This window comes from Geodermatophilus sp. SYSU D00779 (assembly GCF_054050595.1).
Genome location: NZ_JBJGZQ010000017.1, coordinates 1 through 57,671 on the forward strand (window position 1 = coordinate 1; position 57,671 = coordinate 57,671).

51 protein-coding genes and 1 other RNA gene (1 of these 52 running past the window's edge) are annotated in these 57,671 nt (G+C 73.1%); 14 read left to right on the forward strand and 38 right to left on the reverse strand.

Features of this window, described 5'->3' with window-relative positions:
* Positions 1–115: integrase core domain-containing protein (locus ACI79G_RS14750; protein WP_456881978.1), on the forward strand; the 115-nt coding region annotated here is incomplete at its 5' end.
* Between the two features lie 79 nt (positions 116–194).
* Here the strand turns inward: ACI79G_RS14750 and ACI79G_RS14755 are convergent.
* The 10 genes from ACI79G_RS14755 to ACI79G_RS14800 form a co-directional block, all read right to left on the reverse strand.
* On the reverse strand, positions 195–1,178 hold the full coding sequence (locus ACI79G_RS14755) for an NAD-dependent epimerase/dehydratase family protein (protein WP_456881870.1): 984 nt from the start codon (positions 1,176–1,178) through the stop codon (positions 195–197).
* 129 nt (positions 1,179–1,307) lie between these two features.
* Positions 1,308–1,805, reverse strand: a complete 498-nt coding sequence (locus ACI79G_RS14760; RefSeq protein WP_456881871.1) for a DUF5994 family protein — start codon at positions 1,803–1,805, stop codon at positions 1,308–1,310.
* A 196-nt stretch (positions 1,806–2,001) separates the two neighbouring features.
* Positions 2,002–3,237 (reverse strand): aldose epimerase family protein, encoded by a 1,236-nt coding sequence (locus tag ACI79G_RS14765; protein ID WP_456881872.1) that lies wholly within the window; start codon positions 3,235–3,237, stop codon positions 2,002–2,004.
* A gap of 231 nt (positions 3,238–3,468) precedes the next feature.
* On the reverse strand, positions 3,469–5,358 hold the full coding sequence (gene typA / locus ACI79G_RS14770) for a translational GTPase TypA (RefSeq protein ID WP_456881873.1): 1,890 nt from the start codon (positions 5,356–5,358) through the stop codon (positions 3,469–3,471).
* Positions 5,359–5,463: 105 nt separating this feature from the next.
* On the reverse strand, positions 5,464–6,030 hold the full coding sequence (locus tag ACI79G_RS14775) for a hypothetical protein (protein WP_456881874.1): 567 nt from the start codon (positions 6,028–6,030) through the stop codon (positions 5,464–5,466).
* Between the two features lie 50 nt (positions 6,031–6,080).
* Positions 6,081–6,407 carry a hypothetical protein gene (locus tag ACI79G_RS14780; RefSeq protein ID WP_456881875.1) on the reverse strand — a complete coding sequence of 109 codons (327 nt, stop codon included), beginning with the start codon at positions 6,405–6,407 and terminating at the stop codon, positions 6,081–6,083.
* A 35-nt stretch (positions 6,408–6,442) separates the two neighbouring features.
* Positions 6,443–7,633 (reverse strand): FAD-dependent monooxygenase, encoded by a 1,191-nt coding sequence (locus ACI79G_RS14785; protein ID WP_456881876.1) that lies wholly within the window; start codon positions 7,631–7,633, stop codon positions 6,443–6,445.
* 135 nt (positions 7,634–7,768) lie between these two features.
* Positions 7,769–8,530, reverse strand: coding sequence for a DsbA family protein (locus ACI79G_RS14790; RefSeq protein ID WP_456881877.1), 762 nt, complete (start codon positions 8,528–8,530; stop codon positions 7,769–7,771).
* Positions 8,520–9,017 carry a MauE/DoxX family redox-associated membrane protein gene (locus ACI79G_RS14795; protein WP_456881878.1) on the reverse strand — a complete coding sequence of 166 codons (498 nt, stop codon included), beginning with the start codon at positions 9,015–9,017 and terminating at the stop codon, positions 8,520–8,522. The genes ACI79G_RS14790 and ACI79G_RS14795 overlap by 11 nt, the downstream gene beginning before the upstream one ends.
* A gap of 148 nt (positions 9,018–9,165) precedes the next feature.
* The gene (locus ACI79G_RS14800) at positions 9,166–9,723 is read right to left on the reverse strand and encodes a YceI family protein (RefSeq protein ID WP_456881879.1); all 558 of its coding nucleotides are present in this window, start codon (positions 9,721–9,723) and stop codon (positions 9,166–9,168) included.
* Positions 9,724–9,812: 89 nt separating this feature from the next.
* On the opposite strand from ACI79G_RS14800, the gene ACI79G_RS14805 reads away from it, so the two are divergent.
* The gene (locus ACI79G_RS14805; RefSeq protein ID WP_456881880.1) at positions 9,813–10,316 is read left to right on the forward strand and encodes a MarR family winged helix-turn-helix transcriptional regulator; all 504 of its coding nucleotides are present in this window, start codon (positions 9,813–9,815) and stop codon (positions 10,314–10,316) included.
* Between the two features lie 79 nt (positions 10,317–10,395).
* Here ACI79G_RS14805 and ACI79G_RS14810 read toward each other — a convergent pair whose 3' ends face one another.
* From ACI79G_RS14810 to ACI79G_RS14825, 4 genes are all read right to left on the reverse strand, one after another.
* Positions 10,396–11,451: an alcohol dehydrogenase catalytic domain-containing protein gene (locus tag ACI79G_RS14810; RefSeq protein WP_456881881.1), complete on the reverse strand. Its 1,056-nt coding sequence runs from the start codon at positions 11,449–11,451 to the stop codon at positions 10,396–10,398.
* A 157-nt stretch (positions 11,452–11,608) separates the two neighbouring features.
* Positions 11,609–12,499, reverse strand: a complete 891-nt coding sequence (locus ACI79G_RS14815) for an enoyl-CoA hydratase-related protein (protein WP_456881882.1) — start codon at positions 12,497–12,499, stop codon at positions 11,609–11,611.
* Positions 12,496–13,488: an acyl-CoA dehydrogenase family protein gene (locus ACI79G_RS14820; protein ID WP_456881883.1), complete on the reverse strand. Its 993-nt coding sequence runs from the start codon at positions 13,486–13,488 to the stop codon at positions 12,496–12,498. The genes ACI79G_RS14815 and ACI79G_RS14820 overlap by 4 nt, the downstream gene beginning before the upstream one ends.
* Entirely contained in the window at positions 13,485–14,705 is a 1,221-nt protein-coding gene (locus tag ACI79G_RS14825; RefSeq protein ID WP_456881884.1) for an acyl-CoA dehydrogenase family protein, read from the reverse strand. Before ACI79G_RS14825 ends, ACI79G_RS14820 begins: the two co-directional genes overlap by 4 nt.
* A 142-nt stretch (positions 14,706–14,847) precedes the next feature.
* On the opposite strand from ACI79G_RS14825, the gene ACI79G_RS14830 reads away from it, so the two are divergent.
* Positions 14,848–16,419, forward strand: coding sequence for a long-chain-fatty-acid--CoA ligase (locus ACI79G_RS14830; RefSeq protein ID WP_456881885.1), 1,572 nt, complete (start codon positions 14,848–14,850; stop codon positions 16,417–16,419).
* Positions 16,420–16,512: 93 nt separating this feature from the next.
* Here the strand turns inward: ACI79G_RS14830 and ACI79G_RS14835 are convergent, their stop codons facing one another.
* Entirely contained in the window at positions 16,513–17,220 is a 708-nt protein-coding gene (locus ACI79G_RS14835) for a DsbA family oxidoreductase (RefSeq protein WP_456881886.1), read from the reverse strand.
* Positions 17,221–17,328: 108 nt separating this feature from the next.
* Here ACI79G_RS14835 and fxsT point away from each other — a divergent pair, with 108 nt between their 5' ends.
* On the forward strand, positions 17,329–20,031 hold the full coding sequence (gene fxsT / locus ACI79G_RS14840) for an FxSxx-COOH system tetratricopeptide repeat protein (RefSeq protein WP_456881887.1): 2,703 nt from the start codon (positions 17,329–17,331) through the stop codon (positions 20,029–20,031).
* A 27-nt stretch (positions 20,032–20,058) separates the two neighbouring features.
* On the opposite strand, the gene ACI79G_RS14845 is transcribed toward fxsT, so the two are convergent.
* Both ACI79G_RS14845 and ACI79G_RS14850 read right to left on the reverse strand, forming a co-directional pair.
* Positions 20,059–21,180, reverse strand: coding sequence for a glycerophosphodiester phosphodiesterase (locus ACI79G_RS14845; RefSeq protein WP_456881888.1), 1,122 nt, complete (start codon positions 21,178–21,180; stop codon positions 20,059–20,061).
* 114 nt (positions 21,181–21,294) lie between these two features.
* On the reverse strand, positions 21,295–22,146 hold the full coding sequence (locus ACI79G_RS14850) for a patatin-like phospholipase family protein (RefSeq protein WP_456881889.1): 852 nt from the start codon (positions 22,144–22,146) through the stop codon (positions 21,295–21,297).
* A gap of 83 nt (positions 22,147–22,229) precedes the next feature.
* On the opposite strand from ACI79G_RS14850, the gene ACI79G_RS14855 reads away from it, so the two are divergent.
* On the forward strand, positions 22,230–23,972 hold the full coding sequence (locus tag ACI79G_RS14855) for a class I adenylate-forming enzyme family protein (RefSeq protein WP_456881890.1): 1,743 nt from the start codon (positions 22,230–22,232) through the stop codon (positions 23,970–23,972).
* A gap of 89 nt (positions 23,973–24,061) precedes the next feature.
* Positions 24,062–25,114, forward strand: a complete 1,053-nt coding sequence (locus ACI79G_RS14860; RefSeq protein ID WP_456881891.1) for a potassium channel family protein — start codon at positions 24,062–24,064, stop codon at positions 25,112–25,114.
* Positions 25,115–25,411: 297 nt separating this feature from the next.
* Here ACI79G_RS14860 and ACI79G_RS14865 read toward each other — a convergent pair whose 3' ends face one another.
* The 3 genes from ACI79G_RS14865 to ACI79G_RS14875 form a co-directional block, all read right to left on the reverse strand.
* A complete protein-coding gene (locus tag ACI79G_RS14865) occupies positions 25,412–26,947 on the reverse strand; it encodes an adenylate/guanylate cyclase domain-containing protein (protein ID WP_456881892.1) in 1,536 nt (511 codons plus the stop codon).
* 79 nt (positions 26,948–27,026) lie between these two features.
* Positions 27,027–27,191, reverse strand: coding sequence for a hypothetical protein (locus tag ACI79G_RS14870; protein WP_170856897.1), 165 nt, complete (start codon positions 27,189–27,191; stop codon positions 27,027–27,029).
* 131 nt (positions 27,192–27,322) lie between these two features.
* Positions 27,323–28,720, reverse strand: a complete 1,398-nt coding sequence (locus ACI79G_RS14875) for a sugar porter family MFS transporter (protein WP_456881893.1) — start codon at positions 28,718–28,720, stop codon at positions 27,323–27,325.
* Between the two features lie 283 nt (positions 28,721–29,003).
* On the opposite strand from ACI79G_RS14875, the gene ACI79G_RS14880 reads away from it, so the two are divergent.
* Positions 29,004–30,674, forward strand: a complete 1,671-nt coding sequence (locus ACI79G_RS14880; protein ID WP_456881894.1) for a lytic transglycosylase domain-containing protein — start codon at positions 29,004–29,006, stop codon at positions 30,672–30,674.
* Between the two features lie 45 nt (positions 30,675–30,719).
* Here ACI79G_RS14880 and ACI79G_RS14885 read toward each other — a convergent pair whose 3' ends face one another.
* Positions 30,720–32,342 (reverse strand): methyl-accepting chemotaxis protein, encoded by a 1,623-nt coding sequence (locus ACI79G_RS14885; protein WP_456881895.1) that lies wholly within the window; start codon positions 32,340–32,342, stop codon positions 30,720–30,722.
* Between the two features lie 317 nt (positions 32,343–32,659).
* Between ACI79G_RS14885 and ACI79G_RS14890 the strand changes: the two genes are divergently transcribed.
* The gene (locus ACI79G_RS14890; protein ID WP_456881896.1) at positions 32,660–33,235 is read left to right on the forward strand and encodes a dihydrofolate reductase family protein; all 576 of its coding nucleotides are present in this window, start codon (positions 32,660–32,662) and stop codon (positions 33,233–33,235) included.
* 281 nt (positions 33,236–33,516) lie between these two features.
* Here ACI79G_RS14890 and ACI79G_RS14895 read toward each other — a convergent pair whose 3' ends face one another.
* The 5 genes from ACI79G_RS14895 to ACI79G_RS14915 all read right to left on the reverse strand — a co-directional run bounded on the left by ACI79G_RS14895 (position 33,517) and on the right by ACI79G_RS14915 (position 42,233).
* Positions 33,517–35,391 carry a DUF262 domain-containing protein gene (locus ACI79G_RS14895; RefSeq protein WP_456881897.1) on the reverse strand — a complete coding sequence of 625 codons (1,875 nt, stop codon included), beginning with the start codon at positions 35,389–35,391 and terminating at the stop codon, positions 33,517–33,519.
* 111 nt (positions 35,392–35,502) lie between these two features.
* Positions 35,503–36,354 carry a hypothetical protein gene (locus ACI79G_RS14900; protein ID WP_456881898.1) on the reverse strand — a complete coding sequence of 284 codons (852 nt, stop codon included), beginning with the start codon at positions 36,352–36,354 and terminating at the stop codon, positions 35,503–35,505.
* A gap of 23 nt (positions 36,355–36,377) precedes the next feature.
* Positions 36,378–39,485, reverse strand: a complete 3,108-nt coding sequence (locus ACI79G_RS14905) for a type I restriction endonuclease subunit R (RefSeq protein ID WP_456881899.1) — start codon at positions 39,483–39,485, stop codon at positions 36,378–36,380.
* The gene (locus ACI79G_RS14910; protein WP_456881900.1) at positions 39,482–40,594 is read right to left on the reverse strand and encodes a hypothetical protein; all 1,113 of its coding nucleotides are present in this window, start codon (positions 40,592–40,594) and stop codon (positions 39,482–39,484) included. Before ACI79G_RS14910 ends, ACI79G_RS14905 begins: the two co-directional genes overlap by 4 nt.
* A gap of 52 nt (positions 40,595–40,646) precedes the next feature.
* The gene (locus ACI79G_RS14915; RefSeq protein ID WP_456881901.1) at positions 40,647–42,233 is read right to left on the reverse strand and encodes a class I SAM-dependent DNA methyltransferase; all 1,587 of its coding nucleotides are present in this window, start codon (positions 42,231–42,233) and stop codon (positions 40,647–40,649) included.
* A gap of 435 nt (positions 42,234–42,668) precedes the next feature.
* Here ACI79G_RS14915 and ACI79G_RS14920 point away from each other — a divergent pair, with 435 nt between their 5' ends.
* The 5 genes from ACI79G_RS14920 to ACI79G_RS14940 all read left to right on the forward strand — a co-directional run bounded on the left by ACI79G_RS14920 (position 42,669) and on the right by ACI79G_RS14940 (position 47,407).
* The gene (locus tag ACI79G_RS14920; RefSeq protein ID WP_456881902.1) at positions 42,669–43,025 is read left to right on the forward strand and encodes a hypothetical protein; all 357 of its coding nucleotides are present in this window, start codon (positions 42,669–42,671) and stop codon (positions 43,023–43,025) included.
* A gap of 125 nt (positions 43,026–43,150) precedes the next feature.
* Complete coding sequence (locus ACI79G_RS14925) at positions 43,151–43,486, forward strand: hypothetical protein (protein WP_456881903.1); 336 nt, start codon at positions 43,151–43,153, stop codon at positions 43,484–43,486.
* A 156-nt stretch (positions 43,487–43,642) separates the two neighbouring features.
* A complete protein-coding gene (locus ACI79G_RS14930; RefSeq protein WP_456881904.1) occupies positions 43,643–44,437 on the forward strand; it encodes a hypothetical protein in 795 nt (264 codons plus the stop codon).
* 100 nt (positions 44,438–44,537) lie between these two features.
* Entirely contained in the window at positions 44,538–45,566 is a 1,029-nt protein-coding gene (locus ACI79G_RS14935) for a hypothetical protein (RefSeq protein ID WP_456881905.1), read from the forward strand.
* Positions 45,563–47,407 carry a hypothetical protein gene (locus tag ACI79G_RS14940; protein WP_456881906.1) on the forward strand — a complete coding sequence of 615 codons (1,845 nt, stop codon included), beginning with the start codon at positions 45,563–45,565 and terminating at the stop codon, positions 47,405–47,407. Before ACI79G_RS14935 ends, ACI79G_RS14940 begins: the two co-directional genes overlap by 4 nt.
* Before the next feature lie 93 nt (positions 47,408–47,500).
* Here ACI79G_RS14940 and ssrA read toward each other — a convergent pair.
* The 7 genes from ssrA to ACI79G_RS14975 form a co-directional block, all read right to left on the reverse strand.
* Positions 47,501–47,874, reverse strand: a transfer-messenger RNA (tmRNA) gene (gene ssrA, locus ACI79G_RS14945).
* A gap of 140 nt (positions 47,875–48,014) precedes the next feature.
* A complete protein-coding gene (locus ACI79G_RS14950; RefSeq protein WP_456881907.1) occupies positions 48,015–49,154 on the reverse strand; it encodes a magnesium and cobalt transport protein CorA in 1,140 nt (379 codons plus the stop codon).
* A gap of 275 nt (positions 49,155–49,429) precedes the next feature.
* Positions 49,430–51,046: an SLC13 family permease gene (locus ACI79G_RS14955; RefSeq protein WP_456881908.1), complete on the reverse strand. Its 1,617-nt coding sequence runs from the start codon at positions 51,044–51,046 to the stop codon at positions 49,430–49,432.
* Positions 51,047–51,091: 45 nt separating this feature from the next.
* Positions 51,092–51,628 carry a carboxymuconolactone decarboxylase family protein gene (locus tag ACI79G_RS14960; protein WP_456881909.1) on the reverse strand — a complete coding sequence of 179 codons (537 nt, stop codon included), beginning with the start codon at positions 51,626–51,628 and terminating at the stop codon, positions 51,092–51,094.
* Positions 51,625–52,494, reverse strand: a complete 870-nt coding sequence (locus ACI79G_RS14965) for an SCO6745 family protein (protein WP_456881910.1) — start codon at positions 52,492–52,494, stop codon at positions 51,625–51,627. The genes ACI79G_RS14960 and ACI79G_RS14965 overlap by 4 nt, the downstream gene beginning before the upstream one ends.
* 95 nt (positions 52,495–52,589) lie before the next feature.
* Positions 52,590–53,021 (reverse strand): protein-tyrosine phosphatase family protein, encoded by a 432-nt coding sequence (locus tag ACI79G_RS14970; RefSeq protein ID WP_456881911.1) that lies wholly within the window; start codon positions 53,019–53,021, stop codon positions 52,590–52,592.
* Complete coding sequence (locus tag ACI79G_RS14975; protein WP_456881912.1) at positions 53,018–54,001, reverse strand: GNAT family N-acetyltransferase; 984 nt, start codon at positions 53,999–54,001, stop codon at positions 53,018–53,020. The genes ACI79G_RS14970 and ACI79G_RS14975 overlap by 4 nt, the downstream gene beginning before the upstream one ends.
* A 114-nt stretch (positions 54,002–54,115) precedes the next feature.
* Here ACI79G_RS14975 and ACI79G_RS14980 point away from each other — a divergent pair, with 114 nt between their 5' ends.
* Positions 54,116–54,436 (forward strand): GYD domain-containing protein, encoded by a 321-nt coding sequence (locus ACI79G_RS14980; protein WP_456881913.1) that lies wholly within the window; start codon positions 54,116–54,118, stop codon positions 54,434–54,436.
* Between the two features lie 4 nt (positions 54,437–54,440).
* Here ACI79G_RS14980 and ACI79G_RS14985 read toward each other — a convergent pair whose 3' ends face one another.
* The 5 genes from ACI79G_RS14985 to ftsX all read right to left on the reverse strand — a co-directional run.
* Positions 54,441–54,806, reverse strand: coding sequence for a VOC family protein (locus ACI79G_RS14985; RefSeq protein ID WP_456881914.1), 366 nt, complete (start codon positions 54,804–54,806; stop codon positions 54,441–54,443).
* Between the two features lie 56 nt (positions 54,807–54,862).
* Positions 54,863–55,762 carry an amidohydrolase family protein gene (locus ACI79G_RS14990; protein WP_456881915.1) on the reverse strand — a complete coding sequence of 300 codons (900 nt, stop codon included), beginning with the start codon at positions 55,760–55,762 and terminating at the stop codon, positions 54,863–54,865.
* Between the two features lie 22 nt (positions 55,763–55,784).
* Entirely contained in the window at positions 55,785–56,711 is a 927-nt protein-coding gene (locus ACI79G_RS14995; RefSeq protein ID WP_456881916.1) for an NADP-dependent oxidoreductase, read from the reverse strand.
* A 14-nt stretch (positions 56,712–56,725) separates the two neighbouring features.
* Positions 56,726–57,202, reverse strand: a complete 477-nt coding sequence (gene smpB / locus ACI79G_RS15000; RefSeq protein WP_091215566.1) for an SsrA-binding protein SmpB — start codon at positions 57,200–57,202, stop codon at positions 56,726–56,728.
* A 105-nt stretch (positions 57,203–57,307) separates the two neighbouring features.
* Positions 57,308–57,671, reverse strand: the 3' end of a protein-coding gene (gene ftsX / locus ACI79G_RS15005) for a permease-like cell division protein FtsX (protein WP_456881917.1). The gene runs 521 nt beyond the window's last position; only the last 364 of its 885 coding nucleotides appear in the window; the start codon falls outside the window, past its right edge; it ends in the stop codon at positions 57,308–57,310.

Here is a 57,671-nt window from a genome sequence, read left to right on the forward strand (position 1 = left end):
CAGCAACGTCGAGCGCACCGCCGCTCTTGCTCCGTGGATCGAGCACTACAACACTCAGCGCCGCCACAGCGCACTTGGTGGACGCCCGCCGATCAGCCGACTGGCACCAACCTGATGGCCCGGTACAACTAGGAGGTTCCCCTGCAAGGCCGAGGGGCCCCGTCCGGCGACTGCCGGGCGGGGCCCCTCGCCGTTCAGCGTCCCGCCAGGAGCGCGGCCTCGAGGTCGGCGGGCAGCCCGGGACGGGGCAGGCCGTGCGGCGGGGGCGGCAGCTCCTGCACGCCGCGCAGCCAGACCCAGGTGTCGGCGACGGTCTGCCCCAGCGGCCGGCTGGGCAGTCCGAGCTCGCGCGCCCGGGTGGTGTCGACGTCCCAGGCGGTGCGGGCCATCTCGGCCGGCAGCCACAGCGGCAGGTGCAGCCACGGCTCGACACCGGCCGCCAGCAGGTCGGCCTCCGGCACCTGGACCCACTCCGCGTCGCCGCCGGTCGTCTCCCGGCAGAGCTCCAGCAGGCCGCCGAGGGTGGCCATGCCCACGGGCCCGGTCGCGTTCACCGCGCCGGAGACGCCCTGCTCGGCCATCGCCACCAGCCAGCCGGCCAGGTCGCGGACGTCGACGGCGGCGATCGGCTGGTCCCACCCCTCCGCCGGGACGACGACCCGGCCGCCGCGCGCGATCCGCCGCAGCCACCAGCCCAGCCGGTCCACGCGGTCGTCCGGGCCGACGATGAGGCCGGCGCGCGCGGTGAGGAACCGGCCCGGCACCGCGGCACCGATCTCCCGCTCGGCGAAGGCCTTGACCGGTCCGTACTCGTCGTCGTCGGTCTGCCAGGTCGGCTCGCCGTCCTCGGGGCCGATCGGGCCGGGCGGCAGGTTCGCGTAGGCGTTGAGGCTGCTGACGAAGGCGTACCCGCGCACGCTGCCCAGCACGGCCGCGGCGTTGCGGGCGGCCGCCCGGGTCTGGCAGGAGGTGTCGACGACGAGGTCGGGCACCCAGCCGTCGAGCGCGGCCGGCAGCGCGGCGGGGTCGTCGCGGTCGCCGTGCAGCGCGCGGGCGCCGGCAGGCGAGGCGCCGGAGACGCCGCGGGTGAAGGTCGCCACCTCGTGGCCGCGGTCGAGGGCCGCCGCCACCACGTGCCGGCCCAGGAAGTGGGTGCCGCCGAGGACGAGCAGTCGCATGCCCGTCAGCCCACCGGAGCCGCTCCCCGCCGTCCAGCCGGTCCGCCACCAGGGGTGGCGGACGGGAACGGCCACCCCCCAGGGCCCCGCGCCGGGCCTGCGAGGCGTGGGGGGAAGGGTGGTCCTCCGTCACACCGCCCGGGTGTAGGGCAGACCCGGGACCTGCGGCAGCGGGGTCGAGCGGGCGGCGGCCAGCACCATCTGCGGCGAGCGCGGCAGGCCGCGGCGGGTGCACAGCCGCAGCGCCCGGGCCCCGGTGATGACGTCGGTCTCCGGGGGGACGACGAGCAGGTCGGCGCGGCGGGTACCGCCGGCCCAGGTCAGGCAGACCACCCCGGCGTCCATGCTGCGGAAGCCGCCGGTGCGGACCACCCGCCCGCCGACGACGACCTTGCGCGGCGCCGGCGACCAGGCGTCGAGCGGATAGGTGAAGCGCTCGATGCGCAGGCCCCGCTTGTCCAGCGCGGCCACCAGCTCGGGCAGTTCGACCGCGAGGTCGCGGCTGCGCGGGAACCAGGCCCCGTCGAAGGCCTGCTCGCCGGATCCCGCGTCGCTGCGCAGGCTCACCCGGACGTCGATCCCGCCGCGGTGCCCCTCGGCCGCCAGCGTGTGCCGGGTGGTCCCCATCAGCGTCGCCTCCTCGTCGATCCCGGGCCCGCCCACACGGCCCCGAGGAGAACGTAGGCAGCCGAGGCGGCGGGTCCGGGTGAGCGTGTCGTGGGCGGGTCGGCGTCCCCCGGCTCGCCGTCACTTCGGGTCATGGGGCGGTCACGACACCTCTGGGTGGCCATCTCCGCGGGGATGGCCACCCAGGGCCGGAGCTTCAGGAGGTGAGCTCGAAGACCGTCGTGCTGTCGTAGACCTCGCCCGGGCGTAGCACCGTGGAGGGGAACTCCGGCTGGTTCGGGGAGTCCGGGAAGTGCTGGGTCTCCAGCGCCAGCCCGTCGCCCTGCCGGTAGACCCCGCCGCCGGTGCCCACGAGCGTGCCGTCGAGGAAGTTGCCCGAGTAGAACTGGATGCCCGGCTCGGTGGTGGAGATCGTCAGCGTCCGCCCGCTGGCCGGGTCGTGCAGCACGGCGGCCTCCTCGAGCGCGTCCTCGCTGTCCGAGCCCTCGCGCGCACCCTCGTCCTCGCGGTCGAGCACCCAGTTGTGGTCGTAGCCCTGCCCGTAGAGGAGCTGCTGGTCGGCCACGCGGATCCGCGCGCCGATCGGCGTGGGCTCGCGGAAGTCGAACGGCGTGCCCTCGACCGGGGCGATCTCGCCGGTCGGGATGAGCGTCTCGTCGACCGGCGTGAAGCCGCTCGCGTTGAGCTTCAGCTCCTGGTCGTAGACGTCCCCGGAGCCCTCGCCGGCCAGGTTCCAGTAGGTGTGCTGGGTCAGGTTGACGACGGTCGGCGCGTCGGTCGTCGCCTGGTAGTGCACGGTCAGGCGCGACTCGGCGTCCAGGCGGTAGGTGACCGTCGTGGTCAGCGTGCCGGGGAAGCCCTGGTCGCCGTTCTCGCTGACCAGCCGCAGCTGCAGGGCGGCCACGTCGTCGTCGCTGACGTCGGTGGCGGTCCACACGCGCTCGGAGAAGCCCCCGGGGCCGCCGTGCAGCGTGTTCGGGCCGTCGTTCAGCGGCAGCTGGTACGTGGCGCCGTCGAGGGTGAACCGGCCCTCGGCGATGCGGTTGCCGTAGCGGCCGATGAGCGCCCCGAAGTAGGGGTCGCCCTCGGTGTGGTAGCCCTCGAGGTCGGGGTAGCCGAGGACGACGTTCTCGACCTCGCCGTCGGCGTCGGGCACCTCCAGGGTCTGGATGACGCCGCCGAAGGTCAGCACGCGCATCGTCGTGTCGCCGTTGCTGAGGGTCCAGCGCTCGACCGCGGTGCCGTCGGGGGTGGCGCCGAAGGGCTCGACGCTCGTGGTCGGACCGCCGCCACCGCCGTCGTCCCGCCCGTCGTCGTCGGCGGTCGCGCCCGTCGGTGCGGCGAGGCCGCCGGCCAGCAGGCCGGCGCCGAGGACGGCGACCAGCGTGCGGCGCCGCGCGGTGCTGAAGAAGGTGGGGCGCTGTCCGGGCATGGGGACTCCGGTGTCCGTGGCGGTCCACCGGCGTCGTCGCACGGTGGCAGGACCGCTGCCGGACCCGTCCTCGCAGACGGCGTGCGACCGGCTCCCCCGCGGTGCGGCCCCGGAACGCCGCCCGACGCTAGGGAGGCCCCGGAAGGGGTGTCAACGCACCTGCGCGTCCCGCTCCGCAACACGCGAGAGGCCCCGCCCGGACGCGCCGGACGGGGCCTCCCAGGCGGCCGCTCAGGCCTTGGGCTTGCGGTTCTTCGCCTTGCCCCGCTCGTTCTGGTCGAGGATCACCTTGCGCACGCGGATGGTCGCCGGCGTCACCTCGACGCACTCGTCCTCGGCACAGAACTCCAGCGCCTGCTCGAGGTTCAGGATCCGCGGCGGGACCAGCCGCTCGAGCTCCTCCGCGGTCGAGGACCGCATGTTGGTGAGCTTCTTCTCCTTGGTGATGTTGACGTCCATGTCGTCGGGTCGGGAGTTCTCGCCGACGATCATGCCCTCGTACACCTCGGTGCCCGGGGCGACCATCATCGAGCCGCGCTCCTGCAGCGAGAACATCGCGTACGACGTCGCCACGCCCTGCCGGTCGGCGACCAGCGAGCCGGTCGGGCGGGCGCGCATGTCGCCCATCCACGGCTCGTAGCCCTCGAGGTTGTGGTTGAGGACGCCGGTGCCGCGGGTCTCGGTGAGGAACTCGGTGCGGAACCCGATCAGGCCGCGCGAGGGGACGATGTACTCCATCCGCGCCCAGCCGGTGTCGTGGTGGACGAGGTTCTCCATCCGACCGCGCCGGGTGGCCAGCGCCTGGGTCAGGGTGCCGACGTACTCGCCGGGCGTGTCGATGGTGACCCGCTCGACCGGCTCGTGCAGCTTGCCGTCGATCTCCTTGGTGACCACCTGCGGGCGGCCGACGGTCAGCTCGAACTCCTCGCGGCGCAGCTGCTCGACGAGGATGGCCAGCGCCAGCTCGCCGCGGCCCTGCATCTCCCACGTGTCGGGGCGCTCGGTGGGCAGCATCCGCACCGAGACGTTGCCGACCAGCTCCTGGTCGAGGCGGTTCTTGATCAGGCGCGCGGTCAGCTTCTTGCCCGAACGGCCGGAGATCGGCGAGGTGTTGATGCCGATGGTGATCGAGATCGACGGCTCGTCGACGGTCAGCGGGGGCAGCGGGCGCGGGTCGTTGGGGTCGGCGAGGGTGTCGCCGATCATGACGTCCTCGATGCCGGCGATGGCGACGAGGTCGCCGGGGCCGGCGCTCTCGGCCGGGGTCCGGGTCAGGCCCTCGGTGACCAGCAGCTCGGTGATCTTCACCCGCTGGACGGTGCCGTCGGTCTTGCACCAGGCGACCTGCTGGCCGCTCTTCATCGTCCCGGAGTGGATGCGCAGCAGCGCCAGCCGGCCCAGGTAGGGCGAGGCGTCGAGGTTGGTGACCTGGGCGCGCAGCGGCTCCTCGGCGTCGTAGGTGGGCGCCGGGATGGTGTCCAGCAGCGTCTTCACCAGCGGCGCGAGGTCCGGGCTGTCGGGGCTCGTGCCGTCGGCGGGCCGGGTGAGCGAGGCCTGCCCGGTCTTGCCGTTGGAGTAGACGATCGGGAACTCGAGGGCGTCGGTGTCCAGGCCGTTGTCCTCGAGCAGCTCCATGAACAGCTCGTAGGTCTCGTCGACGACCTCGGCGATGCGGGCGTCGGAGCGGTCGGTCTTGTTGACGACGAGGATGACCGGCATCCCCTTGCCGAGCGCCTTGCGCAGCACGAAGCGGGTCTGCGGCAGCGGGCCCTCGGAGGCGTCCACGAGCAGGACGACGCCGTCGACCATCGACAGGCCGCGCTCGACCTCGCCGCCGAAGTCGGCGTGCCCGGGGGTGTCGACGATGTTGACCGTCACCGGGTTGCCGTTCTCGTCGGCCAGCCGGATGGCGGTGTTCTTGGCGAGGATGGTGATGCCGCGCTCACGCTCGAGGTCCATCGAGTCCATGACGCGGTCCTGCGTGGAGTCGTTGTCCGTCCCCTCGCCCTTGGCACGCCCGAGGGCGCCTGCCTGGCGGAGGAGGGCGTCGACCAGGGTCGTCTTGCCGTGGTCGACGTGGGCGATGATCGCCACGTTGCGCAGGTCGTCGCGGGTGGGCATGCGGGAGGGCACCTCGGGGGAGATCAGGGGGTCGGCGCGTCCGTCTCTGCTGCGGAGCGCCCAGACACCAGGGTCAACAGCCGCCGGCCCGGCGACCTTCCCATGCTAGGCGCTCGGGGACCGGTCCCCGACGTGAGCGGACTCACCACCCCCGACCGACCGCCCGGCCAGTTCGGCCAGCAGCCGGTCCGCGGTGTGCAGGCGGCGGTGTTGCTGCAACCCCGCCGACCCGCCGGCCAGCGCCAGGCCGACAGCGAGCAGCCAACCCCATCCGCCCGGCCCGTCCGGGAGCAGCGTCACGACGGCGACCAGCACCGCCAGGAGGGCGGACAGCGCGGGCACGCCCGTCCGGCTGCTGTGCAGTCGGCGTCGCTCCGCGGCCAGCGGCCCCCGCCACTCCGCGTCGGCCGACTCGGGGAGGACGCCGGCCGAGACGGCCCGCGACACAGCGGCCCGCTCCCGGCCGGCCGCCGAGAAGCGGTACTGGACCGCGAGGGCCAGTCCCATCGCGACGGCGAAGAAGACGCCCCGGACGACGGCGCCGAACCAGCTCCAGACCTCGCCGAACAGCAGGACGTCGGACACCTGCATGGCCGGGCCGAAGAGCACACCCCCGAAGACGGCCGGCCACAGGGCCTCCGACAGCCGCCCCCGGTCGGCCCGCGTCGTCACGCCGCCAGCCTGGCCAACGCCGTCCCGCGGCGCCACCCCGTGCGGGCGCGTCAGGCGCGGTCGGCCACCGCGTAGGTGACCCCGGCGGCGACGAGGGTCACCAGGGCCACCGCCAGCCAGGACGCCATCCCGACGCCGAGCGCCAGCACGTGCGCGAGCACGAAGGCGCCGATGTAGAGGGCACCCAGGCCCAGTGCGACCGCCCAGCCGCGGTGCTTGACCCACAGCCAGGCCGCGCCGAGCCCACCGAGGGCGAAGACCGCGCCACCGAGGGCGCGGATCCCGGTGCCCTGCGCGACGCCGAAGCCGGCCGCGAGGCCGACGGCGACCAGGAGGGCGGAGGGGGTGCGGGTGCGGGTCAGGGTCGAGCTCGTCATGCCGTCCAGTCTCCCCGGCCGCACCGAGCACAGGGCTAGGCGGCCGGGCGGACGAGGCCGAACCGTCGGCCGAGCAACGGGCCGACGACCGGCCACGCCGATGCGCGCAGCGACGTGTCCCGCACGGCCATCCGCCACCGCTCCTCGGGCACGAACCAGGACGCGGTTCGGGCCCCCGTGTCGGCGAGGCGAGTCACGAGGGGCCCGAGGCGGTCGTGCGCCCGGTCCAGTGCGGCGGGGACGTCGGCGACGGCGGACACCGTCGCCAGCTCCTCGGCCACCGTCGCACCGCCGGCCAGGGCGAGCGACGCTCCCTGGCCGGCGAGCAGGGACACGCACCAGCAGGCGTCGCCGAGCAGCCCGACGCGGCCGCGGTGCCACACCCGTGCGCGGACCTGCACGGTCCGGTCGGTGTAGCGGTCCACGGCCGACGGGAGGGCCGCCAGCAGCTCGGGGACGAGCCAACCGAGGTCGCCGAAGCGGCGGCGCAGCGTCCCGGGGAGCTCGGCACCGGGCTCGCCCCCGCCGTCGGGTGACCGGTGGACGAAGAACGCGGCGGTGCGCCCCTCGTCCACGGGGTAGACCGCCACCATGCGTCCCGGTGCCGTGAGCGTGATGAAGTCCTCGCGGCGCACTCCCGGCAGGCCGCGGTCCAGGATCCAGGTCCACACGGCGTGGCCGAGGTCGCGGGTGCTCCACTCGTCCGGCTCGAGCAGGTTGTCGCGCACCCGCGAGTGCACCCCGTCGGCCCCCAGGACGACGTCCCACTCCTCCTCGGCCCCGTCGGCATAGCGGACGACGACCGGGTCCCCCACCGCCGCGGAGGGCTGCACGCCGACCACCTTGCGACCGTGGGACGGCTGGACCCCGGCGTCCCGCGCCGCGGCGTACAGCTCGGCCTCCAGGTCGCCGCGCAGGAAGTTGTGGTGCCGCCCACCGAACGCGCGGCGGCGCAGGGCCGGGTAGCCGACGGCGACCCGCGACCGACCGGACCCGTCGACGAACACCAGCCGCTCGATCGGGGCGTGGATGCGCTCCAGCGCGGGTCGCAGCCCCAGCCGCTCGGCCGCGTCGACGCCGGGACCGAAGAAGTCGATCATGTAGCCGCCGCCCCGGGGCCCGGGCGCGGCCTCCACCACGGCCGGGGACCCGCCGAGCTGGCGCAGCCGCAGGGCGGCCGACAGCCCGGCGATGCCGGCTCCGACGACGAGGACCCGCACGGCCACGCTCCCCTCCCGCCGCACGGGACGCCGGACCGGACGCTGCGCCGCACGGTGTGCACTGGCAGACGCCGGAGGCGGCAGCGAGGTTCCCTCGGTGCCCGTCCTCGGCCGCACGCGGCCGGCTCACCCCTCCCGCGCTCACCCCTCCTGCGCTTCGGCCACGGCGGCACGCAGACCCTCAGCACTCCGGTCCTGGAGGGGTGCGCCGTCGACGAGGACCGTCGGTGTCCCGGACACGCCCGCCCGGCTCGCGGCATCGGTGACCTCACGCGTCCAGTCCGCGTAGGCCAGTCCCGTGATCGCCTCCTCGACGTCGGGACCGGTGGCGCCGGCCTCGGCAGCCAGCTCGACGAGCCGCGCGTCGGTCAGCCCGGGGCCGCCCTCGGCCGGTTGCTCGGCGAACAGCGCGTCGTGGAAGTCGAGGAACGCCTCGGTGCCGGCCGCGTCGGCGACCGCGGCCGCGGCGTTGAGCGCGCGGGTGGAGTAGTCGTCGGTGGAAGCGCGGTCGAGGATCGCGACCGGGTGGTAGCGCACCTGCGCGGTCCCGGCGGCGGTGAGCTCGGCGAGGGTGGCACCGGCGGCGGCCTCGAACTGCCGGCAGGCCGGGCAGAGGAAGTCCTCGTAGACGTCCACGGTCACGGGAGCGTCGGCCGGCCCGACGGCGAAGGCGGTCCCGCCGTCCGTGGTGTTGGCCGGCACGGCGGCGTCGGGAGAGGTCGACGTCCGGGCGCTCTGGACGGCGATCACCACGACGACGGCGACCACGACGACGACCGCCGCGACCACCCCGCCCACGACGGCCTGCCGGCGGCGGCGCTCCTGGGCCCGGGCGCGTTCCTCCGCGGCGCGCTTCTCGGCGATGCGACGGCGGGCAGCCTCACGCTTGCTCTCAGGGGACACGTCCGGGCTCCTGGTTCGACGGGTCTGGCGCCTCCTGCCGGCCGCCGAGGGCCAGCCGGGAGCGCGGCCACCTGGCCAGCGCCAGCGCGACCGCGAGGAGCGCGACGTCGCGGACGACCTCCGCCGGGTAGGCGGTCTCCCCCGCGGCCACCTCACCGCCGCCCCCGAAGCAACCGCAGTCGATCTGCAGGCCCCGGGCCCAGGCCGAGCCGACGCCGGCGAGGAACACGACGAGCAGGGCGGCCGCGACGACCGCCGCCGTCCGCACGAAGACGCCGGCGACGAGCGCCAGCCCGACGGCGATCTCGAGGACGGGCAGCCCGAAGGCCACCGGCGCGACCAGCGGCTCGGGCAGCAGGCGGTAGGCGCGCACGGCGCGGACGGCGGCGTCCGGGTCGGGCAGCTTCAGCGCTCCGGCAGCGAGGAACACCCCACCCAGGAGCCAGCGCGCCACCGTGGCCACCCACGGCAGGACGGACCACGCCACCACAGGACAGTCGCCCGGCCCGCCCCGGTGGTACCCGGACACGACGCGGGCGCCGGGCCAACCCCCGGAGCCCTCGTACGGCCGGAGTCGGCCCCTCTGCAGGGCCCCGCCGCGAGCCTGCGCGTGGCGGGGGCAGAAGGGCCCTCCCTCAGGCGGTGCGGAGCACGGCCTCGATCTCGAGCTCGACGGTGATCTTGTCGCCGACGACGACGCCGCCGCCGTCCATCGGCATGTCGATGTCGACGCCGTACTCCTTGCGGGAGATCTCGGTCTTGGCGGAGAAGCCGGCGCGGGTGCCGCCGTAGGCGTCGGGGCCGAAGCCGTTGAGCTCGAGGGCGAGCTCGACGGGCTTGGTGATGCCCTTGATGGTCAGGTCGCCGACGACGGTCCAGTCGGCACCGTCGGTGCGGACCTCGGTCGAGCGGAAGGTCATGTGGGTGTGGTTGCCCACGTCGAAGAAGTCGGCGGAGCGGATGTGCGCGTCGCGCTGCTCCTGCCGGGTGTCGATCGAGTCCATGTCGATCGTGGCGGTCACGGTGGACTGCGCCGGGTCCTCGGCGGTGACGATCTCACCGGCGAACCTGGTGAAGTAGCCGCGGACCTTGCTGACCATCATGTGGCGGACGGAGAAGCCGACCGTCGAGTGGCTGGCGTCGATGTCCCAGGTGCCGACGACGTAGCCGGGGATCTGCGTGGCGGTGGTCATGGGAGCCTCCAAGTGGTTGAGCGTTGGACCATCGTGCCGAGCCGAACTGTAGTTGAAGGCTCATCTATTCCGCCAGTACCCTCGTGGGTATGACCGCCGACGTGTCGCTCGCTCCCCGGGACCCCGGCTCCGACGCCGAGGGGACCCGCTGGCTCGACGCCGAGGAGCAGCAGGCCTGGCGGGCCTGGCTCTACAGCGCCCAGCTGCTGCTCGACCGGCTCGACCGGGAGCTCACCCACGCCACCGGCATCTCGCACGCCTACTACGAGATCCTCGTCGCCCTGTCGGAGACCGAGGGCCGGATGATGCGGATGAGCGAGCTCGCCGACCGGTGCCTGTCCTCGCGCAGCCGGCTCTCGCACGCCGTGTCCCGGCTGGAGGAGCGCGGCTGGGTGCGCCGTCAGGTCTGTCCGGACGACGGCCGCGGTCAGCTCGCCGTCCTCACCGACGACGGGTTCGCCGCGCTCGAGGCAGCCGCCCCGGTGCACGTGGAGAGCGTGCGCACCCACCTGTTCGACCAGCTCTCCCCCGGGCAGGTCGCGGCGATGCGGGACCTCGGCGAGACGCTGCTGCGCCACCTCGGCCCGCGCTGAGCAGTGGCCGGGGAGGACTGACCTCGCCGGCCACCGTCGCTGCAGCCGGGGCCGCGGTGCCCCCGTCGTCGGACCGAGGTCAGCCCACGGCGACGATGACCCGCTGGGGCTCGCCGATCCCCTCGTGCAGCGTCCGCAGCGCCGTGTCCGCCTCGTCCAGCGGGAACCTGTGCGAGATCGAGCCGCTCAGGTCGAGCCGACCGGAGGCGACCAGCGGGAGCACCCGGCGCAGCGTCGCGATGGTGCCGCCGTAGGAGCCCAGGAGCTGCACCTGCTTCCGGACGAAGAGCGTCGGCGGGAGCACCGTGATCGGATCGGCGCCCAGGCCCACGACGACCGCCCGCCCCCCGGTCCGCAGGCACTCGACGGCCTGAGCGATCGTGTCCTGCCGGCCGACGAACTCGGCGGCCACGTCCACACCGAGCCCGGCGGTGGCTTCCCGCACCGCGTCGACCACCGGATCCCGGGATGCGTCGATCGTGACGTCCGCGCCGCTGCGCGCAGCGCGCTCGAGCTGGGACCGGCGGGTGTCGACCGCGATCACCGGGAACGCCCCGGCGAGCCGGGCGATCTGCACGGCGTGCAGGCCCAGGCCCCCGACGCCGATCACCGCGATCGACTCCCCGGGCCTCAACCCGGCCACGTCGGCCAGGGCGTGGAAGGGGGTGATGACCGCGTCGGTGCAGACCGCGGCCAGTTCGGGAGGCACCGGCTCCGGAACGGCGCACAGGTTCCTGGCCGGCACGGTGACGTACTCGGCCAGCCCCCCGTCGGCGTGGATGCCGAGCACCTGGCGGCCGGCGCAGATCTCGCCGTGACCGGCCAGGCAGGCGCTGCAGGTCCCGTCGTAGGTCAGCGGGAACACGCAGACCCGGTCGTCCACGGCCCAGTCGGCGACCTCCGTACCGACCGCGGCCACCGTGCCGGCGATCTCGTGGCCGAGGGTGATCGGGAGGAAGGGTGTCGGGGTGATCCCCTCGACCGCGACGTGGACGTCCGACCCGCACAGCCCGGTGGCCGCGACCCGCACCAGCACCTCGTCCCGGGCCGGGCGCGGCAGCGCGACCTCCCGCACCGCCAGAGGCCTGCCGACGCCCTCGAACCGGGCGGCTCTCATCGTCGCTGCCTGTGTCACGCCGCCTCCTGGTCTCCGAGGCCGAGGACCGTAGCGAGGGAGCCCGACACGTACGCCCCGGCCGGCGCCCCGGACGGCGGCTCCCAGCTGCCGCCAGCGAGTCCCCACGGTGCGTGGCCGGCCACGTCGGGGCAGGAGGCCGCTCCGGGCGTCCCGATCAGGAGGGAGGGGCGACGTCGTCGGGCGGGGCCGGCCAGCGGGGCACGCCGGCCACCGCGTCGTCCCCCAACCGGGCGGGGAACCGCGCCGGCCGCCGCTCGAGGAACGACGCCACGCCCTCGGCGGCGTCCGGACCGGCGCCGAGCTCGACGAGGGCACGGGACTCGGCGCGGTGGGCGTCCCAGGGCGAGGGCGCCCCGAGCATCGACCACAGCAGCTGGCGGGCGGCTCCAACCGCGACCCCCGAGGTGTTGTCGGCGATCTCGCGGGCCAGGCCCAGGGCGGTGGCCAGCAGCTCGTCGTCCGGGACCACCCGGGACACCAGCCGGCCGCGCAGCGCCTCGGCGGCGTCGAACACCCGGCCGGTGGCGACCCACTCCATCGCCTGGCTGATGCCGACGACCCGCGGGAGGAACCACGACGACGCGGCCTCCGGCACGATGCCGCGGCGGGCGAAGACGAAGCCGAACCGTGCCGACTCGGACGCGATCCGGACGTCCATCGGCAGCGTCATCGTGGCGCCGATGCCGACCGCGGGCCCGTTGACCGCGGCGATGACGGGCTTGCGCAGCCGGGCGAACGGCAGGGAGGCGATGCCGCCCCAGTCCCGCGGGACGCCGTCCACCGTGCCGCGGGGGACGGGGTCGGGGCGGGCGCCGCGGTCGCGGAAGGTGCTCTCGCCGCCACCGAGGTCGGCGCCGGCGCAGAAGGCCCGGCCGGCGCCGGTCACGAGCACCACCCGGACGTCGTCGTCGGCGTCGGCGGCCGCGGCGGCCCCGGCGAGCTCCGCGGCCATGACCGGCGTGAAGGCGTTGAGCCGCTCGGGCCGGTGCAGGGTGATGGTCGCGACGCCGTCGGCGACCGCGTAGCGCAGCTGGGTGGGGGTCACCCGAGCGCGCCGGCGACCGCGAGCCGGGCCACGGCGTCCAGGTGCTCGGCGGCGTCGCCGAGGAGCAGCCGGTCGACCTTGGCCCGCCGCCAGTACAGGTGGGCGTCGTGCTCCCAGGTGAAGCCGATCCCGCCGTGCACCTGGACGCACGTCTCGGCGGCCCGCTCGAGCACCTCGGCGGCGTGCGCCTTGGCGGCCGACGCGGCCAGCGGCCGCTCCTCGGGTGCGGCGTCGGCGGCCCAGGCCGCCCACCACACCAGCGAGCGCAGCTGGTCCACGCCGACCCACGCGTCGACCAGCATGTGCTTGACCGCCTGGTAGGAGCCGATCCGCCGGCCGAACGCCTCCCGCTGCTGCGCGTAGCCGACGGCCATCTGCACGGCGGCGTCGGCCGCGCCGAGGTCCTCGGCGGCGAGCACGACGGCGGCGACCTGCCGGGCCCGGGCCCACAGCCGGCCCGCGTCCTCGGCGAGCACCCGCCGCGAGGTCAGCCGCACCGAGGCCAGCCCGCGGGTGGCGTCCAGCGGGCGGCCGGGGGTGACGTCGCCCTCCCCGACGACGAGCGCGCCGTCGTCGTCCAGACCGAGGAAGAGCGTCGCGCCGGCCGCGTCGATCGACGGGGACGAGCCGGCGAGCGGGCCGTCGACGACCGCGAACGCCGCAGACCCGTCGGCCAGCTGCGCGGCCAGGTCGGGGGCGCCGGCCAGCAGCACCGCGGCGCGCGCGGCGGTCGCCAGCGACGGGCCGGCCAGCACGGCTCCGCCCTGCTCGGCGACGACGGCGAGGTCGAGCAGCAACCCGCCCGCACCGCCGGCGGACTCGGGGACGGTGATCCCGAGGAAGCCGATGTCGGCCAGCGCCTTGCGGCCCGGCGCGACGGCGCCGCCCTCGAGCGCCTCCCGGGCGGCGGCCGGCGAGGCCGAGCCACGGTAGAAGTCGCGCGCGCCGGCGGCGGCGTCGCGCTGGTCGGGGCCGAGGTCGAAGTTCACCGCGCACCGCCGGCGAACGGAGCGCTCCTGTCCGAGCGGGGTTCGGGCGGGAGGCCGAGCACCCGCTCGCCGAGGATGTTGCGCAGCACCTGGTCGGTGCCGCCGGCGATGGCCAGGCCGGGCAGGAAGCCCTGGCTGCGCTGCCAGGTCTCGTCGCCCTCGGCGGTGGCGGCGTACACGGCGTCGTCCCCGAGCAGCCGGACCCCGGCGTCGGCGACGAGCTTGGCCGCGGCGGTACCGGCCAGCTTGCCCGCGCTCGCCTCCGGTCCGGGCACCCCGCCCCGGCTGAGCTCGGTGAAGCGGCGGTATCCGGTGTAGCGGGTGGCGAGGGAGGCCACGACCGCCCGGCCGACGGCCTGCCGGGCGAGCACCTGCCGGTCGTGGTCCAGCTGCGGCAACCGCTGCCGGGCGTGCGCGACGAGCGTCTCGACCGGGACGCCGAGGTCGCTGCCGGCGCCGCCGATGGCCACCCGCTCGTTCATCAGCGTGGTCAGCGCGACCCGCCAGCCCTCGCCGGGCTCCCCCAGCCGCTCGCTGTCGGGGATCCGGACGTCGTCGAAGAACACCTCGTTGAACCCGGCGGAGCCGATCATCTGCCGCAGCGGCCGCACGGTCACACCGGGGGCGTGCATGTCGACGACGAACATCGTCAGGCCGGCGTGCTTGGGCCTCTGCGGGTCGGTGCGGGCGAGCAGGATGCCGTGGTCCGCGACGTGGGCCAGCGTCGTCCAGACCTTCTGGCCGTTGACCACCCAGTCGTCGCCGTCCCGGACGGCGGTGGTGCGCAGTGCCGCGAGGTCGGAGCCGGACGCCGGCTCGCTGAACAGCTGGCACCAGACGTCGTCGGCCCGCAGGAGGCGGGGCAGGTACCGCCGCCGCTGGTCGTCGCTGCCGTGGGCGATGACCGTCGGCCCGCACATGCCCAGGCCGATGTGGTTGACCAGGGCCGGTATGCGGGCGCGGGCCAGCTCCTGCTGCACGATCGCCTGCTGCACGAGCGTGCCGCCCTGCCCGCCGTGCTCGCGGGGCCAGGTGACGCCGACGAGGCCGGCCTCGTGGAGCACCCGCTGCGTGCGCCGCAGCTCGGCCTCGGCGGTGGCGGCGTCCACCGTCTCCTCCCCCGCGCCGACGTGCAGCAGCTCGGCGGCGTGCTCCTCCAGCGCCCGCCGGACACCGGCCCGGTACTCGGCTTCCTCGGGGGTGTCGTCGAAGTCCACGAGCGCGCCTTCCTCCGTCGGGCGGGGGTCGGCCGCAGCGTGACAGCGGTCACCCGCAGTGGTCAACGACGACCGGCTGTTGACCACCTCGGTCGCCCCGGCCAGCATGACGCGCGTTCCGGTCCGGCGGTCAGGAGGCCCCGTGAGCGCAGACGTCCCCCGGTTGACGGGCCGCGGCATGACGACCAGCGACCAGCTGGCACGGTGGGCCCGGCGGACGCCGGACGCCGTCGCGCTGCGGTTCGAGGGCACCGGGCGCAGCTACGCCGAGCTCGACGAGCGGGTGACCCGGCTGGCCCGCGCCCTGGCCGGCCGCGGGGTGGGCGTCGGCGACCGCGTCGCCGTCCTCGGGCTCAACGGGCTGGAGGTGTGGGAGGCCTACCTCGCCGGGGTGCGGGTGGGCGCGGTCGTCGTCCCGGTGAACTTCCGGCTCGTCGCCGACGAGGTCGCCTACGTGCTCGGCGACAGCGGCGCGGTGGCCCTCGTGGTCGACACCGCGCTGGCCGAGGTCGCGGCCAAGGCCCGCGAGCAGGCGCCCGGCGTGCGCACCGTCCTGACCATCGGCGGGGACTACGAGGAGGCGCTGGCCGCCGCGGGCACCGAGCCGCTCGACGTCGAGGTGGACGAGGGCGCCGCCGCCTTCATCATGTACACCTCGGGCACCACCGGCCGCCCCAAGGGCGCCGTGCTGACCCACCGCAACCTGCTCATGCACGTGTTCAGCCAGGTCACGCACCTCGGCTGGGACCCCGACGACCGGGTGGCCGTCCCTGGTGCGCCGCTGTTCCACATCGCCGGGCTCGCCGGCGGCCTGCCACCGCTGCTGCTCGGCGGCACCCACGTGATCCTGCGCTCGGGCAGCTTCGACCCGGTCGCCACGCTCGACCTCATCGAGCGGGAGCGGGTCAGCAGCGTGTTCCTGGTGCCCGCGATGTGGGCGGCGGTGGTCGCCGTCCCCGACATCGCCTCCCGGGACCTGTCCTCGCTGCGGCGCATCTCCTGGGGTGCGGCGCCCGCGTCGACGACCCTGCTGCGGACGCTGATCGACACCTTCCCGCAGGCCGAGGTGGTCACCGCCTTCGGGCAGACCGAGTGCAGCCCGGTCACCTGCTTCCTCCGCGGCGAGGACTCGGTGCGCAAGATCGGTTCGATCGGGACGCCGATGCTCAACGTCGAGGTCCGGGTGGTGGACGACGCGATGCAGGACGTGCCGCAGGGCGAGGTCGGCGAGATCGTGTACCGCAGCCCGATGGTGATGCGGGAGTACTGGGGCAAGCCGGAGGCCACCGCGGAGGCGTTCGCCGGCGGCTGGTTCCACTCCGGCGACCTGGTGCGGCAGGACGAGGACGGCTACCTCTACGTCGTCGACCGCAAGAAGGACATGATCATCACCGGCGGCGAGAACGTGTACTGCGCCGAGGTCGAGGACGTCCTGGCGGGCCACCCGAAGGTCGGCGAGGTCGCGCTGATCGGCGTGCCGGACGCGCGCTACGGGGAGGCGCCGCTGGCCGTCGTCGCCCCGCGCGACCCGGCCGACCCGCCGACGCCGGCCGAGCTCACCGCCTGGTGCCGGGAGCGGCTGGCGGGCTACAAGAACCCGCGCGAGTACTCGATCGTGGGCGCGCTCCCGCGCAACCCCAGCGGCAAGGTGCTCAAGACCCGGCTGCGCGAGGAGCACTCGGCCGGCTCGCTGGTCGCCGAACCGGTCGTCTGAAGAAGGACCCCGTCCTCCTCACCCCTCGCGAGCTCGGGGCGAGCCTCGGGACGGGGCCTGCGGCGGGCTCCGGTCGGGGGCAGGAGGGTCCTCCTAGCAGCCGTCGGGGCCGCAGACCTCGCCGCCGGTGATGACCGGGATGAGCGGCGTCCGCTCGGCCCAGGCCCGCTCGAGCACCTGCAGCAGCGCGTCGGCCGGCTGGGCGCCGTTGACGCCGTACGTGCGGTCGACGACGAAGAACGGGACGCCGCTGATGCCCAGCGCCTGCGCCTCGGCCTCGTCGGCCCGGACCGCGCCGGCGTAGCGCTGGTCCGCCAGCGCCGCGCGCACCTCGTCGGCCTCCAGCCCCGCCTCGGCGGCGAGCCGGACCAGGGTCTCGCGGTCGCCGACCGCCTCGCCCTCGCTGAAGTAGGCGGTCAGCAGCCGCTCCTTCACGGCGTCCTGCACCCCGCGCTCACCGGCCAGGTGGATCACCTGGTGGGCGTCGAAGGTGTTGGCGCGCACCGCCCTGTCGAACCGGAAGTCCAGGCCCTCGGCGGCGGCCTGCTGCGTCATGTGGTCGGTCATCTGCTGCGCCCCGAGCACCGAGGTGCCGTACTTCCTCGCCAGCCGCTCGGCGTACTCGGTCGGCGAGACCTCGTGCCCCGCGGCGGCTGACTGCGCGCCCGGGTCCAGCTCGAAGGACCTCCACTCCACCTCGACGGCGTCCCGGTGCGGGAACCGCTCGAGCGCGGCCTCGAACCGGCGCTTGCCGATGTGGCACCAGGGACAGACGACGTCGGACCAGATCTCCACCTTCACGCCCGGCCGCAACGCCGGCGTACCGCTCGGCTCTTCCCGGGCCGGCGGTCCCCAGGTCGTGGGACGCCGGGTATCGCGTACGGCGGGTGATGGGTGTAGGGCTGGTGCGTGAGCGGTCGGGGGACCGATTTCTTCATCAGCCACGCCGGCCGGGACACCGCGTGGGCCGAGTGGCTGGCCTGGCAGCTGCAGCAGGCGGGCTACACCGTCGAGCTGGACGTGTGGGACTGGGCTCCGGGTGAGGACTTCGTGGCCCGGATGGAGGCGGCGCTGGAGCGCGCGGACCGGCTGCTGGCGGTGTGCACCGAGGCCTACTTCTCCTCCGTGTTCGGCGGCGCGGAGTTGCGCGCGGCGTTCGCAGGGTCCGCGGCGGCGCAGGGGCGGATCGTGCCCGTGCTGGTCGAACCGGTGACCCTGCCCCGGCTCTACGCGCCGCTGGTCCACCTCGACCTGACCGGCCTGGACGAGGCCGCGGCCGCAACCCGGCTGCGGACCCGGCTGGCGAGGACCCGTCCCACCAGCGCGCCGCCGTTCCCCCGAGCGGGACCCGCATCGACGGCCAAGCCGGGATTCGCCGGCACCCTGCCGGCAGTGTGGAAGGTGCCGCCGCGCAATCCCCGGTTCACCGGCCGGGACAGCCTGCTCACCGAGCTGCGCCGGCGGCTGCACGACGGTGAGGGCACGCTGGCGGTGCAGGCCCTGTACGGCCTCGGCGGGGTGGGCAAGACCCAGCTGGCGCTGGAGTACGCGCACCGGTTCGCCGCCGACTACGACCTCGTCTGGTGGGTCGACGCCGAGCAGCCGGTGCTGATCCCCGACCAGCTGGCCGCCCTCGCGGCCCGGCTGGACCTCGCTCCCGGGCCGACGGTGACCGATACCGCCGAACGCCTCCTCGCAGAGCTGCGCGGCCGCGACCGCTGGCTGCTGGTCTTCGACAACGCCGAGCGGCCCGGCGACATCGCCGACCACCGGCCCGGTGGCGGCGGGCACGTGCTGATCACCTCCCGCTCTCCCGGCTGGGGTGCGCTGGGCGGGCGGCTGGAGGTCGACGTGCTGACCCGGGCCGAGACGATCACGCTGCTGCGCGCGCGGATCCCGGCCCTGGGCGAGGAGCTGGCCGACAAGCTCGCCGCCGAGCTGGGCGACCTGCCGTTGGCCGCGGCGCAGGCCGCCGGCTACCTGGAGCAGACCGATCTACCCGTGGGGGACTACCTGCGCCGGTTCCGCGCCCGCCGCGCTGGCCTGCTGTCCCGCGGGGAGGTGGTCGGCTACGCCGGCCGGATCGACACCACCTGGGCGCTGTCCCTGGAACGGCTGCGCAGCGCGGAACCGGCCGCCGTCCAGCTGTTGGAGCTGGCCGCCTTCCTCGCGCCCGAGCCCATCCCCCTGGCCCTGTTCGGCGAGCACGCCGAGCTGCTCGACGAGCCGCTGCGCACCGTCGCCGCCGACCCCGACGCCCTCGCCGACACCGTGGGCACCCTGGTCGGCTACTCGCTGATCCGCCGCTTCCCCGACGCCTTCCAGCTGCACCGGCTCGTGCAGGCGGTCATCCGCCACCAGCTACCCGCCGATCGCCAGCAGGCCACCGCCGAGCGGGTGGTGGCGCTGCTGGCCGCGGCCGCCCCCGACGACCCGGAGGACCCGGCCGGTTGGGCCGGCTACGCCGCGCTGGCTCCGCACGTGCTCGCCACCGCCCCTGTGGGGGACCACTCCGCCGCAGGTCGGCAGGTGGTCCTGGACACCATCCGCTACCTGCTGGCCCGCGGCGACGTCCACGGCAGCCGGTGCGTGGGCGAGCAGGGGCTCGACCGCTGGCGGGCGGTCCTCGGCGCCGACCACCCCGACACACTGGCCGGGGCGATCACTCTCACCCTCGCCCTGTTCGGGCTGAGCGAGGCGGAGGCGAGCCGCGCCCTGGGCGAGGACACGCTGCAGCGCTGCCGCTGGGTGCTCGGACCGGACCACCCGACCACCCTGAAGGCAGCGACCGCCCTCACGATCGCCCTGGTCCAGCTGGGGAAGGCGGGACCGGCCCGCGCCCTGGGCGAGGACACGCTGCGGCGCGCCCGCCGGGTGCTCGGCCCGGATGTCGTCACCAGTCTCGGGGCGGCCAACGTCCTCACCCTCGCGCTGGACCAGCTGGGGGAGGCCGAACCGGCCCGCGCCCTGGGCGAGGACACGCTGGCGCGCGCCCGCCGGGTGCTCGGCCCGGATCACGCCACCACCCTGACGGCGGCGACTGCTCTCAGCTCGGCGCTGACCCAGCTCGGCGAGGCGGAGCCGGCCCGCGCCCTGGGCCACGACGCGCTCGGGCGCTGCCGCCGGGTGCTCGGCCCGGACCACGTGCTCACGCTGTGGGCGGCTACCGTCCTGACCTCGGCGCTGACCCAGTTCGGTGAGGCGGAGGCGGCCCGCGCCCTCGGCGAGGACACGCTGCAGCGCTGCCGCAGGGCATTCCCCCCGGACCACCTGGTGACCCTGTGGGCGGCGGCCTCCACGACCGCCGCCCTGGCCGCGCTGGACGAGGTGGAGCCGGCCCGCGCCCTGGGCGAGGACACGCTGCGGCGCGCGCGCCGGGTGTTCGGCCCGGATCACCTGGTCGCCCTCTGGGCGGCGAGCGCGCTGACCCACGCCCTGGTGCAGCTCGGCGAGGTGGAGCCGGCCCGCGCCCTGGGCGAGGACACGCTGCAGCGCTGCCGCCGGGTGCTCGCCCCCGAACACCCGGTCGCGCAGTACCTGGCGCAGGCCGTCAGCATCGACCAGCTCCTCGGTGACGACGCCGCTGCCGACTGCCCGGATCCTCAGCCGTGAACCGGACCTGCGGACGCGCGCCGAGGCTCAGTCGGTGAACAGCTCCCGGGAGACGACGCCGGTGTCCGGGTTGTCGGTGAACAGCCCGTCGATGCCGGTCCCCCAGAAGACCAGCTGCTCGTCGATCGCCCGGCCGTAGTCGCCCGGCTCCTCGCCGGGGTCGCGCAGCTCGGCGGGGAGGAACTCGTTCTCGTTGCGGAAGGTGTACGGGTGCACGAGCAGGTCCGCGGCGTGCGCGTCGGCCACGAAGGACGTCGGCTCGCCGAGGGTGCCGTCGGCCTCCCGGGGGATGACCTGGGCCTTCTCCGGGCCGACGCCGTCGGCGTACTCCCCGATGTCCGCCAGCCCCTCGGCCGTGGACAGGTCGGCGTAGGTGCGCGGGTCACCGGCGGCCACCAGGTCGGCCGGCGCGCCGGTCGCCGACAGCAGCTGCACCAGCGGGACGTCGACCACCTCGTCGAGCTCCCGCAGGTTGGCCGTCTCGAACGACTGCAGGAACACCGGCGCGTCGCGGCGGTCCAGCCCGGCCTCGTCGAGGTCCTCGACCAACGGCTCCTCGAGCGAGAGGTCGATGGAGTCGAAGTAGGTCGGGTGCTTGGTCTCGATGTAGACGCCGACCTCGCGGCGCAGCTCCCGGGACAGCTCCTCGCGCAGCTCGAGCACCTCGTCGAGGGTCGGCACCTGGTAGAGGCCGTCGTAGAGGGTGTTCTCCTCCCGGACGTCGGGCAGCCGCTCCACCGCACGCAGCGAGCGCAGCTCGGCCAGCGTGAAGTCCTCGGTGAACCAGCCCGTCAGCTCGACGCCGTCGATCAGCTTGGTGGTGCGCCGGTCGGCGAACTCGGGCCGCTCGGCGACGTCCGTCGTCCCGGAGATCTCGTTCTCGTGGCGGGTGACCAGCACGCCGTCGCGGGTGCTCACGACGTCGGGCTCGATGTAGTCCGCGCCCATGCGGGCCGCCAGCTCGTAGGAGGCCAGCGTGTGCTCGGGCCGGTAGCCCGAGGCACCGCGGTGCCCGATGACGAGCAGCTCGTCGGCGCCGTCCTCGGTTCCCCGCTGCGGTGGGGCGGCGGTGGCCGGCCCGGTCAGGAACAGCGGGACGGCGAGGACGGACGCGGTGAGCAGCGCGGTCCGGCGGTGGGCGCGTGACATGGGACATCTCCCCCGGGCTCGGACGGCGACCCTCGCCGTCGGCCCGGACGATCCCAGCCCGGCGACGTGGCCGCGACGTGAGCGCTCGGACGAACAGGGGGTGGACCCGGACCCTCAGCCCTGCCAGACCTCGATGACCTCGGCAGCCACGCCGGCGGCCTGCGCCCGGCCGGCGCGCGCGGATCCCGCGCGGGCGGCCGGGTCGAGCACGTTGCGGCCGATCGCACGGCGGCTGGCGTCGTCCGGGGAGACGACGGCGACCCGCGCGACCATCCCGGTGACCTGCGCATCGACGCTGGCCATCGGTCCGAGGCCGCGCGGGATGGGCGCGAGCACGACGACCCGGTCGTGCCCCTCGGCGAGGTCGGCGTTGGCCGCCGAGCGCATGCCGCCGTCGACGTAGCGGCGGCCGTCGATGGTGACCGGCGGGTACACGCCGGGAACGGCGCAGCTGGCCGCCACGGCCTGCGGCAGCGGGACGCCGCAGGTGCGGTCGAGGACGCGGAACTCGCCGCTCTCGGCGTCGACGGCGGTGATGCGCAGGTCGCGGTCGGGCCACTCCCGGCTGACGAGGCGGGAGCCGATCACGTCGAGCCGCTCCTGCTCGGTGGGGGTCAGGCCGGCCCGCTCGGTGGCCAGCGCCAGCGCGCCGATCCGGCGGCGGAACCCGACGTCGTCCCCGCGGCTGCGCAGCGCCGCCAGGCCGTAGCGGAGCAGCGCGGAGCGGGTCATCCGGGCGGCCTGCTCGCCGGTGGGCGGCTCGAGCTGCCGGGCGAACAGCGTCTCCAGGTCGGCACCGCCGGTGAGCTGCGCGCCGACCACCGAGCCGGCCGAGGTGCCCACCACGAGGTCGGCGCCGGTGAGGTCGACGCCGGCCTCGGCCAGACCGGCGAGCACGCCGATCTCCCAGGCGATGCCGGTGATGCCGCCGCCGCCGAGGACGAGGGCCCTGCGCTGGTCGCTCATCCCGCCATCCTCACCCACCGTCGGTCCTCGACACGGGTAGTGACGTACGCCACGCTGTGGGCCTCCGGAGAGGAAGGACCCGCATGACCGCCACGCAGGACGCCCCGACCCCTACCGCGCACAGCTGGCCGCCCGGCCTGCCGCGGTCGCTGGACCACCCCGCGGTCCCGGTCGGCTCGATCCTGCGGGCGGCGGTGCGCCGCTGGGGCGACCGCACGGCGTTCGTCGACCACGACGTCCCGCTGACCTACACCGAGCTGGGCGCCCGGGCGCACGCCGTCGCCAACTGGCTGGCCGACCACGGGGTCGGGCGCGGCGACGTCGTGGCGGTGCACATCCCGAACTGCCGCCAGTACCCGGCGGTCTACTACGGGGTGCTGCTCGCCGGGGCGACCTTCTCCCCCACCAACCCGTTGCTTCCGGCGGCCGACCTCGCCGCGCAGCTGACCGACGCCGGCGCCCGCGTGCTGGTCACCTGGGACCAGGTGCTGCCGTTCGTGCGGTCGGCGCTGGCGGCCACGCCCGTGCAGACCGTCGTCGTCACCGGGGAGGCGCACACCCTCGACCTCGGCGCCCGCCTGGAGCTCGAACCCGGGGACGTCGACCTCGCCGACCTGCTCGCCGGCGACCCAAGCGACCGGCACCTCGACGCCGACGTCGACCCGGCCGCGGACCTGGCGCACCTGGCCTACACCGGCGGGACCACGGGGGTGAGCAAGGGCGTCGAGCTGCCGCACCGCGCCGTCGTCACCAACGTGCTGCAGTCGGCCTGCTGGTCGTCGGGATCGGTGCCCGAGCTCGACGAGGCCGGCGACGTGACCCTGCGGCAGGTGCTCGGGCGGGACGAGTACCCGACGGCGCTGGGCGAGGGGCGGCTGGTCAACCTCACGCCGTGGTTCCACGCCATGGGCGCGATCGGCTACCTCAACGGCATGGTGATGGCCGGGACGATGACGGTGATCCACATGCGCTTCGACCCGGTGCGCTACGTCGAGGACGCCGTCCGGTACGCGGTGACCTCGATCGGCGGCGCGCCGCCGGTGTTCGTGGCGCTGCTGCAGGTGCCGGGCTTCCTCGAGGCCGACTGGTCCGGCGTCCGCGGGGTCTCCTCCGGAGCCGCGCCGCTGCCCGTGACGCTCATCGAGCGGCTCCAGCAGGTGCTGCCCAACGCCGTGATCGGCGAGGGGTACGGGCTCACCGAGGTGACGATGCAGGCCACCGGCAACCCGGTGCACCGGTCGGGCACCCGCAAGCCCGGCACGGTGGGCGTGCCGATCTTCGACACCGAGATCAGCATCCAGCCGCTCGGCGGCGGTGCCCCGCTGCCGCCCGGCGAGCGCGGCGAGGTGTGCATCCGCGGCCCGCAGGTGATGCGCGGCTACGCGCACCGGCCGGAGGCGACCGCCGAGGCGATCGACCCCGACGGCTGGTTCCACACCGGGGACGTCGGCGTCCTCGACGAGGACGGTTACCTGGCGATCGTCGACCGCACCAAGGACATGCTGCTCTACAAGGGCTACAACGTCTTCCCGCGCGAGCTGGAGGAGGTGCTGTTCGGCGTGCCCGGGGTGGCCGGGGCGGCCGTGGTGGGCCGGCCGGACGAGGAGGCCGGGGAGCTGCCAGTGGCCTACGTGGTCCGCAAGGCCGACGACGCCGGCGCCGCGCTGACCGCCGAGTCGGTGATGGCCGCGGTCAACGACAGGGTGACGCCGTACAAGCGGCTGCGCGACGTCGTCTTCATCGACGCGATCCCGGTGTCGGCCGCCGGCAAGGTGCTCAAGCGGGAGCTGGCCGCACGGGAGCGGGCGGCCGTCACCGGCGGCTGATCCCGGGACCCCGGCCGCCGCCCCGTCCGCTCACCCGGACGGGGCGGCGGTGCAGGCAGGATCGCGGTCGGCTCACTATCGTCCGGCGGGTGGCGAGCGAGATCGAGGCGGGCACCGAACACACCGGCGTGCAGCTCGCGCACGTCGAGGTCTCGCCGATCCGCCAGGTCGCCCGGCGGATCGTCTTCGCCGTCGTCGTCTTCGTGGTCACGGTGCTGCTGGTCTACCTCGACCGGGAGGGCTACCGGGACCTCGACGACCTCGGCGAGATCACGCTGCTCGACGCCGCGTACTACGCGACGGTCACGCTCTCGACCACCGGGTACGGCGACATCACGCCGGTCACCGAGCAGGCGCGCCTGATCAACCTGCTCGTCATCACGCCGCTGCGCGTGCTGTTCCTCATCGTCCTCATCGGGACCACCCTCGAAGCGCTCACCGCGCGCTCCCGGGAGGAGTTCCGCATCCGCCGCTGGAGGTCCCGCGTGCGCCAGCACGTCATCGTGTGCGGCTACGGCACCAAGGGCCGCAGCGCCATCCGCTCCTTGCAGGCCAGCGGCACCCCGCTGGAGCAGATCGTCGTCGTCGACCCCGAACCGCGGGCGATCGACGAGGCCAACTCGGTGGGGCTGCACGGGATCGTCGGCGACGCCGGCCGCACCGACGTCCTGCGCCGAGCGCACGTCGAGCGCGCCCGCGCCGTGATCGTCGCCGCCAACCGGGACGACGCGTCTGTGCTGATCACGCTCACCGTGCGTCAGCTGAACCCCAGCGTGCCGATCACCACCTCGGTGCGCGAGGAGGAGAACGCCGCGCTGCTGCGCCAGTCGGGAGCCGACACGGTCATCACGACCTCGGCCACCTCGGGGCGGCTGCTCGGCCTGTCCACGGACGCCCCGCGGGTCGTGGCCACGGTCGAGGACCTCGTCACCGGCGGCCAGGGCCTCGACCTCCAGCAGCGCCGGGTCACCGCCGGCGAGGTGGGCCTGGGGCCGCGGCAGCTGCGCGACATCGTGCTCTCGGTGACCCGGGGCGGGCGCACGCTGCGCTTCGACGACCCGCTGATCGGCACGCTGGAGGCCGAGGACGTGCTCGTGGTCGTGCGGTCGCACCCACCGGGCCAGCAGCTCGCCGCGAGCTGACGACCCGGCGCGTCGCAGTCGGGCTCGCCGGGCCCGTCGCCTGGCGTCCCGCTCCTCGGAGTCGAGGCGGCCCCGTCCCGCACCCGCGCCCTGAGCGGACCCCACGGGGGTTGGGACCGGCGGGGCGCCGGGGGTCGTGTACGAGCGGTCAGGCGTCGGCGGTCAGGCGTCGGCGGTCAGGCGTCGGCGGTCGAGCGTCGGGGGTCATGTGGGAGCGGTCAGGCGTCGGCGGTCGAGCGTCGGGGGTCGGAGGTCGGAGGTCGGGCGTCCGGCACTCCGGAGTGCGGCAGCCGCAGGTCAGCCGGCCGGGAGTCGGTCGGCGCGGAGCACCCAGGTCCGTGTAGGGCGGTGACGGCCGCGGAGCTCGGCGACCGCACCGGGCTCCCAGTGCCGCCCCTCCCCTGCGCCCGCGCCGCGTACGGCGTCCTCGCTGGCCACCACCCGCCCCGGCACGTCCTTGGCCAGGTCGGTGAGCCGGGCGGCCTCGTTCACCGGGTCGCCGATGACCGTGTACTCCAGCCGGCTGGCGGCGCCGACCTGACCGGCCCACACCTGACCGCTGGCCACACCGACACCGAGGTCGAGCTCGCCCGCGGCCCGGACGGCGGCCGCGATCCGCCGGGCCGCGCGCAGGGCCGCACCGGCCGGGTCGGGGTGGTCGGCGGGAGCGCCGAAGACGCACAGGACGGCGTCCCCCTCGAACTTGTTGACCAGCCCGCCCTCGCTCTCGACGGTCTCCACGACCACGGCGAAGAAGCGGTTGAGCAGCCCCACCATCTGCTCGGGCCCGGCGCGCAGCACCAGCGAGGTGGAGCCGGCGATGTCGACGAAGAGCGCGGCGACCGTCCGCAGCTCGCCGCCGAGCGAGACGCCGGTGACCAGGGCCTGCTGGGCCACCGTCGTCCCCACGTGGCGACCGAACAGGTCGCGCAGCCGCTCGCGCTCGGCGAGGCCGGCGACCATCGTGTTGACGCCCTCCTGCAGCAGACCGATCTCGCCGGCGTCGTCGACCGGCACGCGGACGTCGTGGCCCCCCGCGCCGACCCGCTGCACCGCGCGGCGCAGGTCGCGCAGCGGCGCGCCGACCGAGCGGCCGGTCAGCAGGGTGGCGAGCAGTCCGACGAGCAGGGCGACGACCGTGAGGAAGACGACCGCGGCCTCGTTGGGCCCCTCGGGGTTGCTCGGGTCGAGGAACAGCAGGACCAGACCGAGCAGGGGGACGCCGCTGGTCAGCCCCCAGGTCAGCAGCAGCCGCGGGCGGACGCCGAGGCCCAGCGCGCCCGTGGGCGGGTGGGCCTGGAGCGCCCGGGCGGTGACGTGGCGCCCCATCCGCAGCGCGAGCAGGTAGCTGACGCCGGCGGCCACCACGCCACCGAGCAGCGCGGCCAGGGTGATGCGCACGCCGACCAGCGGGAACGGCGAGACGACGGCGCCGACGACGCCGACCAGCAGCGCGCCGCCGAGCCACGTGACCGCGGCGACGCGGGCGATGTCGACGGGCAGCCGCAACGCGTGGCCGGCCTCCGCCGGAGTGGGACGGCGGCCGGCGCCGAGCCAGGCCGCGGTCGGCCGCTGCCACCGCAGCCCGACCAGGACGCCGAGCGGCAGCGCGACGGCGAGGTAGGCCAGCGCGGTCAGCGCGATGACGGCGCGGCCCCCGGCGGGATCGTGCGCGCCGGCGGACAGGCCGAGCAGCAGCAGCCCGACGGTGCCGACGCCGACGAGGTTGGCGACGACGACCAGCACCACGAGCACCGGCACCGCGCGCCGCCCGGTCGGCGCCCACTCGAGCGCCGCGTCGAGACGACGGGCGGCGGCGGGGACGTCCCTCATGGACCGGATGCGGGGGCCGGGAGGTCGCGCACGGCCCCCATGGTCAACGAGGCGCGCCCCCCTCCCCGCAGGCGGGGCCTCAGACGAGGACGGCCTCCAGGGCGTCGGCCTGCTGCACCAGGTCAGCCGCGGTGGTCAGCCAGCCGGCGACCAGCAGCAACGGCCACGCCTGCTCGTCGTCCAGCGAGGCCGTCGTCGCCACCAGCGAGGCCTGGGCCACGGCCCTGCACGCCATGTTCCGCATGACGGCTCCTTCCATCGGTTGCCAGGACGGTCGGCACCGACGGGGCAGGGATCCAGTCGTGCAACGCAGATGTCACCCCGAGGAGGTGGACGGCGCACCGCCGCCGCGGACCTCCCGGACGCGCGGAGCGGTCAGTGACCCCTCGGCCCCGAGCGCGCGGCGGCGACGTCCTCGGCGCTGAGCTGGATGCCGAGGTTCTGCTCCATCTCCTCCAGCGGCACGTTCTTCGTCTCCGGCATCACCTTCAGCACCCAGACGAGCTGACCGACCATGCAGAAGAAGAAGAGGGCGAACGCCGCCCCGCCGCCGAGCGCCGCGGCGATCCCGGGGAAGGTCCAGGACACGACCGCCGCGAACACCCAGTGCGTCAGGCTGCCCAGCGACTGGCCGCGGGCCCGGATCCGGTTGGGGAAGATCTCGGAGATGAAGACCCAGATCACCGAGCCCTGGCCGAAGGCGTGCGCGGCGATGAAGACCACCAGTGCCGCCAGCACCATCACGCTCGAGGCGCCCGTGAACTGCCCGTCGTACACGGTGAACACCACCGCCAGCGCGCCCAGGCTGACCAGGTAGCCGATCGAGCCGATGAGCATCAGCCGCCGGCGGCCGATCTTGTCGATGACCGTCAGCGCCGCCATCGTCGTCACCAGGTTGACCACCCCGACGACGACGCTCTGCAGTGCGGCGGAGTTGTCGCCGGCGCCGGCCATCCGGAAGATGTCGTTCGCGTAGTAGAGGATCGCGTTGATCCCCGACAGCTGGTTGAACGCGGCGATGGCCACCGCCAGCAGGATGACCTTGCGGTTCTGCCGCACGAAGAACGGCGCCCGGGCCGCCTCGGCGTCGTTGGCGAGCGTCTGCTCGATCTCCCGGATCTCGAACTCCGCCTCGTCCCGGGAGTTCGTGAGCCGGTGGATCGTCTCCACGGCCTCCGCGCGGCGCCCCACCATGTACAGCCAGCGCGGCGTCTCCGGGGTGGTGAACAGCAGCAGGAAGAAGACCGCCGCCGGCAGGGCCATGACCATGAACATCCAGCGCCAGGCGATGTCGCTGGGCAGCGCGCTGGCCAGGACGTAGTTGGACAGGTACGCCAGCAGGATGCCGAGCACGATGTTGAACTGCACCAGCCCGACCAGCCGGCCGCGGTACTTCGGCGGGGCGACCTCGGCCGTGTAGATCGGCGCGACCACCGAGGCCACGCCCACGCCGATGCCTCCGACGAACCGGAAGAACATGAACAACCAGAGGTTCGTGACCAGGCCGGTGCCCAGAGCGCCGATGACGAAGAGGGCGCCGATCGCGAACAGCACCCTCTTGCGGCCGTAGCGGTCCGCCGGCTTCCCGGCGATCAGCGCGCCCACGATGGTGCCGAGCAGCGCCGTCGCGACGGTGAAGCCGAGCCAGAACCCGCCGATGTCGTAGACCCTCTCGAGGTCCTCGGTGGTGCCGGAGATGACCGCGGTCTCGAAGCCGAACAGCAGGCCGCCCAGGGCCGCCACGATCGCGCTGCGCACCACCAGGGGGTTCATCGGGGGGCTCCCTCACACCTCGGGATCGGGATGTCCTTCACGAGGTCAGAACCGTCGTCCCGGCGGCCCGTCGGGGGCACGGTAGGGACCGGTCCCGGCGACGGGCAAGGGGCGCACGGCACCGCCCGGTCCGCTCCCCCGGCGCGTCGTCCGCGACTCGCCGTCCGGCGGGCGAGCGGGCGGAACGTCGACCCCCACCCCCCGGATTGGCGGGCGCGGGGCACGGGGAACCGGGGAAGACTGGACTGCGCCAGGAGCGGTCAGGTCGTGGGGGGACGGTCACATGTCGGAGGAGTCCAGGCCCGGGCGGAGGCACCGGCACGGGTCGGGCCTGTGGCAGGGCGCGGCCGTGGTGGTCGCCGCCGCCACCCTGGTGGCGAGCTCACAGGTGGCCGACGCCGGTCGGCCGGCCGCGAGCACCCAGCAGGACCCGCCGCCGGCCGGCGTCGACACGTCCACCCAGCCGGCGGGCACTTCCGCCTCCACCCCGTACGCCGCTCCGGACACGCCAGCGTCCCCCGCCTCGCCCGCGTCGTCGTCCGCGTCCCCGGCGTCGAGCGCGGCGGCGGCCGCGTCGGGACTGGCAGCCGGCGGGATCCCGTCGGTCGCCCGGGCGGCCTACGACTCCGCCGCGGCGGCCGCACCCGCGGACTGCGGCATCAGCTGGTCGCTGGTCGCCGCCATCGGCCGGGTCGAGTCCAACCACGGCCGCTTCGCCGGAGCGGTGCTGCAGACCGACGGGCGGTCGACGCCCCGGATCATCGGGATCCCGCTGGACGGGACCGGCACGGCGCTGATCCGCGACACCGACGGCGGACGTCTCGACGGCGACACCGTCCACGACCGCGCCGTCGGCCCGATGCAGTTCATCCCGTCCACCTGGGCGCGCTACGCCAGCGACGGGGACGGCGACGGGAACAGCGACCCCTTCGACATCCAGGACGCCGCTCGCGCGACCGCGCGGTACCTGTGCGCCGCCGGTGGGGACCTCACCACCGTCAGCGGGCAGCGGCGCGCCGTCTTCGCCTACAACCACTCCGACAGCTACGTGGCGACGGTCCTGACCCTCGCCGCCCAGTACGCCGGGACGCCGGCACCCACCGTGCCGACCGACCCGGTGCCCCTGCCGTCGGAGCCGCCGGCCAACCCGGGGCCTCCGCCGGCGGTGGAGCCGGCCGTGAGCCCGTCGTCCTCCCCCGCGCCGGCGCCGAGCCCCCAGCCGACGTCGCCGCCCGGCACGTCGTCCTCGCCGGGCACGACGCCGCCGACGGTTCCCACCCCACCGACGACGCCGTCGACCACTCCGCCGTCGACGACGCCGCCGACCACGACCCCACCGGTCACGACGACACCGCCGACCACCACCCCACCGACCACGCCACCGCCGACCAGCACGCCACCGGTCACGACGACGCCGCCGACCACCAGCACACCGCCGTCGACGACGCCGCCGACCACCACCCCACCGACCACCACCCCACCGACCACCACGCCACCGGTCACGACGACACCGCCGACCACCACCCCACCGACCACCACGCCACCGGTCACGACGACACCGCCGACCACCAGCACACCGCCGGTCACGACACCGCCGACCACCACCCCACCGCCGACGACCCCACCGTCGACGACACCGCCGGCCACGACGCCAGGGTGCGTGACCCCGGCGGTCGCATCGCTCGGCACGGTCGACATCCGCGACGGCTCCGCGGACCCGTCGGTGTCGACCGCGGTCGGCACCCGGGTGGCGGAGGCGGGCGGCACGGTCGGCGACGTCAGCGCCACGCAGGCCACCACCTCCGGCGTCCTGCACCCGGAGGGCGAGGCCGAGGTGGCGGCGGCGCTCGCCGACGCGCTGGGTCTGACCGGCGCCGCGCAGGTGGGTGACGTCGAGCGGGTCACCGTGGTCATCGGCTCCGGCGACGCCGCCCGGCTGACCTGCGCCGGCTGACCTCGGCGTCGCCGCGCCGGACCGCTCAGCCGGGCCGGGCGCCGGTCAGACGGTGAACTGCCTCACCAGCGCGCGCAGCTGCCGCGCGAGCGAGGCCAGCTCGTCGGACGCCTGCTGCGTGCTCGCCGCCTCTCCCTGTGCCGCATCCGCCGCGGAGGCCAGCCCGCCCACGGTCGTCGAGATGGTGGCGGCACCGCCGGCCACCTCCGCGACGCTGCGGCTCATCTCCTGCGTCGTGGCGGTCTGCTCCTCCACCGCCGCGGCGATCGCCGACTGGTAGTCGTTGATCCGGTCGATGACCGAGCTGATGCTCGTGATCGCCTCCGTGGCCTGCCCGGTGTCGGCCTGGATGGCCTCGACGCGGCGGGCGATGTCCTCGGTGGCCCGGGCCGTCTCCTGGGCGAGCTCCTTGACCTCGTTGGCGACGACGGCGAAGCCCTTGCCGGCCTCGCCCGCGCGGGCCGCCTCGATGGTGGCGTTCAGCGCCAGCAGGTTGGTCTGCTCGGCGATCGAGGCGATCACCTTCAGCACGTTGCCGATCTCGGTCGAGGAGCCGCCGAGCTTGGTCACCGTCGCGCTCGCGGCGCGCGCCGTCTCGACGGCGGAGGCGGCGACCTGCGCCGCCTGCTGGGCGTTGACCGCGATCTCCTGGATGGACGCGCTCATCTCCTCGGCACCGCTCGCGGTGCTCTGCACGTGCGAGGTGACCTCGGTCGCGGCGGCGGCCGAGCCCTGGGCGCGGTCGGAGACCTGCGCCGCGGAGCTGGAGAGCCGGACGGCGACCTCCGACAGCCCGGTCGAGGCGGTGGTCAGGGTCCGGACGCCGTCGTCGATGTCGGCGACCGCCGTGCGCATGCCGCCGGTCGCCTCGTCCAGCGCGCGGGCCATGTCGCCCATCTCGTCGCGCGAACGGAGGTCGAGCCGGGTCGACAGGTCCTTGCGGCCCAGCGCCCGCAGTGCCTCGACGCAGCGCTGCAGCGGGCGGGTGACCGACAGCTGGACGGCCCGCGCGAGCGCCAGGGCCGCGAGCAGGGCCATGCTGAGGGTGACGAGCGTGGCGGTCCGGTAGGTCTCCGCCGAGGACGCCGCGTCGGCCGCCGTCCGCGCGGCCCGCTCCTGCACCTCGGTGACCATCTTGGTGGAGATCTCGGTGAGCTCCAGGTACGCCGCGAACTGGCCGGTCTCGCCGTCGTTGAGCCAGGCGCTGACCTGACGCGCGGCGTCCGGCGCCCCGCTGGAGAGGATCGCCGCCTGCTGGTCGGCGGTCGCCAGGTAGCCCTGCCACTTCTCCTGCAGGACCTCGAAGTCGGCCCGCTCGGCCGGCGTCATCCACTCGGTGTGCACCGAGGCGAGGAACTCCTCGGCCGCCGACACGCTCGCCAGGAGACCGGCCCTGTTGGGGGCATCCGGCGCGATCGCCTGGACCGGGCCGAGGTAGTAGGCGTCCATGCCGACGCCCATCTCGTAGGCGCCGATGTCGGACGTGTAGTAGGTCGACTTGTCCATCTCCTCGACCAGGACGCGCAGGTGGTCGGCCTCGACGGCCGCGGCGTGCTGCTTGCTGAGACCGACCAGGCCCACGACGGTGGCCAGCGCGGAGAGGGCGAAGACGGTCAGGAACGCCGCGAACAGCCGCGGCCCGGTGCGCAGACGACCGAGCAGACTCATGACAGGTGGACTCCAGGCAGTGGACCGAACGGGCAGGTGACCCCGAGGACGAGGTGCGCCCGGTTCGGACGATCGGCCGGCCCGACGGCCGTGTTGAGCCGAGCCGGCGGGCGGCGGACGGGACGAAGGCCACAGCGGACGTCGGACCGGAGCCCCGGAGACCGGTGGGCCCGACAGACGGTGGTGGCTCGGTACAGGACGACCCTTCACAGGCCGAGGCGGTGCAGCGACCCTGGACACGTCCGCGATCGTCGTGGCCGATGGCGTGGCGGGCGCACCGCGCCGCAGGCCGGCCCCAGTCCCGTGGGAGGAGACGCGTGCGAGAGCTCGTCTACTACATCGGGGTCTCCCTCGACGGCTTCATCGCCGGGCCCGATGACCAGACCGACTTCTATCCGACCTCGGAGCCGTACCAGGAGTGGATGACCACGGAGTTCGCCGATGCGCTGCCCACGCACTTCCGCCGAGGACTGGGTATCGACGGGGCGCCCAACCGGCGCTTCGACACCGTCGTCATGGGCCGGCGCACCTACGACCCCGCCCTCCGGCTCGGCATCACCAGCCCGTACGCCCACCTCCGCCAGGTCGTGGTCTCCCGCACGCTCGAGTCGCGGGACCCCCACGTGACCATCGTGCGCGACGACCCCGTCGGAGCCGTGCGCGCGCTCAAGCGGGAGGACACCGGGCTCGACGTCTACCTCGCCGGTGGTGGGCAACTGGCGGGTGAACTCCTCGCCGAGATCGATCGCCTGGTCGTCAAGCTCTACCCGGTCGTGGCAGGGGCCGGCCGGACGGCCTTCGGGACGCAGTTCGCCCCCACGCGTTTCGAGCTGAACCACGTGCAGACCTTCCCGGGCGGCAACACCGTCCTGTACTACTCGCGACCTCGCTGAGCGAGCGCAGCAGCCCCAGCGCGCTCGACCGTACCCACGGGTCACCCCCCCCAAGCCGTCTGACACCGCACGAGACGACGAACCGCCCCGGACCTCACGGTCCGGGGCGGTTCGTCACTTCGGCGAGGAGTCTCCGCACGATGCGCGAAGACCTCGGGGGGAGGTGTTCGTAGATCGACGTACCGCGAGGTCGGAGCGGCCGTTTCTACGAACAGGGCCTCAGCCCCGCACCCGTCCGCGCCGAAATCAGCACCTACCCGAGGGGACAGCCACCGAGCAGGTCATTCGCCCGCATGGCCGGCGTCCCTGGATGCTGCCTCGGTGACGACACCGAACTCGCTGGGCGACCACACCAGCTCGCACAACTGCCGGTACAACTCCTGGCGCTCCGCCATGTCCTCAGCCGTGAAGCGCTCCGGGTACGGCTTGAAGGGCAGTTGGTGCCTGTCGCGGAACCTCGTGAAGCTGGGGTTGTGGCCGTAGCAACCAGGATGCAGCGACCGGGCGAGCAGGTTCTGTCCGAGGTAGTGCCCGACCTTGTCCTCGTACCGCATGTCACCGTAGCTGGCATTGAAGTCCTTCGGCAGGAGAAGCAGACCACCGAAGCTGTTCCGCGCCTCAGCGAAGAGGTACTCGTTGGCGAACTCGGGATGCCTCTCCGGGTGGTTTGCCCAGATGTGCTCGACTTCGTACGGATTCTTCACGCTGCGATTCATGTAGGCCGAGAACATGTGGCCGGTGCTGCACTGAGCGTCCACCCAGGAGCTCAACCGGGCCAGCATGTACCGCACCAAGCTGCCGTTGCGCTGATGCAGGCGGAAGTTAGTCACGGCATTGAATGACTCTTCCGCCTGCTGGAGCCTGCCCCCGAGCGCGTCGGAGAGCTCGTCGAGGTCACGATCCCGGACTTCTTTGCAGAGGAGAAACATCGCGTAGACCATCTGCGAGTATCCGAAGTTGCGGTAGTTCACGATCCGCAAGGCCACAAGCCGCTCGAGGTATCCACTGATCATCCGGGCCTTGTCCCGGAAGACCGAGTCGTTGTCCTCCGGCGTCACGGCCGCAAGGATCACGGGGTGGTGCAGCGTGAAACCGGTCGCGGCGACGTAGTGGACGTGCTCCAAGCCAGGCGTCGGTTGCTGGGAGGCAGTGATGAGTTCGCGATACCGCCGGCTCATCACGTCGAAGTCCCGGTTGACGAATCGCGCGAAATCACTCGCCGACTTCAGCCCGACGCGCTCAACGTGATCTCGCACCCACTTGTGGTAGCCGGTGCCGATGTTGTCCCAGTCCTGCGGTGCCGCCCCGGCGCGCCGCTCACGAATGGTGTCCGCGTACTTGGCGCGTAGCCAGGCCTTGAGGAAGTCCGCGTCAGCGGTCTTCTCCGTGTCCGACAGCTCGGAGATGCGCTGCCGCCACAGGGTGTTGGCTGCGTCGACCTCTGCCGGCGAGAGGCGCGCCAGCAGGTAGCTCTTGAGCATGTCGGTCGAGGTCAAGCGGGCGCCGCGGTCGTTCATGGTCTCGAAGATCTCGAGGGCCATGTCGGAGTCGGTTGCCGCGATCTCGACAACGATGACGCGTTCGAGAAGCCAGTCAGTGAAGTACGCCAGATGGTCGCGTTCGCGAAGGTCCGTGGGGAACAGTCGGTCGAGGTCCTGGTAGCGGGCCCAGATGTTTCTCACCGACTCGTCGTCGGTGCTGGTGGGGTCGAAGTCGTCCCCACGCAGGACGGCCCCCATGACCGCTTCACGAGTGTCGACCTGCATGTTGAATGACTGCTCGCCGAACTGAGTCGAGTAGACCAATGGCCTGAGATCGCCGTCAGGATCACCAGTACTTCTCAGCAGCCAGATCAACACCAGGGTCAACGTCGTCAGGCGCTGCTGCCCGTCAACCAGGAAGAGGACGCCTTCCTCGTTCGCGGTGACGATCGGACCGAGGAAGTACGGCCTGTAGCTCGCGATCTGCCGGCGCTGATGAGCAGGGTCGTACTCATCGAGGAACCGCGTGGTCAGGTCGTCGAGAAGCTCCTGGAGATTCGTCTCGGTCCAGGCGTACTCCCGCTGGTAGTACTTCAGACCATACTTGCGCCCGGCGAACAGTTGCCTGATTGACCTGGGGGTCCCGTCGATCTGGTCAGTGATGATGGCCGCCACGAGCCGTCCGTCCTCTCTGAGTCGGTTGTCGCAACCGGTTGGCCGACGACGATCCGACGACCTGTCGGAAGTTGGCGGCAGACAGGTGAAACCCGGTACCGCGCCTCGGGATCAAGTGCTGGTGGTGAATGTCGCGTCCACTGTGAAGGCGAGGTCTTCGTACCGCTTGTACTCGCCGCCGAGGCTAAAACCGAGGTCCCTCAGCTTTACGGCTGCACTGGCGTTCACCGACGCCGATCGCTCCGTCTTGATGCCGACGTGGAACTCCTCAGCTCCGGCGTCGGCCGAGGTGCGCATCAGCTTGAACATCGGATCGCGGTCAGGCCAGATCAGGTCATCCAGTACTGGCCTCGCCTTACCCGCGCCGGTGATGCGGATGGCGAGCTTGCCGGTGTCATCGCGACCGAACCCCATCGTCAGCGAGACGTCCTCAGCGTCGGGTAGACCGATACCCCCTTCAGCCTTCGCCGACTTGCCGATCGACTCGCGCCAGGTGATTTCGATGTCCCGCGCGCCCAGCGACAGCAAGTACCTGGCGGCCTCGACTGACTTCTCGTTCAGCAGGAAGCGGTGGAAGCCGGCGTACGACACGTAGTCGCGGCGCCGCAGGGGATGCCTGGCGTAGACGTGGCCAACGCTCGGCCCCCCCTCGGGGAAGAAGAGGAGGTCGCGCTGCACCAGGCGTCGGGCGTCCTCAACCGACATCAGCGCCGCATGCGGTGGCGGCGCCTCCGTACGACGCCCCTTCACCATGAGCAGGACGAGGGGCACGACCACCAGTGCGCCGGCTGCTGCGCTCATCGTCGGGCTCATCTTCGAGCTCATCGTCGCGGACACCGTCGCCTTCACCGTCGTCTTCACGAGGTAGGCAGCCGACGACGACCGGTCTTCCTCCAGAAAGGCATCAGGCCTCTCGACAATGGCAAGCACGTCGCCCAGGTCCCAGCTGTCCAGGTCAACCATGTGCTCACGTGAAGGGGTCGCGCTCACGCGGCGACTACCTCCCTGGCGAACAGCTCGGCCTGCTGCATAACCATCAAGACGGCGCCCTCCTGCTTGTCCGGCGGGTAGCGGTATTTCATCAGCAGCCGGCGAATGTGCCGGCGCAGGGACGCCCGCACCTGCTCCTTCTTGTCCCAGTCGACGGTGGCGTTGCGGCGGACGATGCCGACCAGCTCGTGCGCGATCGCCTTGAGGGTGTCGTCGCCGAGCTCCAGCACCGCGGAGTCGTTCTGGCACACCGCGTCGTAGAAGGCGAGCTCGTCCTCGCGCAGCCCCAGCTTCTCGCCGCGCTCATGCTCCGCGCGCATCTGCTTGGCGAGTCCGACCAGTTCGGCGATGACCTCGGCCGCATCGAGGCTGCGGTTGGTGTAGGAGCGCATCGCCCGTTCCAGCATCTCGGAGAACTTGCGCTCCGTGATCAGGTTGCGCTTGGCGACGGTCTTCAGCTCGCTGTTGAGCAGCCGCTTGAGCAGTTCGATCTGCAGGTTCGGGTGCGGCTTGGTCGACAGTCGGCGGGCGAACTCGTCGTCGATGATGCTGATGTCGGGCTTGTCGATGCCGGCCGCGGCGTAGATGTCGATCACCCCGCCGGTGGTGACCGCGTCGGAGACGACCTGGCGGATGGCGGTCTCCATCTCCACGTCGTCGGCGACACCCGGGGTGCCGTCCGTGCGGGCCCGGCGCAGCTCGACCGCGACGGCCTGGAAGAAGGCCAGGTCGTCGCGGAACCGCAGCGCCTCCGGCGAGGAGACGGCCAGGGTGAACGCTTGCGCGGCGACTCGGGCGTGGTGGAGGAACCGGTCGGGCAGGTCCATCTCGGACGCGCCGAGCAGGTGCTCGAGGGCGGCCATGATCGCCTCGACCTTCGCCCGGTCGGACCCGGAGGCCAGCGCCTCGCGCCAGGGGCAGCCGTAGAGCAGCTCGCCGAGGACCTCGACCTTCTCCTCCAGCAGGGCCAGCGCCTCGTCGACCGGGGCGCCGACCTCCTGCCGGGCACGGTCGCGGTCCGTGTAGTCGGCCAGCGCCGCCTGCAGGGACTCGGCGATGCCGATGTAGTCGACGACCAGGCCGCCGGGCTTGTCGCGGAAGGTGCGGTTGACCCGGGCGATGGCCTGCATCAGCCCGGCACCGCGCATCGGCTTGTCGACGTACATGGTGTGCATCGCCGGGGAGTCGAAGCCGGTCAGCCACATGTCCCGGACGATCACCAGCTCCAGCGGGTCGTCGGGGTTTTTCGCTCGAGCCTTCAACTCATTCACCGCCTGCTTGCTGCGGACGTGCCGGGCGAGTTCGGGCCCGTCGGCGGCCGAGCCGGTGATGACGACCTTGACCCTGCCCTTCGCGTCGTCGTCGCTGTGCCAGTCCGGCCGCAGCGCGACGATGGCGTCGTAGAGCTCGACGCAGATGCGCCGGGACATGCAGACGACCATCGCCTTGCCGGCGAGCACGCCACGGCGGGCCTCCCAGTGGGCGACGATGTCGGCGGCCACCTCCTTGACCCGCTTCGAAGCGCCAACGACGGCTTCGACCCGGGCCCAGCGGGTCTTCAACTTCTCCCGGGTGTCGGTCTCGGCGGACTCGGTGACGTCCTCGAAGCCGGTGTCCAGCGTGTGACGGGCCTCGTCGGGCAGCTCGACCTTCGCCAGCCGCGCCTCGTAGAACACCTTGACGGTGGCCCCGTCCTCGACGGCTTGGGTGAGGTCGTAGACGTCGATGTACTCGCCGAAGATGGCGCGGGTGTTGCGGTCGGCGGCCTCGATCGGGGTGCCGGTGAAGCCGATGAACGACGCGTTGGGCAGGGCGTCGCGCAGGTTGCGGGCCAGCCCGTCGATCAGGTCGTACTGGGTGCGGTGCGCCTCGTCGGCGATGACGATGATGTTGCGCCGGTCGGAAAGCACCGGGAAGGTGCGGCCGGCCTCGCGGTCCTCCTTCGTCAGCCCGAACTTCTGCATCGTGGAGAACACGATGCCCCCGGAGGCCTTCGCCGCCAGCAGGCTGCGCAGGTGTTCCCGGCTGGTGGCCTGCACTGGCGTCTCCGGCAGGGTGCGGGCCGGGGCGAACACCTCGTCGAACAGCTGGTCGTCGAGGTCGTTGCGGTCGGTGAGCAGCACCGCGGTGGGGTTGGCCATCGCCGGGTGCCGGAGCACCTTGCCGACGTAGAACAGCATTTCCAAGCTCTTGCCGGAGCCCTGGGTGTGCCAGACGACGCCGGCGCGGCCGTCTCCGCGGGAGACCGCGGCGACGGTCTCCGCGACGGCCTTGTTGACCGCGTGGAACTGGTGGTACTTCGCGACCCGCTTCACCAGGCCGATCCGCTCGTCGGTGAAGACGACAAAGTTGCGCACCAGGTCCAGAAACACGGCCGGGGTGAACACGCCCCGGACGAGGACCTCTAGCTCCGGCAAGCCAGCTGGCGCGAGCCCGTGACCGTCGATGGTCTTCCACGGCGCGTAATGCTCGAACTGCCCACCCAGGGCGCCCAGTCGAGCCTGAGTGCCGGTGGAGATGACGCTGATGGCGGTGTAGGCGAGCAAGGCCGGGATCTGCTCGGCGTAGGTGCGCAACTGGTTCCACGCCCCGCGTAGCGTCGCCCCCTCTTGCCCGGGCACCTTCAGCTCGATCATCCCCAGAGGCAGGCCGTTCACGAAGGCAAGCACGTCCGGCCGCCGCGTTCGGTTGTCCTGCTCCACGCTGACCTGGTTCACGACAATGAAGTCGTTTCGCGCCGGGTCGTCGAAGTCGATGAGCCGGGCGACGTCGTGCCGGGTGCCTCCATCCGCCACCCGCCGCTCGACCGGAACGCCGTTGGTGATGAGCCGGTGCAGCCGCCAGTTCTCGGCGAGCAGGTCTGCGCTCTCCGCCCGGCGCACCGCTCCCACAACCTCGGAGACCTCGTCCGCAGCTAGGTGCTGATTCAGGCGGGTGACTGCGTCTCGCAGACGGCCTTCGAGTAGCACGTCTCGGTAGGACGACCGCTCCGCGCTCGGCTCGCCCGGCGCGATGTCGGGCCCATGAAGCACCTGCCATCCCAGGTCGGCGAAGTACTCGAGGCAAATCTCTTCGACGCCGGACTCAGCGACGAACGCCCTCATACCGCCTCCCCGGCCAGCGCCTCGGCATCACGGACTCGCAACTGGCCCGACAGTAGGGGCCACAGCAGGGCATCTCTCACGGCAGCCAGCACACGATTCTCGCTGCGCAAGGTCTCCGCTAGAGAATCGAAGGCTTCGAGGGCCTCACCGAGCGCCCATTGTTGCGCAGGCACCGAAAGCTCAAGCCGCAGCAACTGCTCCTTCGGGAGGTGCGTCTGCCCAGTGCTTCCTTCAGCCAACTGTTCAATGCGAGACTGGGCTCCGATAAGCAGATAGCCCAGGACGGCCGGATGCACCTGAGCGACATCTGGCTTCACAATACTCAGAAGTCCATCGGCACGGATAGGTTCTTCAGCCAACCACCGAGCAGCACGGCCGAGGGTGCCCACCCCTCCTGAGTTGATGAGCACATCTCCGCGCTCCACCTTTTTTTCACGCCGAACTTGGCGCGACTCCGCGAACCGTGCCGAGCTTTCGTCTACCCAACCGCCTCGAACGCATTTCTGATTCAGGACCGGAACACTGTTCGGTTCGTCGCTATAGGCTGGCGCGGTGCCGCGAGAAACGCTTGCTACAAGACTCCCGAGTGCGATCGGCTGCGCACCATCCTGAGCCCTCGCCAGTTCTGCGAAGCCAAGCTCACGCAACCGTGATCGAACAGCGTCATTGTGCTCAATCTTGTCATCGAGAACTCCGAGTGTCTGCGCTATCGCCCGCTGCTGCTCGATCGACAGCAAGGGAACTTCCAACTCCCGGGCGGCACCAATATTGAAGTGCTGTTGCACAGCGCCCACAAGTCGGGAGGCGACGTATCCGCCAGCGGCACCATTTATGAAGTAGGCCAGATAGCGCGAGTCGAGCGCCGGTCCAGGGCGGATCACCACAAGGTCAGCGCAGTTGCATTCAGGCATTGAGGGGGGAACCACCGCCGCCGCCCCTGGCGTACCGGTCCGCACGACCACTACATCGCCGGGACGCAGGGTGGACTTGCGGAGCCGTTGATGAAACGATTGAGGGATGTACTTTACATCCGTAAGGTTCAACCGGAACGGTCGCACATTCTGCGATCGCAGGAATGGTACACCCGCATCGACGTACTGATCAGCCATCGATCCGACATGCCCAACGGTCAGTTCCGCCAGGTCCCCTAGAGGAGCAGTCTTAGTCCTCAATGTACAAGCCCTTCAATGCCTCTCGGACTGCACTCTCATGCTTAGCGCCCGCTTCGAAAGCCGCGAGCAACTCACTTCTCAGACGAGTGATCTTGTCGTCGAGTGGCTCATCGTCTACCTCTGCCTCTTCAGCGCCAACATAGCGACCGGGCGTAAGGGCGTACCGATGCTCCGCAATCTGCTCGCGAGTAGCGGAGGCGCAATAGCCTGGGATATCGACGTACTCACCGGCGCCTGCTTCACCACGCCAGGCGTGGTAGGTGACAGCGATGCGCGCGACGTCGCCCTCACCGAGTTCCCGGTGGGTGCGATCGACCATTACGCCGAGTTCGCGGGCGTCGATGAACAGGACTTCGCCCCGACGATCCCGCCAGGCCCTAGCCCCTCCCGGAGTCTTGTCGCGGTTCAAGAACCATAGCGACACTGGGATTCCGGTCGAATAGAAGAGTTGCCCAGGAAGGGCGACGATGCACTCGACCAAGTCAGCTTCGACAAGTCGCCGACGAATCTCACCCTCACCAGACTGCTGCGTGGAGAGTGATCCGTTGGCAAGGACGATGCCCGCTACTCCGCGAGGAGACAGCTTGGCGGCAAAGTGCTGAAGCCAGGCATAGTTCGCGTTGTTGGCTGGTGGGATACCGTGCGTCCAACGCGAATCGTCACGAAGTTGGTCGCCACCCCAGTCTGAGACGTTAAATGGAGGGTTGGCGAGGATGAAGTCGGCCTTGAGGTCGGGGTGTAGGTCCTCATGAAACGTGTCACCCCACCGTGGGCCGAGGTTCGCTTCGATACCGCGGATGGCCAGGTTCATCTTCGCCAGCCGCCAGGTCGTGTCGTTCAACTCCTGGCCGTACACGGCGATGTCGTTGCGCCGGCCGCCGTGAGCCTCGACGAATCGTTCAGCCTGGACGAACATGCCGCCAGATCCACAGCACCCGTCGTACACACGGCCGGAGAGTGGCTCGATCATCTCCACCAGCAGCTTGACGACCGACCGCGGCGTATAGAACTCGCCGCCCCCCTTGCCCTCGGCAGAGGCGAACCGGCCGAGGAAGTACTCGTAGACCCGGCCGAGGATGTCCTTTTCCCGGTGCTCAGCGGAGCCCAGCCCGATGCCTGACATGAGGTCAACGAGTTCGCCGAGCCGGCGGACGTCGAGACTCGGTCTGGCGTAGGTCTTCGGCAGTACCCCGCGCAGCGTGGGGTTGTCGATTTCGATCAAGTCCATCGCGTTGTCGATGAGCTTGCCGATCTCAGGCTGCTTGGCCCGCTCCTTGAGGTACTGCCACCGCGCCTCCGGCGGGACCCAGAACACCCCCTCAGCGGTGTACTCGTCACGGGACTCCAGGAGTTCCTCGGCGGCCTCGCCGGTGATGCCGTCGGCGGCGAGTTCGTCGCGCAGCACGCCGCGCCGTTCCTCGAAGGCGTCCTCGACGTACTTGAGGAAGATCAGGCCGAGGACGACGTGCTTGTACTCGCTGGCGTCCATCGAGCCGCGCAGCTTGTCGGCTGCCTTCCACAGCACGTCCTCGAACCCCAGCGGTTCGGACCCGTTCTTCTTCGCGCGCGGTGGCACGTGCAACCCCCTCGGTCGTTCCAGCACAGGCACGGTAGCCCGGCCCCAGCCGCACAGTGGACAGCCGGACACGGTCGGTCACGCCGACGAGCGGTTCACCTCCTCTCGGCGTCGACTTGACCTGCGCGTGCCCTGTGCCCGGCCGTCAGCGGCTTCGGAGATCAGCGGGGGCGGCGACAGCGCCGTCGGGGAACACCTCCTTCGCTGACGGCTGCCGGTCGCCGGCGCCCCGGCGTCTCTCTGCTCCATCTGGAGTTGTCAATGTGCGGTCGGCAGCTGCCCCGCGGGCGTCGCCGGAGCGCACCGTCACTAGGTCGTCGCCGTCGTCAATCGGGTCTGCAACGAATGCAGCCCATCTTTCGCCCGGCACTCCTGGCTGCGCGGAAAACCCGTCGCGGCCCCCAACGGGTCGCCCGACCACCGGAGGTGCCGGTCATGTCCGTGCTCCCCTTCCCGCCCGTCGTCGATGGTCACCAGCCCTGGTCCGCGGAACGCGTCACGGGCGCCTCAGACCGGGCCGTGCTCGCCCGGGCCGCGGCCCTGGTCGGACTCCCGGCCGACCATCTGCCCCTGCCGCTGCGCTGGGGTCCCGGTCCCGCGCAGCTCGCGGTGCTCCGGACGACCGCGGAGCTGCTCCTGGCGCGGCTCGAGGAGACCTCCGGGGCGTGCCCCGACTGTGCCAGCTCCGCGCGGGCGATGGACTGCGCCCGTGAGCTGGGGAAGCTGGAGGCGCGGCTGGCCGCGTTGGCCCACGGCGCGAACCTCGTGCTGGGCTGGCTGCAGGGGTCATAGACCGTGTGGTGAGCTCCGGCTTGCGTCCTGAGATGGCGCGCTGAGGCGTGACGCGGACGAGCTTCGGCCCGTTCGCGTCACCCGCACCGCCGGTGCCGGGGACGCCGATCGGCACGGAGAGGCCGATGACCCCCAACTCACACCCCCAGAGCGCGAACGCGCCCGAACCGCTGCGCGACTATCAGCTGAGGAAGCTCTTGACGCGCCGGCAGGCGCTCGCCGACGCCGCCGTCGAGCACCTCTGCCACGACCTGCCCGGCGCGGACCTACTCTGGCAGGCCGTCGGCCGCGTGGAGGACCGGCTGCGGCGGGAGTACCCCGCCGTCTGGGCCCGGTCGAACGGCGACTGGGTGGCCACCGACGCCGCCCGGTTGCACACCGCTGACCGGCCGGCACCGGACTCCTGCCGGATCTGCCGGCAGTGGCAGGTGCCCGACGTCGAGGTCCGCCCGGCGTCCTGACCACCACAGTGGCCCCGCCCGCAAGGGCGGGGCCACCTCCATGTCCGGACTCCGGCACGCAGGGGGGCCAGCCCCGTCACCCCGGGCCGCCGCTCGTTCGTCAGCCGGCGGATCGACCTCATTGCCGACCCAGTGTTCCGCCGAACCGGTATCGGCATGACCGCTACCGCCGACGGCCGGGGCCCCCGGCTCGACGACCCCGCTGAGCTCGACCGCTTCCTCACCGACTACACCCCCACCGGTCTGGACGCCGACCGGTGGGCGGTCCTCGCCTCGGATGCCATCGCCCTGGCCAAGATGGCCGGACCGCTGACCCGGACGCGGGTGGAGAAGGACATCCAGGTGCTCGGGGCGGTCGCCGCCCGTCTGATCGAGCGCAACCGCCAGCTGACGCTGGACGAGGCGCTGGCGGACGCAACGCTGCTGGACTTCGACCTCGCACTCGCACGCGCCGGTGCTCGGGACAAGACCCGCGAGAACCGTCGCGGCATCCTGCGCCGCTTGCAGGCGGTGCACCACGGCGTGCCCTGGCGTCGGGAGCGCCGCGGGGACGGCGAGCGGGTCGACGCCCTGCCCCCGCTGTCACTCGTGAGCGAGGTCGCCCGGGTCGTGGCCGTCGCCGAGGCGGACCACGGCGCGGACGCGGCGGCGTTCGTCGCCGCTGTGGACGCTGCTCGACGTGGCCGCCGCGGTGACGCCGAGGCCGGCACCGCTGACCCGGCGGTCTGGCGACGGGCGCGGGCGTTCGCCGAGCGCCACGGACTCGGGCTGACCCAGCGGGTGCTGGCCGCGGCGGTCACCCACGAGCTGCTGCAGAGCCAGCAGCCGGTGGCGGTGCTGATCGCCGCAGCGGGGCTGACCCGTCGCGACCTCGACCTCGGCCTGACCCACGTCGCGGTCCTGCCGGAGCGGCCGTCGGAGCAGCAGCGGGCGGTGCTGCGCGGCGCGTGACGACGGCAGGTCGGCGGTGATTGCCGTACCGGTCGGCCCCCGCACGGTCCCGGCCCGAGCTGCCCGGAGAAGCCGGGCGGCCGGACCGAGGAGCCCGACCTTGACGAGCAACTCCACCCGGCGGCGCAAGCCCAGCAAGGCGGCGATGGCCCGCCAGCTGGCGCACGTGCAGGCCGAGCGCGAGCAGCAGCGACAGCTCCCGCCGGCGCTGACGCGGCTGATCGACGACTACACCGGCCCCAGCTACACCGCGGTGCAGATGGCGAGCATCCGGCCGTTCCTCCGCACCGTCATCACCGCCAGCACGCTCACCGGCGCCGAGAGCGTCCGGAAGCACTGCACTCACATCGCGGGGCTGGCGGCCTACGCGATCTGCCGCGGCGTCGCCCTCGAGCCGCCGCAGGTGCTGACCACGGCCTTCATCGACGAGTACGTGCGCCTGGGCATGACCGGCGCCGGCGACTCGGTCAAGGCCGAGCGGCGGCGGCGCCTGCTCGCCCTCGCCCGCACCGTGAACCCGGGCCCCACCACCCCGGCTCGGCTCGCCCCGATCGGCCACAGCGCGGTCAAGCCGCCCTACACGCCGCCGGAGCTGGCCGTCATCGCCCGCGTCTGCCGCACGCAGCCCACCGAGACCAAGCGCCGCGACCTGTCGGTCGTGGTGGCGCTGTGCGCCGGCGCCGGCCTGGACAGCGTCGACCTCCGCCACCTGTACACCGAGCACGTCGAGGACCTCGGCGCCGACGGTCTGCAGGTCCACGTGCAGCAGCCGCGGCCGCGGACCGTGCCGGTGCGCAGGGGGATGGAGGACCTGCTCCGCGCCGCGATGGGCGGCCGGCGCACCGGCGAACTGATCATCGGGGAGAAGGCGGACCGGCGGAACACCGCCGCCCGCGCCGTGGAGAACGCCGCCCTCTACAACGTCCCGCACATCGAGCCCGCGCGGCTGCGCGCCACCTGGCTCGCCGACCTGATGACTGACACCGTGCCCGTCGGGGTGCTCCTGCAAGCGGCCGGGCTGAAGTCCGCCCGCACGCTGGTCGACCTGATGCCCCACGTCGGCCCGTGGCTGGAGCACAAGGGCCTGACCGCGCCAGCCGCCGACGCGCTGCGCGGGGGTGCCCGGTGAGCGCCAAGCACCTGACTCCGGCGCTGGTCGACCGCACGGTGCATGTCATCGACAGCAGCGGAGTCCTCGGCCTGGCCTGCCCGCCCCGGCAGCCCGGACAGCGCGGCCGGATCGGCAACATCCGGGACAACACCCGCCTGCTGCTCATCGGCATGCACCTGTGCACCCGGCTGGGGCACGAGACCACCCTCAGCAGCATCCACCAGGTGCTCACCGAGGCGCTGCCCCGGGACAAGCAGTGGGAGCTCGGCGTGCTCCGCCCGACCACCACGAAGAATCGCGCCAACGGCAAGCCGTTCGATCCCGACGCGCCCGCGCTGGTCAAGAACGGCAAGCCCCGCAAGCGCATCTGGACCGAGGACGGCGTCGAGGAGATCAGCTACGACGACCTCTACAACGCCGCCACCGCCCTGCGGAAGCGGCTCGACTACGGCCGCGGCGCTGCCCCGGGCCTCGACGACGCTGAGCGCGCGGCCCGCCAGGACGCCGTCGAGCAGATCATCGACGCGCTGATCGCCGTCACCACCATCCCGCGGACCGGCAGCACCTGGGGCCTCGACGCCACCGGCCAGTGGGCCTGGACCCGCGGCCCGGGCAAGCGCAAGAAGGAGCTGGAGAAGAAGCTCGCCGACGGCGTGGCCGACGCGGAGGACCCCGACGGGCTCGAGGTCGCCGGCATCGCCACCGACGACGAGGGCGCCACCGCGCCCGAGGACCAGAGCGCCCCCGCGCCCGCCTCCGCCCGGGGCCGCTGCCTCGACGCCGCCTGGGGCTACAAGACCAGCAAGACCGGGGAGAAGGAGGTCGGCTTCGGCTTCCACCAGCACACCATCTGCCGCGTTCCGGACCCCACCGCGGACAACGACGACGAGCCGCTGCTCATCGACGGGTTCGTCCTCACCCCGGCCAACGCTGACGTCGTCGACGCGTCCCTCGGGCTGATCGACCGCATCCGCGCCCGGCACGGCTTCACCCGGCTCCTCGGGGACATGCTCTACACCAACCTCAAGGGCGGCCGGTGGGCCGTGCCGCTGGCCCAGCGGGGCATCGAGCAGGGGCTGGCGATGCGCAGCGACAACCACAAGGTCGTCGACATCAACGGTGCGCAGATGCAGCACGGCTGGCTGCACTGCGCCGCCGCCCCGATGGACCAGCGGCCGCTGCCGCCCGACCGGGCCTCCGCCGAGGAGTGGGACACCTTCCACGACAGCGTCGAGGAGTTCCAGCGCAACTGGGCCTTCGACCGCAAGGAGAGCGGCCTCGGCAAGAACCTGACCAGCAAGTGGATCTGCCCGGCCCGCGCCGGCCGCGCCGGCTGCCACGCCCTCGGCACGGCGCAGGTCCAGGCGGCCACCGAGCTGGAGCTGCCGATCATCACCCCGCCCGACGACTGGCAGACCCGGCGGTGCTGCACGGGCAAGACGATGGACTTCACGCCGGACCCGGACGACGTGAACCACCAGCGCAAGCTGATGCAGCGCGAGTACTACGGCAGCCGCCGGTGGCGGCGGCTGTTCAAGCGGCGGGCGCTCGTCGAGGGCGCCTTCGGCATCCTGAAGAACGCCAGCCGGCAGCGCCTCCGCCGCGGCCAGAACCGGCTGCCCGGCCTGGCGATGGCCTCCATCGTCGCCGCGGTCAAGGCCAGCGTGTTCAACGAGGAGCAGCTCCGCAACTGGCACGACCGCACCGGCCGCGGCCCGGCGGACCACCCGCTGCTGCAGCCCGACCCGCCGTACTGGGGCTTCCGCGACCTGACGAAGGAGGAGGCGAAGGCCGTCGACGCCGAGCACCTGCGCCGCCTCCGCGGCGGCCACCTGCAGCCGGTCCCCGAGGCCGCCTGACACCTGCGTGAGACGACGAACCGCCCCGGACCTGCAGGTCCGGGGCGGTTCGTCATTCTGCGAAGAGTCTCCGCGAAATCTGCGAAGACCTCGGGGTGGAGGTGGCGGGAATCGAACCCGCGTCCTACGACGCATCACCAGGGCTTCTCCGAGCGCAGTCCGCTCTGTCTCTGCTCGACCCCATCGATCTCGCGAACAAGTCGATGTGACGGGCCCAGTCGCTGTTCGGTGTCCCGCACGCGCCCGCGACCGGCACGCACGGTCAGTCATCTAGCTGATGCCAGGATCCGGGCCGATGACGAACCCGGGCTGACAGAGTCGCTCCGCTACTTAGGCAGCGAGGGCGAACTCGCGCTGACTGGAGTCGGCGCTTGTGTTGTTTCCGACGCGTGGTTAACGAGCTCATCGTCGGCTTCCTCGGCTCGCTTCCCCTGGTCATCCGACCGCAGTCGAGACCATTCACCCCCTGTGTAGTTGTGCAGACAGCGTAACGGCACCCGCCGACGGGTTGTTCCCGCGCCACCCGGCCCGCTGCAGTTCCGCCGCCGGGCCCCTCGCAGGGTCCCGCCGCGAGCCTGCCAGCGGTGGGGGGCGAGGGGGTCCTCCCTCAGATCCAGCCGCGGCGCTTGAAGACGGCGTACAGCGCCAGGCTCACCCCGATCATCGCCAGCAGCGCCATGGGGTAGCCGAACGACCAGTGCAGCTCGGGCATGTCGTCGAAGTTCATCCCGTACACCGTCCCGACCAGCGTCGGCGCGAAGAGGATGGCCGCCCACGCGGAGATCTTCTTGACCTCCTCGCCCTGCGCGATCGAGGCCTCGGTGAGCTCGCGGATCTCCTCGTTCTGCCGCTGCGCCACCAGCGTCGCGTTCACGGTGAGGATGTCGCGCAGCTGCAGCCGGAAGGCCTCCACCCGTTCGGTGACCGAGGTGACGTGGTCGGCGACGTCGCGCAGGTAGCTGCGCAGGTCCTCGTCGACGCCGTACTTGTCGAAGCCGGCGGCGATCGCGTCGAGGATGCCGGTGAGCGGCTGCGCGGCGCGCTGGAACTCCAGCACCTCCTGCGAGAGCTCGTAGATGCGCCGCGAGACGCCGGGGTCGCCGCGGAAGACCTCGGTCTCGATCTCGTCGATGTCCGTGGCCAGCCCCGCGACCACCGGCGAGTACCCGTCGACGACGGCGTCGAGGATCGCGTACAGCACCGCCTCGCTGCCCTTCTCCAGCAGCGCCGGCTCGCTCTCCAGCCGCCGGCGCACCCGCGAGAGGTCCGGGGACTCGCTGTGCCGCACGGTGATGGCGAAGTTCCGGCCCAGGAACAGGTGCAGCTCGCCGAACTCCACCTCCTCGGTCGCGTCGAGGTACCGCGCGGCCTTGAGGACGACGAACAGCGTGTCCCCGTAGCGCTCGAACTTGGGCCGCTGGTGGGCCTTGATCGCGTCCTCGACCGCCAGCTCGGGCAGGTCGTACTGCTCGGCCAGCTCACCGAGCTCGCCGGGCTCGGGCCGGTAGAGGCCCAGCCACACCAGGCGGTCGGGGTCCTCGACCAGCCACTCGTGGCTCTCCGCGACGCTGTCCGGCGTCGCCACCCGCCGTCCCGACGAGTAGACGGCGTTGTCGACGATCAGCGACTGCCGCTGCGGCGTGACCGGAGCCGGGGGCTGCGGCGCGGGCGCGAGGGTCAGTTCGGGGCGCGGCCGGCGGGCCAGGGTGGACAGGGCGGTGAGGGACGCACGACGGCGGTCGACCACGGCGGACTCCCGGGGAGGCGCTGGAGCGGGGGACTCGTCGGGGGTCCGCATCCCTGGCGGCTCCGCTGCAGGACCCCGCCGCCAGCTCGCGGACGGCGGGGGCAGCGGGGTCCTTCACCAGCTGGTGCGACCCCCGGTGCCGGTACTGGGCGGTTCACTGCGCATGGCACAGCACCTCCCGTCGTCCGTGGGTCGGCCCGCTCGAGCGGGCCGTCGTCCATCGTGACACGCGCTGTCCACCCGGCTCCCCCGGTCGGGTGAACCTCACACGACGGTCAGCCGACGTCCAGCACCAGGTCGATCAGCACCGGGAGCAGCACGACGATCAGCAGGGCGCCGAGGACGTCGAAGGAGATGCCCGACCGGATCATCTTGGTGATCGGCACGACGCCGGAGCCGTAGACGATCGCGTTCTGCGGCGTCGACACCGGCAGCATGAACCCGAAGGACGCCGCGAAGGTCGCCGCCAGCGCCGGCACGAACGGGTTGATCCCCGCCGCCACGGCCACCGGGATGATGATCGGCACGACGACCGCGGCCGAGGCGGTGTTCGAGGTCGTCTCGGAGATCACGATCGCCAGCAGCACCGCGAACACGGTGATGGCGAAGGTGTTGGTCAGCCCGAGCAGGTCGGCCGAGCCGTTGCCGATGGTCTCGGCCAGGCCCGTGTCGGCCAGCAGCGAGCCGAAGATGATCCCGGTGCCGAAGAGCAGGATCGTGCCCCAGTCGATCTTCGCCGCGTCCGACCAGTTGAGCGTGAACTCCCGGCGGCCCCAGTCGGTGGGCAGCAGGAACAGCAGCGAGGCCCCGAGGACGGCGACGATGCCCTCGTCGAGCCGGTCGCCGATCGTCGTGTAGAGCGCCGAGTCGGTGCCCGCGGTCAGCGCGATGACGCCGGGGAAGATCCACAGCGCCACGGTGATCCCGAAGGCGACCAGGGTGTTCTTCTCCGCCCGCGTGACCGGTCCGAGCTGCGCGCGCTCGTGCTGCACGTACTCGTGCACGCCCTCGATCCGCTTGATCTCCGGCCGGTTGAGCAGCAGCAGGACGGCGGCCAGCGCCACGAACATCAGCGCGCAGATCGGCAGCGCCATGAGCATCCAGTCGAGGAAGCCGATGCGCTCCCCCGTCGCCTCCTCGATCAGCCCGCGGCCGATGAGGTTCGGCGGGGTGCCGACCGGGGTGATCAGCCCGCCGACGCTCGCCCCGTAGGCCAGCATCAGCATCAGCGCGACGCCCACCCGCAGCCGCAGCGGGTCGAAGTCCGGCGCCACCAGCTCCTTGTCCTGCAGCAGCTTGGCGATCACCGAGAGGATGCCGATCGCCGTGGGCAGCAGCATCGCGACCGTGGCGGTGTTGGAGACGAACGCCGACAGCAGGCAGGTGATCAGCCCGAACGCGATGACCACCCGCGCGGTGGAGCCGCCGACCCACCGCATCGACAGGATCGCCATCGCGAACCGCCGCGCGACGCCGTGCTTGAGCATCGCGGCGGCCAGGATGAACGCGCCGATGAAGGTGAACACCGTCGTCGAGCCGAGCGGGCCGACGGCGTCGTCGGCGGGCACCACACCGAGGACGGCGATGGCCCCGACGCCGATCAGCCCGCCGATCGGGATGGGCACCGGCTCGGTGATCCACAGGACGATGACGCCGAGGAGCACCGCGGCGAGCAGGTGCTGGTCGCGCGGCAGGTCCAGCGGCAGCAGCGCGAAGACGATCGTCACGACCGGGGCGAGGAACAGCCCGACCGTGCGGCGTCCCTTCTCGAAGCGCTCCTCCGCCGGGCTGAGCCGCTGCTCACCGAGGCTGCGGTAGGTGGCCGACCCGCGGAACGCGGCGTCGACGTCGGTCCGCCGTCCGGACCCCTGCTGCCGTTCGGTCGCGGTCATGACGCCCTCCCCTGGACTGGGACCCCGACCCTAGGGAGGCTCGGCTCAGCCGGGAACCTCTCCGTCCGGCGGTGGCACGGCCAGCGCGACGAGGAAGCGCGACACCATCGCGTAGCCGCCCACCAGCACGGTCAGCTCCACGAGCTGCCGGTCGTCGAGGTGCTCCCGGACGCCGGCGAACACCTCCTCGGGGACGGCGACGTCGCGCGTCGAGGCGTCGGTGAAGGCGAGGACGGCGGCCTGCAGCGGCGTCCACACCGGCTCGGCGGCGGCGTCGGGACGGCGCAGCACCTCCAGCTGCAGCTCGGCGAGACCGGCGCGGCGGGCGATCGGCTCGTGCGACACCCACTCGAACGCGGCGTCGTTGAGCACCGCCACCCGCAGCACCACCAGCTCGCGCAGGTCGGCCGGCAGCGTCGTCGCCCCGCGCAGCGCGCCGAGCAGCGCGTTCCAGCCCTCGGCGACCGGCGGGCTGTGCAGCAGCAACCGGTCCAGCGCGGAGAGCTCGCCGCCGCGGCGGGCGCGCAGCAGCTCCGCCGTCGGCCCGTCGTCGTCCGACTCCGGGACACGGGGCTGGTTCACCGGGCGGCGAGGACGCCGGCCGGGTAGGCGCCGGCCGCCACCAGCCGCGCCGACAGGCCGCGGCCCAGCTCGACCACCCGGGTGGTCCGCTCCGGGCCCAGGTGCACCCAGGGCGCCGCGGAGAGCTCGTCGGTGCCGGCCTCGATCTCGGCGCGCAGCGCGACCCCGGCCTCGGTCAGCGCGCCGTCGGCCACCAGTCCCCGCGCGGCCAGCCGGTCGGCGGCCGCGGCCCACTCCTCGTCGCTCCAGCCGCGGGTGGCCTTGGCGGCGGCCTCGGTGAAACCGCGGCCGGTCAGCGTGTGGGTGACCAGCGACTCGAGGCCGGTGAGCCCCGCCCGCAGCAGGCAGGCGACGTGCCCGTCGCCGCGGTGCTCGCGCAGGAGCGTGGCACCGTGCCACAGCGACGGCACCGGCTCCTCCGGCCAGGGCTGGTCGGCGTGCGCGGCGTACAGCGGGCGGCCCTCGGGGGTGAGCGCGGTGCAGGCCTCCCGCAGCAGGTCGGCGAGCTCGGCCACCTCCGGCGCGGCGGCGGCGTCCGCACCCCCGAGCAGCCGGGTCAGCGAGGCGCGGGCACCGTCGAGGCGCGCGGCGAGCACCTGTTCCGGAGCGGCGAGGGTCCAGGCCCGCGGCACGTGCCGGGCCACGAGCGCGGGGGCGAAGTTGACGAAGGTCGCCGTCACGGTGCCCGGACCGACCGCGCCCATCGCGGCCGCGCGCCCGGCGAAGTAGCACATCCGGCCCGGGCGCAGCCCGACCGCGGTCAGGTGCTCGTCCTGCTCGGGCGAGAAGTAGACGTGGTTGTGCAGCGGCTCGACGGCGCGGTGTGCGCGGGCGACGTCGGGGGCGGGGGGATCGGCGCTGACCATGGCGCGGAATGTAGGAGGACCCCCTGCCACCCACCACTCCAGGGGGACGCCGTCCCCCTCACCGTGGGAGGGCCCACCCGGAGCCTGGGGAGGGCCTAGCCGGGACGGGGGCCGGCGTGCCGGCCCAGCGAGCGCAGCCACCGGCGCTGCCACGGCGTCTCGACCGCGCGCGGGTGGTACCGCTCGCGCACCCAGCGGACGGCATCGGCAGCCGGCAGCCCGTCCAGGACGGCCAGCGCGGCCAGCGCGGTGCCGGTGCGGCCGACCCCGCCGTGGCAGGCCACTTCGACCCGCTCCCCCGCCCGCGCCCGGTCCAGCGCCTCGCTGAGCGCGGCGAGGGCGTCGGCGCGGTCCAGCGGGATCCAGAAGTCCGGCCAGCGGACCCGGCGCGCCGGCCACGGCGGCAGGGGGCCGCCGCCGAGCACGACCGCCCGGTCCGCCGGGGACGCCGGGGCGCCCAGCCGGCGGCCCCGGACCCGCGCCCCGCCGGGCAGCTCGACCAGCCCGGCGCCGTCGGCCCAGCTCACGTCCCCGGGAGGCGGGTGCTGGCCCACTGGACGCGGGTGCGCACGCGCGTGAACCCCAGCCGCTGGTACAGCCCGAACGCCCCGGTCGGGTTCTCGGTGTCGACCTGCAGCCCCGCGGTGTCGCAGCCGGCGGCGGCGCCCGCGCGCAGCGCCGCGAGGATCAGGGCCGACGCGATGCCGCGCCCGCGGGCCGGGCGCAGGACGCCGAGCTGCCCGATGTGGGCCTGCTGGACGCCGGTCGCGCGGGTGTCGGCCTCGTACACGTAGGTCAGCACGTATCCGGCCACCGCCCCGTCGACGAGAGCGAGCACCGACAGGTCCGGCCGGAAGGCACGCGTCCCGGTGAACCAGGCCCGCCACGTGGTCGCGTCGCGCTCGCCCGAGCCGTGGTGGTCGGTGAAGGCCGCGTTGTGCGCCCGCCGCACCTCGTCGTCCCGGTCCCAGGCGAAGGGCACCAGCTCGACGCCGGGCACCGCCGGCACCTCCGGCAGCCCGGTCAGCGGCCGGTCCATGTCGGCGTACCAGCGCTCGGCCGCGAAGCCGGCGCGGCGGACCAGTGACTCCAGCGAGCCCATGCCCGGGTACACCGAGACGGTCAGCCGGGCCGGCAGCTCGGGGCGGTCCCGGCGGTGCACCTCCGCGGCGCGGCGCAGCTGCCAGCCCAGCAGCGCGCGGCCGATGCCGCGCCCGCGCCAGGCCGGGTGCACCCGCCCCTCCAGCAGGACGCGGTGGTCCCCCCGCGCCCCACTGATGGACAGCACCACGGCCACCCCGACCAGCGTGCCGTCGGCGGTGCACACCGCCCGACCGTCGCTGGACAGGTCGACCAGGTCGTTGACCCACCACTCGGCGAGGTCGTCGGCGTCGTCGTGCTCACCGGTGTCGTCGACCGGCTCGGCGGCGGCGAGCAGCCCGGCCGCGGCGGGGAGGTCCTCGGCGGTCAACGGTCGGGCGGTGAGGCCCGCGGGCAGGTCGAGCACGCCGCGCAGCGTAGGGACGGCGACCGCCGCGGTCGACCGGGTTCCCGCGGCTGTGTTGCGGCCGGGTCCAACCCCGCGTCAGCATCGGCGCACGCCGCCGAGAGGAGGGCCCCCGTGCCCCGCTTCCTGGTCATCGCCCGGTACCAGGCGCAGGGCGCGCGGGCGGTGATGGCGGCCGGGGGGTCGGCCCGGCGCAGCGCCCTGGAGCACGCCGTCCTGGACCTGGAGGGGCGGCTGGAGAGCTTCGACTTCGCGCTCGGGGACGCCGACGTCTACGCGATCGTCGAGCTGCCCGACAGCGCGGCCGCCGCGGCGCTGTCGCTCACCATCACCGGGGGCGGCGTCGCGTCGGTCCGCACCGTCGCCCTGCTGACGCCCGAGGAGGTCGACCGGGCCGCCCAGCTGCACCCGGACTACCCCGCCGGCCCGCGCTGAGGGGTCACCAGCCGGGCAGGAACAGGCAGAACGGGTGACCGGCCGGGTCCAGGCACACCCGGACGCCGTCCTGCGGCTGGAACTCCGCCACCGTCGCACCGGCCTCGACGGCGAGCGCGACCGCCGCGTCGAGGTCGTCGACCTCGATGTCGAGGTGCACCTGCATGCGCGGGTCGCCGGGGCCCGCCGGCCACACCGGCGGCACGTGGTCGGTCTCGAGCTGGAAGGACAGCCCCGCGCCGCCGTCCTCCGGCCGGAGGGTCACCCACTCCGGCCCGTCGCTCGTGATCGGCCAGCTGAGCAGGCGCTGGTAGAAGCGCGCGAGCCCCCTCGGGTCGGGGGTGTCCAGCACGGTCGCGGTGAGTCGCACGCGTCCACCCTGGCCAGCCGGGCGCGGCCCTGCCACCGCAGCGACCCGCCCCGGGGTCAGGGCGCCAGCGCGAACATCCGGGCGCCGTTGTGCCAGAGGACGGCGCGCAGCCACTCCTCCCCCAGCTCCAGCCGGTGCAGGGCGGCCAGCTGGTGGGCGTACGGGTACGGGATGGACGGGAAGTCGCTGCCGAGCACCACCTTGTCCCGCAGCGCGCCCAGCCGCGGCCGCAGGGCCGGGTCGAACGGCATGAGCCGTTCGGTGAAGTCGGTGGCGAACATCGTGGTGTCCAGGTGCACCCGCTCGTAGCGCTCGGCCAGGTCGAGGAAGGCCGCGTACTCGGGCATGCCGAGGTGGGCGATGACCAGCTGCAGCCGCGGGTGGCGCTCGAGCAGGCCGGTCATCGGCGCGGGCCCCGTGTGCTCCCCGCGCAGCGGGCCGGAGCCGCAGTGGATGACGACGGGGGTGCCGGTCTCCTCCAGCCGCGCCCACACCGGGTCCAGCAGCGGGTCGCGCGGGTCGAAGGCGCCCACCTGGACGTGCACCTTGAACACGCGCACGCCGCGGTGGAGCGCCGCCTCGACGTAGGACGCCGCCTCCGGCTCGGGGAAGAAGGTCGCCGACTGCAGCACCCGCGGGTGCGCGGCGGCGAACCGCGCCGACCAGTCGTTGAGCCAGGCGGCCATGCCGGCCTTGTGCGGGTAGGGCAGCGTCGGGAAGGCCCGGACCCCGAGCCGGTCGAGCACCGCCAGCCGTTCGTCCTCGGGCAGCGGGTACTGCACCGGCCAGGCCGCGCCGTAGTGGGTCTCAGCGGCGGCGAAGTAGTCCCAGACCTTGGCCTGCACCCGCTCGGGCAGGAAGTGCACGTGCACGTCGACGAGCCCGGGCAGGCCCAGCTCGCGCCAGTACCGGGGGACGTCGGCGTCGTCGACCGGCGGCGGGACGGCGCCCCTCACCGCAGCGTGACCGTGCCCGTGGTCACGAGCGCAGCGTGACGACGACCTTGCCGCGCACGTGCCCGCCCGCGACCAGCTCCTGCGCCTCCGCGGTCTGCTCCAGCGGGAACGCCCGGGCGACCGGCACCCGCAGCTGGCCGGCGTCGGCCATCCGGCCGAGCTCCTCGAGGTGCTCGTGCTCGGGACGGACGAAGACGTAGCGGCCGCCCATCTCGTTGACCACCGGGTCGACCACGGAGGTGATGCGGGCGCGGTCGCGGACCTGCTTCGGCGCGTCGGCCAGGGTGTCGCCGCCGACCAGGTCGAGAACGGCGTCGACCGGCTCGGACAGCTGCGCGCTGACCGGCCCGGCCGAGTAGTCGAGCACCTCGCCCACCCCGGCGTCCCGCAGGAAGCCGTGGTTGCGCGGACTCGCCGTGCCGATGACGTGCGCGCCCAGCGCGACGGCGATCTGGACGGCGGAGAAGCCGACACCACCGGCCGCGCGGTGCACCAGCACCCGCTCGCCCTCGTGCACGTCGAGCGCCTCGGTCAGCGCCTGGTAGGCGGTCAGCCCGGCCAGCGGCAGCCCCGCCGCCTCGGCGAAGGACAGCGACTCCGGCTTGTGCGCCAGGCACCGCTGCGGCGCCGGCACGAGCTCGGCCGTCGTCCCCCACTGCACGTCGTCCCGGCGGACGTAGCCGAACACCTCGTCACCGGCGGCGAACGCGGTGACCGCGGGCCCGGCGGCCTCGACGACCCCGGCCACGTCCCAGCCCGGGATGATCGGCAGGTGGTGCGGATAGGCGCCGGTCAGCCCGCCGGAGCGGATGAGCACGTCGACCGGGTTGACGGCGGCGGCGTGCACGCGCACCAGCACGGTGTCGGGGCCCACCGGGGGGTCGGGCAGGTCGTCGCGGAGGGTCAGGACCTCGGGGCCGCCGTACCGGTCGTAGGCCACACCCCTCATCGGCACACCAGCACTTACCGCCGTCCCTTCACGTAGCGCCCGAAGGCCCGCTGGATCTCCCGGCGCGAGTCGCGCTCGGCGAGGTCCTGCCGCTTGTCGTAGGACTTCTTGCCCTTGGCGAGGGCGAGGGTCGCCTTGACCTTGCCGTCCTTGAAGTACAGGTCGAGCGGCACGAGGGTCAGGCCGCCCTCCTTGGTCTTGCCGATGAGCTTGTCGATCTCGGCGCGGTGCATGAGCACCTTGCGCTTGCGCCGCGGGGCGTGGTTGGTCCACGTGCCCTCGGCGTACTCGGGGATGTGCACGTGCTGCAGCCAGACCTCGCCGTCGTCCACCGTGGCGAAGCCGTCGACGAGCGAGGCACGGCCGGCACGCAGGCTCTTCACCTCGGTGCCGGTGAGCACCAGGCCCACCTCGTAGGTGTCGAGGATCGAGTAGTCGTGCCGCGCCTTCTTGTTCTGGGCGATGAGCTTGCGCCCCTCTTCACGCGGCATGTCCCCAGGCTACTGGGCGCCCGGAGACGGCGAGATCTGCGCGGTGGCGGCCATCGGAGCGCTGATGGCCGCCACCGTGCAGATTCCGCGGGGAGGACGGAGGCGCTAGATGCGCACGTACAGGCGCAGCGTGACGTAGGCGGCGACGGCGGCCAGGCCCACGCCGGCGGCGGCGATGACCGGGCTGATGAAGGCGATCGCGCCCCAGTCGACCGGCGGGATGATCCCGGCGCGGATCGGCCCGGCGAGGGTCTTGTCCACGAACAGGATCTTGGTGACGACCAGCCCGCCGATGGCCAGCAGCGCACCGATCAGCCCGGCCAGCGCGGCCTCGAGGATGAACGGCAGCTGGGTGTACCAGCGGGAGGCGCCGACCAGCCGCATGATGTTGGTCTCGTTGCGCCGGTTGAACGCGGCCAGCTGGATCGTGTTGGAGATCAGCAGCAACGCCGCGAGCGCCTGGACGACG

Excerpts from the sequence above, each read along its gene's own strand:
- ACI79G_RS14755 (WP_456881870.1), bottom strand. The coding sequence starts at position 1,178 with ATGCGACTGCTCGTCCTCGGCGGCACCCACTTCCTGGGCCGGCACGTG.
- ACI79G_RS14760 (WP_456881871.1), bottom strand. The coding sequence starts at position 1,805 with ATGGGGACCACCCGGCACACGCTGGCGGCCGAGGGGCACCGCGGCGGG.
- ACI79G_RS14765 (WP_456881872.1), bottom strand. The coding sequence starts at position 3,237 with ATGCCCGGACAGCGCCCCACCTTCTTCAGCACCGCGCGGCGCCGCACG.
- typA (WP_456881873.1), bottom strand. The coding sequence starts at position 5,358 with ATGCCCACCCGCGACGACCTGCGCAACGTGGCGATCATCGCCCACGTC.
- ACI79G_RS14780 (WP_456881875.1), bottom strand. The coding sequence starts at position 6,407 with ATGACGAGCTCGACCCTGACCCGCACCCGCACCCCCTCCGCCCTCCTG.
- ACI79G_RS14800 (WP_456881879.1), bottom strand. The coding sequence starts at position 9,723 with ATGACCACCGCCACGCAGATCCCCGGCTACGTCGTCGGCACCTGGGAC.
- ACI79G_RS14805 (WP_456881880.1), top strand. The coding sequence starts at position 9,813 with ATGACCGCCGACGTGTCGCTCGCTCCCCGGGACCCCGGCTCCGACGCC.
- ACI79G_RS14845 (WP_456881888.1), bottom strand. The coding sequence starts at position 21,180 with ATGTCACGCGCCCACCGCCGGACCGCGCTGCTCACCGCGTCCGTCCTC.
- ACI79G_RS14850 (WP_456881889.1), bottom strand. The coding sequence starts at position 22,146 with ATGAGCGACCAGCGCAGGGCCCTCGTCCTCGGCGGCGGCGGCATCACC.
- ACI79G_RS14855 (WP_456881890.1), top strand. The coding sequence starts at position 22,230 with ATGACCGCCACGCAGGACGCCCCGACCCCTACCGCGCACAGCTGGCCG.
- ACI79G_RS14865 (WP_456881892.1), bottom strand. The coding sequence starts at position 26,947 with ATGAGGGACGTCCCCGCCGCCGCCCGTCGTCTCGACGCGGCGCTCGAG.
- ACI79G_RS14870 (WP_170856897.1), bottom strand. The coding sequence starts at position 27,191 with ATGCGGAACATGGCGTGCAGGGCCGTGGCCCAGGCCTCGCTGGTGGCG.
- ACI79G_RS14875 (WP_456881893.1), bottom strand. The coding sequence starts at position 28,720 with ATGAACCCCCTGGTGGTGCGCAGCGCGATCGTGGCGGCCCTGGGCGGC.
- ACI79G_RS14880 (WP_456881894.1), top strand. The coding sequence starts at position 29,004 with ATGTCGGAGGAGTCCAGGCCCGGGCGGAGGCACCGGCACGGGTCGGGC.
- ACI79G_RS14885 (WP_456881895.1), bottom strand. The coding sequence starts at position 32,342 with ATGAGTCTGCTCGGTCGTCTGCGCACCGGGCCGCGGCTGTTCGCGGCG.
- ACI79G_RS14900 (WP_456881898.1), bottom strand. The coding sequence starts at position 36,354 with ATGGTTGACCTGGACAGCTGGGACCTGGGCGACGTGCTTGCCATTGTC.
- ACI79G_RS14905 (WP_456881899.1), bottom strand. The coding sequence starts at position 39,485 with ATGAGGGCGTTCGTCGCTGAGTCCGGCGTCGAAGAGATTTGCCTCGAG.
- ACI79G_RS14910 (WP_456881900.1), bottom strand. The coding sequence starts at position 40,594 with ATGGCTGATCAGTACGTCGATGCGGGTGTACCATTCCTGCGATCGCAG.
- ACI79G_RS14920 (WP_456881902.1), top strand. The coding sequence starts at position 42,669 with ATGTCCGTGCTCCCCTTCCCGCCCGTCGTCGATGGTCACCAGCCCTGG.
- ACI79G_RS14925 (WP_456881903.1), top strand. The coding sequence starts at position 43,151 with ATGACCCCCAACTCACACCCCCAGAGCGCGAACGCGCCCGAACCGCTG.
- ACI79G_RS14930 (WP_456881904.1), top strand. The coding sequence starts at position 43,643 with ATGACCGCTACCGCCGACGGCCGGGGCCCCCGGCTCGACGACCCCGCT.
- ACI79G_RS14955 (WP_456881908.1), bottom strand. The coding sequence starts at position 51,046 with ATGACCGCGACCGAACGGCAGCAGGGGTCCGGACGGCGGACCGACGTC.
- ACI79G_RS14965 (WP_456881910.1), bottom strand. The coding sequence starts at position 52,494 with ATGGTCAGCGCCGATCCCCCCGCCCCCGACGTCGCCCGCGCACACCGC.
- ACI79G_RS14995 (WP_456881916.1), bottom strand. The coding sequence starts at position 56,711 with ATGAGGGGTGTGGCCTACGACCGGTACGGCGGCCCCGAGGTCCTGACC.
- smpB (WP_091215566.1), bottom strand. The coding sequence starts at position 57,202 with ATGCCGCGTGAAGAGGGGCGCAAGCTCATCGCCCAGAACAAGAAGGCG.